Genomic DNA, 57671 nt, shown 5'->3' with positions numbered 1-57671 from the left:
GTATTCAGTTTGAGAAGAAACCTGAAACCGGCTGGGAAGTCATTCATCTGTTAAAAGAAATTCACAAATATTGCTTTTAAATGGATAATATATATGATAATGGATTTGGAATGTTGCAATTGCTGGCGATTTCAAATATAATTCTAAGATTTTGAAACGAAATGTTGCATTGTACGTAATAAATACCATAAGCTGGACAGTATAACATTAATGGAAAAGGGGGGACTATTTGTGAAGGGAAAGCGCCGGAAGAAGCTTACGGGGTCATTAATGCTCATGATGCTACTGACGCTGCTGCTTCCTGTCTGGATTGGATCACCGTCAGCGCATGCAGCTGAGAAAAGTGGCGCCGTATATATCATTCCGGTGGATAAACCAATCGAGCAGGGACTTGGAAAGTTTATGGAACGCGGGTTCAAGGAAGCAGAAGAGATGAATGCTGGCCTGATCGTTCTGGATATCAATACGCCGGGAGGGCGTGTCGACACGGCTGAAGAACTGGGTACCTTAATTAAGGAAAGTCCAATTGAAACCGTTGCATTTGTCCGTGGAGATGCTGCCTCAGCCGGAAGTTTTCTGGCTCTGAATGCAGATAAGATCGTAATGTCGCCAGGCAGTATGATCGGTGCGGCAGCGATGGTGGACAGCACGGGTAAACATGTCGATGATCCGAAGCTGGTTGCATTCTGGAAGAGCAAGATGCAGGGAGCGGCAGAGAAAAGTGGCCGTGACGGCAAAATTGCAGCTGGAATGACGGATGTTAACATGGTCGTGAAGATGCCTGAGATTAACAAAACCAAAGAAAAAGGTGAAATTATTGCTCTCTCGGCCGACGAAGCGCTGAAAGTGGGTTATGCGGACCATATCAGCAATACGCCGGAAGAAGCCGCAGCCTGGCTCGGTTACAGTCAGGATGATGTGTTCACCGTTCAGAGAACAGCCGCCGAGAACATATCTACATTTCTGACCAATCCTGTCGTCATGACGGTATTGCTATTCCTTGGAATAGCTGGTGTAATCATTGAGTTGATTGTACCTGGATTCGGAGTGCCTGGAATTGTTGGTATCGTGTGCTTTGTGCTTTATTTCTCAGGGAATTACATCGCTGGTTTTGCCGGTGCGGAGACATGGGTGTTATTCACTGTCGGACTCATCATGATGATTCTGGAAATGTTTATTCCGAGTATGGGGATTCTTGGCATACTGGGATCAATTGCACTGGTGGCAGGTGTTGTACGGGCAGCTTATGATACAAGCGATGCTTTCATATCGTTGGGTATTGCTTTTGGGGCTGCGCTTGTTGTCATTGCGATTGTCGTTATTCTGTTTAAGGATCGAGGGATATGGAATCGATTCATCCTAAGCGACAGATTGTCAGCTGACCGGGGATATTCTTCCGCTACAGAACGTAAAGAACTGATCGGGCTGCAGGGAATCAGCCTGACACCACTTCGTCCTGCCGGAACAGCGATGTTTAACGGGGAACGAATTGATGTCGTATCCGATGGGGATTTCATTCCGGTGAATACACCGATTGTCGTAATTAAAGCGGAAGGTACACGCATTGTTGTTCAACAATCGTTACCGGTTTAATCCGCTCAGTTGCCAGGCTGCTCAGGCTTAGGCAACCGTACATAACCACTATGCTGAAGGTGCCTGCGAAGTGGTGTAATCTTTAATTTAGTAGCAGATTTATGAATGTATGTTCATATAATTTTTGCCAATATCAAAACGAAAATGGAGGAATTTATACTATGGAACCAACCATGATTACGGTTTTGCTCATTGCGGTTGTTGCAATTATCGTATTGAGCGTATTCTTCAGCTTTTTCCCAGTAATGCTCTGGATCTCGGCAATTGCATCCGGTGTACGTGTGAGTATTATTACGCTCGTAGCGATGAGACTCAGACGTGTAACACCTAGCCGGATCGTAAATCCTATGATCAAAGCAACTAAAGCAGGTCTACAATTATCAATGAACCAACTTGAGAGTCACTTCCTTGCTGGTGGTAACGTGGACCGTGTTGTAAATGCCCTGATTGCTGCTCAACGTGCAAATATTCCACTCGAATTCGAACGTGCTGCTGCGATTGACCTTGCAGGTCGTGATGTATTGCAAGCTGTACAAATGAGTGTTAACCCACGTGTAATCGAAACGCCTGTAGTTTCTGCTGTAGCCAAAGATGGTATTGAAGTCAACGTACGAGCAAGAATTACAGTTCGTGCCAATATTGATCGACTTGTTGGTGGTGCGGGTGAAGAGACGATTATTGCCCGGGTTGGTGAAGGTATTGTAAGTACGAATGGTTCAGCGGACTCCCACAAAGAAGTTTTGGAAAATCCGGACCTGATCTCTCGTACTGTCTTATCCAAAGGTCTGGATTCCGGGACTGCTTTTGAGATTCTGTCCATTGATATTGCGGACGTAGATGTAGGTAAGAACATTGGTGCGTTTCTACAAACTGAGCAGGCAGAAGCTGACAAACGGATCGCTCAGGCCAAAGCGGAAGAGCGTCGTGCAATGGCCGTAGCTCAAGAGCAAGAGATGAAAGCACGCGTCGTAGAAATGAGAGCACGTGTTGTTGAGTCAGAATCCGCAGTACCGCTTGCGATGGCAGAGGCTCTACGCAGTGGTAAAATCGGTATTATGGATTACATGAACCTCAAAAATATTGAAGCTGACACTCAAATGCGTAACACACTGGGAAAACCTGCTGAGGGCTCGAATTCTAACGATCAGGGTGATTCCAAAAACGGAAGATAGGCGGTGAGTATATATGGGCCTATTCGAATGGATTTTTAATAATCTGTATATCGTGGCTGTCATCGGTTTTGCGCTCTTTTCTTTTCTTGGAAAAGCAGCTAAATCATCTGATCCAAACAAAAAGCGTCAGAATAACGGAATGCCGACCTTTGGAGGCAGTGGTGACTCCGATCAGTCCGACCGTTCACCAGCGCAGACCTCTCCAAAGAAAACTGCCAGCACTGAAGCTGCTGGTGAAACTCGTTATGATGAACCCTACGAGAACCAGTACGATGAACCGTATGAGAACCAGTATGATGAAGGTCGTTATGATCAGCCGTATTCAGGACCACAAGCTTCCTCACGTCCTTCAGATGAAGTAGGTAGCCGAAACTTTAGTGGTGAGATGGAACGTTCGCTTGACCAACAAAAGAAAGAATTCGAAAGACAACAACGTCTGATTCAAGAAAGGCTAAATCGCTTTTCTTCTTCAAACAAACCTGTTGTGGCCGATTCCAGTTGGGATCAAGTGGAATCAAGTGAATCGGGAAATTCCCAGCTTCGTCCGGAAGACATTCGTACGGGTGTTTTATGGGCAGAAGTATTGGGTGCTCCTCGATCCAAGCAGCCTTTCGGTTCAAGAGGGAAACTGTAACAATCTAAGTGATGTAGAAGGAATAGAGCCGTTTCTGGTGAGCAATATGCCGGGGACGGCTTTTTTTGCGTTCTTCATCTTTTTTCTCACATTTCACATCTAACACGGTCCGTAGTTTTCATAATTTCATGAATCTGCGCATAAGTTGAACTGTAGAGGAAGGGGGAAGACCTTCGAATGACCCGGATCAGCCGCAAGCTGCGCAGATGGACCAGTGAAGTTCTGGATCTGCCGCAGGACGTGCTTTACGATATGCCACGGTTAACCCTGATCGGCACAAAGCAATTGTATATAGAGAATCATCGTGGTGTCATTCATTTTACACCGGATCGCATCGTTCTGGCTCTCTCCCAAGGCCAGCTGGAGATCAAAGGGACTGAATTGATGATTCGCAATATTTTGCCGGATGAAGTGGCTGTTGAAGGAACAATTCTGGATATTCATATGAATGGAGCGGAGGGGAACGGATGAAGCAGCCCAGTCTGTACAAACTGCGCGGAGCAGTCCGAATCATGGTCACTGGGGGGGATATTGAAGCATTGATCAACACGGTGGCAGAGCAGGGACTGGAAGTATGGGACCTGCGTGCCCATGACGGGCGCAAGGCAGAAATGTATATTCTGCTACCGCATTTTTTTAGGCTGCGTCCTTTGCTGAAACGGACAGGCTGCCGTGTAAAGGTGACACACCGGAGTGGATTTCCTTTTTTTGCAGCCCGTTTATTGAGAAGGAAGTTCTTTCTGGGCGGCATGCTGTTTTTTATAGCAGCTCTGTTTGCGTTATCATCGATGGTTTGGAATATAGAAGTCAAAGGCAATGTGACGATTCCCACGGATGAAGTGCTCGCGGCAGCAAAGAAAGAAGGCATTTACCCCTTCCAGTGGGCATTTCGACTGCAAAGCCAGGACAAGCTCTCCAGACAGCTCGCGCTCGCTCTGCCGGATGTAACCTGGATTGGGGTGAGCAAAGAAGGGACAACCATCACCATTCAGGTCGTGGAGTCAGCACAGCCCAAGCGTGAACCGCTGCTGAACCCGAGACATCTGGTCAGTAAAACAGACGCTGTAATCACTCAAATATACGCGGAGCAGGGACGCCCTGTCGTGCAGAAGGACATGCGTGTCAAGAAGGGACAGGTACTGATATCCGGTATTTTGGGAGATGAAGAGAATACAAAAACCATTGTTGCCAAAGGGGAAGTACGTGGACTGGTGTGGCGTGAGTATCAGGTCGAAGTCCCCCTTGTGCAAAAACTTAATACGATGACCGGGGAGAGCAAGGAACGTTTTTACATTGTGCTGGGGAAATGGGCGATTCAGCTCTGGGGATACGGGAATACGCCTTTCACCTCATTTGATACAGAAAGTAATCATAAACCGCTGACCTGGAGATCCTTCACACTTCCCATGGGATGGCTGACAGAGAAAGATTTGGAAACTCAGGAAAAAGAGCAGCAAAACACGATAGAATGGGCTAGAACAAAAGGACTGGAAGGAGCGAGAAACGATATTATCGCCAAAAATGGCAAAGGAACGAAAATTTTAAGTGAAAAAATTTTGCATGAGAAGAAAGAGAATGGTAAAGTTTATATGAAAGTATTGTTTGAAGTAGAAGAAAGCATTGCGGAAGAACTTCCGTTAGTCCATAGTCAAGGAGAATGAGGCTATTTGTCAGAGCAAACACGCAGCATACGAATCTCCCTCCAAAGTGCGGGAGAGGGTCAATCTCTTTTTGGACCCCAAGATATTTTTCTGAAACTGATTGAATCCGAGATTCCCGCCCAGATCGCATCCCGTGAAGCGGAGATTGTGATTCATGGCAACATTCAAAATGTGGAATCACTTGAACAATTATTTGATGTGTTGTTGCAATTGGTACGTAACGGATATGTGTTAACCGAAAGGGACGTTAAGTATGCCATTGAGCTTGCAAAGGAACTGCGTGCAGACCAGCTTCTTGATCTGTTCAAAGGTGAGATTACAACGACCTACCGTGGCAAACCGATCCGGGTTAAGACGATTGGACAGAAACACTATGTAACTACAATTAAAAAACGTGATGTTGTATTTGGTATCGGTCCTGCCGGTACAGGTAAAACGTATCTTGCAGTTGTGCTGGCTGTGGCAGCACTCAAGGAAGGAAGCGTCAAACGGATCGTGCTCACAAGGCCTGCTGTTGAAGCGGGAGAAAGTCTTGGCTTCTTGCCTGGTGATCTTCAGGAAAAGGTTGACCCTTATCTACGGCCCTTGTATGACGCCTTGTATGATGTTATGGGACAAGAGCAGACGGCCAAGGCACTGGAGCGCGGATTGATCGAAATTGCACCTCTAGCCTATATGCGGGGACGTACACTGGATGATTCGTTTATTATCCTGGATGAAGCCCAGAATACGACACCAGAACAGATGAAAATGTTTCTGACCCGTCTTGGTTTTGGTTCCAAAATGGTCATTACCGGTGACGTGACACAAATTGATTTACCGCGCGGCAAAAAGTCGGGGCTTGTGGAAGCAAATTCAATACTGGGCCAAGTGGAAGAGATTGGATTTGTCTACTTTGCCGAGCAAGACGTTGTACGGCACTCCCTCGTCCAGAAAATTATCGTCGCCTATAACTACGCCGCAGAAAATCAAGAATAGAAAGGGATTGTCTCGATGACCTCGAAGGAACTGTCAAAAGGCAAATCTTTTCAAAATAGAGCTACAGGATGGAAGTATAGCGTGTGGGCACGCTATCTTCTGTTTTTGTTTCTGGTGATCCTTTTCTACGTGAGTCTTGCTTCTAAACTGCTCCCTGAGCGGTATGATATTCAGGAAGGCACACGAAGTGAAGTGAATATTGCTGCGCCCATGCAGATTCCCAATACCAAGGCAACACTGAAAGCGCAAGAAGAAGCTGCTGAACGTGTGCAGCCGATGTTTCAGATCGTGCAGATGCGGAATGAAAATCTGATGACCACGCTGCTTGATCGTATTGATCGATTGAATCAGGATGATCAGATTTCCAGTCAGGACAAGATTGACATCTATCGTGATGAAATACCGCAGCGCCAGAAAGACTTTGTGTCCAATTTTATCAACAACAACCGGAAAGCGGGTACATACTCCGAAACTCTTTTGGAAGAGATCAGAAATGTGGTACAGGAGCAAAGCTACCGTATCCCGGAAGAAACATATATCAAAATTTCACGTCTGACTTCGGATGATATTCAGGAGATGAAATCCGTTGCGCGGGATATCGTCTCCAGATTAATGACCGACCAGATTAGCGAGGCTACAACAGCTCGTGCCAAAGTGGCCGAGATGGTGAGTGTGAGCTCCCTTAGCAAACGTACACAGCGTGAGGTTGTACAGGAGCTTGCGCGTCTTGTAGTAACGTCGAACCGTTTCTACGATGAAGAGGGTACAAAAGAAGCTAAAGTGCAGGCGCGTGAGAATACTCAAACGGTCTTTATCAAGCAAGGAGATACGCTCGTTGCCAAGGGTGAGATGATCACCCCGGAGATGTACACTCTTTTGGGCGAGAACGATTTGCTGAAAAACGAAGTAAACTATTGGCCTCAGCTTGGATTGCTTATGCTGTCCTGTCTGTTGTCGGCAGCGATTCTCATGTATATTCAGCAATTCAGCGGAACGCATTTCAAATATAACAATGCTCAGCTGCTGATGCTTGTTCTCATATTTATTATTACCATTGTGGTTATGCACGTCACAGCGATACTCCAGACCAGTGAGAAGTCATATGTAGGCTTTCTTGCCCCTGTTGCCGTAGGCGCAATGTTAATTGCATTACTGCTGGATACATCACTTGCTTTTGTATGTTCGATTATTATCGGGATGCTGTCGAGCATTATTTTGAATACACATCAGGGTCAGATTTTTGACTTTGAACTTGGTTTCTTCGCGGTGTTGGTATCGTTTGTTGCGATCTTTGCCACCCATCGGGCAAGTCAGCGGTCTACGATCCTGAAAGGCGCCATTATGGTGTGTCTGTTCGGATCAATCGCGGTCTTCACGCTGGCTCTGATTGACTCGAGTGACTGGAACCGGACGACAACGCTGTATGGCATTGGATTCGCGTTTGCTGGAGGCGTACTGACCGCCATATTAGTCATTGGGCTGATGCCGTTTTTCGAAACCTCGTTTGGCATCTTGTCTGCCCTGAAACTGGTGGAATTGTCTAATCCCAATCATCCGCTATTGCGCAAACTGCTAACAGAGACACCCGGCACATATCACCACAGTGTGATGGTCGGAAACCTGTCAGAGGCGGCAGCGGAGGCAATTGGTGCAAACGGCTTGTTATGTCGGGTCGGCTCGTATTACCATGATATTGGCAAAACCAAAAGACCCATTTATTTTATTGAAAATCAAAATAATATGGAAAATCCGCATGATTCGATTGATCCCAAGCTGAGCAAGTCCATCATCGTTGCTCACGCACGGGATGGTGTGGAGATGCAGAAGGATTATAAGCTGCCAAGGCCTATTCGAGACATTGCCGAGCAGCATCATGGTACAACCTTCCTGCATTACTTCTATCACAAAGCGCTGCGTCAGGCCGAGGAAGCAGGGGTGGAACCTGATTTCACGGAAGATGATTTCCGTTATCCGGGTCCCAAGGCCCAGTCCAAGGAGTCGGCAATTGTTGGTATTGCTGACAGCGTGGAAGCTGCAGTTCGTTCCTTGCGTAAGCCTACCGTGGAACAAGTGGAATCCATGATCGAAAAAATAATTAAAGGTCGGCTGGACGATCATCAGTTTAACGACTGTGATCTGACGATGCGCGAACTGGACATCGTTGCCAAAACCCTTAAGGAAACCGTCATGGGTATATTCCACTCCAGGATTGAATATCCGGAGGAAATGAAGAAACCGAAGCCAACATCGCCTGAGGCGGGTTGATTCGCTAATATGAGAAGACAGGAGTATGAAAGAATGAGTCTTAACCTAGCATGGAATAATGAACAAGATAAAGAAATTACCGAACCGATAATTGCAATGCTGGAGCAACTGCTGAACCTTGCCGGAGAAGCAGAAGGTGTTGCGGACGGGGAAGTGGCTCTGACTTTTGTAGATGATGAACAGATCCATGAGCTGAACCGTGACTATCGCGGCACTGATCGTCCAACGGATGTATTGTCTTTTGCAATGAATGAGACTGTGGATGAGGAACTGGATATTATCTACGAACTGGACGAGGATGAAGAAATGGAAGAAATGCCGGATGTTCTGGGGGATATTATTATTTCGGTTCCACGGACCATCCTGCAGAGTGAAGAATATGGGCATTCATTTGAACGTGAGCTCGGGTTCCTGTTTGTTCATGGATTCTTGCACCTGCTTGGATATGATCATCAGGATGAGGCCAGTGAAGCAGAAATGATGGGCAAACAGGAAGCGGTACTCGCTCAAGCCGGGTTGACACGATAATGAAAAGGCGCTCCTGGGGGATGGTATTCCGCAATGCTGCGGAAGGAATCGTATACGGGCTGCGGACTCAAAGGAATGTAAGAGTTCATACAGGAGTCGCCATTTTGATGTGTGCAGCCGGATTTTTTTTCGGGATTTCAAGAACAGACTGGATGTTTGTACTGACAGCCGTATTTCTGGTTCTTGTGACGGAGCTGATGAATACAGCAGTGGAAGCTGCTGTAGATCTGGCGCATCCGCATATACATCCGCTGGCAAAAGCGGCGAAGGACACCGCGGCCGGTGCAGTTCTGCTGGCTGCGGTGTTCGCCGTCATCATCGGGTGTATCGTTTTCATCAAGCCAGTGATGAGCTGGCTGGGTTTGTTCTGATTTTGTTTTTGTTTTGATTTTAATATTACACACTAATTATAAAGTTGGACTCATCCTTAAGTTGAACTTCTGGTTTGCACAATAACGGAGAGGTCAGAAATAACCTGTAGAAGCGAAGCGTTCGCCTTTATCACCGGATTTTCACTTTGGAAAAGGGAATCAATAAAATCTGGGGATAACAGCGATCGTAAGGTTGTTCTGGCAGCGAAGAGGCCAGTGCAAATTTTCTTAAGTTGAACTTAACTCATTGAGTGCAACTTTATATACACCCCAAAGGGAGAGATTGATTATGGATAATGGTTTGCTGATGCAAGAAGCGATTAAGGCACGTACAAAAGCGTATACCCCTTATTCTCATTTTGGAGTAGGCGCAGCTTTGCTTGACAGCGAGGGACATGTGCATCATGGTTGTAATATTGAGAATGCTGCTTATACGCCAGGCAACTGTGCTGAGCGTACAGCCATGTTCAGTGCAATTGCTGGAGGCAAGCCACCGCGCAGCTTTAAGGCTATTGCGATTGTAGGAGATACGGACGGTCCAATTGCTCCGTGCGGTGTATGTCGTCAAGTGATGTACGAACTGTGTGATCCGGATATGAAGGTCATTCTGGGTAACATGAAGGGTGATCTGCAGGAGACTACAGTTGCCGAACTATTGCCATGGGCCTTTGGGCCATCTGACCTAAACTCTGCTAAAAAGTAAAAACCAATACATTCCAGGCCTAGGCGCCTGAGGAGGAACATATGAAAAAACAAGCATTCAAATCCGGTTTTGTAGCCATTATCGGTCGTCCCAATGTAGGTAAATCCACGCTGATGAACCAAGTCATTGGACAGAAAATCGCCATTATGTCAGACAAGCCGCAAACGACGCGTAATAAGATCCATGGTGTATACACATCGGAACAACAACAAATCGTTTTCCTGGATACCCCAGGGATTCACAAACGTCAATCCAAGCTGGGCGATTACATGAACCAGACTGCTTTGAACACACTCGGAGAAGTCGAAGCTGCTCTGTTCCTGATTGATGCTTCGGAAGGCATGGGCGGTGGTGACCGTTATATTGCAGAACAATTGAAAAATGTGCGAACGCCTGTCATTCTGGTCATGAACAAAATTGATAAAATTGAGCCGGAAGCACTGCTTCCACTGATTGAGGCATATCGGAAGCTGCACAATTTTGCCGAAATCGTTCCGGTATCTGCTATGCTTGGCAGCAATGTAAGCACCTTGCTGGAGCAGCTCAGTAAATATTTGCCGGAAGGCCCTCAGTACTATCCTGATGATCAGGTTACGGACCATCCGGAGCAGTTTGTTTGCGCCGAGTTGATTCGGGAGAAAATTCTCCAGATGACCCGTGAAGAAGTGCCACACTCCATTGCAGTAACAATTGAGGATATGAAAGTACAGGATAACGGGGTTGTTTATATTTCAGCCGTTATTTTTGTGGAGCGTGATTCGCAAAAAGGAATCATTATCGGGAAACAGGGTGCCTTGCTTAAAGAAGTGGGAAAACGTGCTCGCCAGGATATTCAAAATCTGCTCGGTTCCAAAATCTTTATGGACCTGTGGGTTAAAGTGAAGAAGGACTGGAGAAACCAGGAGCGTGTGCTGCGAGATCTTGGCTTTGGTCGTGAATAATAAATTCAGTATCCAGTAATTGCAACACATAGTTTACCTTGCAAGACTCCATCCTATCTGGTAGAAGCAGATGTCATTTTCGAAGAGAGGATGAAATTCCGATGCGAGATTTTTCGTGGAAGGTTTTTGCGATGACGGGGGATGTGGAGTCCTATCTGTTGTATACCGAGGCATGCAGCTCGTTGGGACAGGAGTCGGAACCTGCAAGGGAAGTGATTGAAGATGAAGAAGCCGAAGGTTAATTGGCTGATTCGGGAATGGTTAGGTGACGAGGCATGCTATATAGGGTGGAAGGGATTGTCATCCGCAGCATGGACTACGGCGAGGGGAACAAAATTATTACGCTTTGCACCGAAAGCGGCGGGAAAGTAGGGGTACTCGTCCGCGGTGCCAAAAAGCCCAAAAGCCGACATGCTGCACTGGTGCAGCCATTTACGTACGGTCAATATGTTTATTTTCGCAACACCGGTCTGGGAACGCTAAACGCAGGAGAAATCATTGAGTCATATCATGAGCTGCGTGAAGATTTGGTTAAAGCTTCCTATGCATCTTATGCTTGTGAACTGCTGGATCGTGTATTGCAGGATGAAGAGACAGGAGCGTTCTGGTTTAAACAGCTGAAAGCCTGTCTCCAGGCCTTGAAGGAAGAGAAAGATCCGGTTGTCATTACCAGCCTGTATGAAATGAAAATACTTCAGGCAGCCGGGTACGGTCCTCAGCTGGATGATTGCATCTCTTGCGGTCAAGAGCGACCGGATGAGCAATTATTTGTTAGTCCAAGGCTTGGTGGAGTCCTGTGTCGTGCCTGCAAGCACTTTGATCCTCCGGCAATGTCTGTGAGTCCGAAAGCGTTGAAGTTGTTACGTCTGTTTGCACAGTTGGATCTGCAACGACTCGGTAATATATCGGTAAGTGAAGGCACGCGGGATGAGATCAAAAAGATTATGCGGGCCTTTATGGATCATCAGCTTGGCTTGAATCTGAAATCCCGTTCTTTTCTTGATCAAATGGAAAAGTACGGGATTTGAGTCGTCTTGTTATGAAATAAGTAATATATCTTGACTTCGTACTTATTTTTATATTATTATGAACTATAATTTCTCTTTTAGAGACATGCATTGAACGAGAAAGTAGGAGACTTGATTTATTACATTCAAGAAGAGGTCGATTGACCTAATCTTGTGTGAGCGAGCCGGGGATGGTGTGAGCCGGGTTGAATCGGTCTGTGAAATGGCACTCGGGAGCATGAATGGACACGGAAAAGTGGGCTTGTATGAACAGGATCTCCTGTTTATATCCAAGCCAAGTAGGGTGGAACCGCGGGAATAGCTCTCGTCCCTATGTCTGTATAACAGGCGTAGGACGAGGGCTTTTTATTGTCTGTACCGTTCTAGGCTTGTTTATCACAAACCATCGAAAAGGAGCATGATTATGAATTTTCAGCAGATGATTCTCACGCTGCAACAATTCTGGGCCGAGCACAACTGTATTATTGTTCAGCCATATGATACGGAAAAAGGGGCAGGTACGATGAACCCGATGACCTTTTTGCGTTCGCTTGGACCCGAGCCTTGGAAAGTAGCTTATGTTGAGCCGTCCCGCCGTCCTTCGGATGGTCGTTATGGAGAAAATCCAAACCGTCTCTATCAGCATCATCAATTCCAGGTTATTATCAAGCCTTCTCCGGACAATATTCAGGAAATTTACCTGGAAAGTCTGAAACAATTGGGCATTGATCCGCTCAAACACGATATTCGGTTTGTTGAAGACAACTGGGAGAACCCTTCCCTCGGCTGTGCCGGTCTTGGCTGGGAAGTATGGCTGGACGGTATGGAAATCACCCAATTTACGTATTTCCAACAAGTCGGCGGGATTGAGACAAATCCGGTAGCGGTTGAAATTACGTATGGCATGGAGCGTCTTGCTTCATACATTCAGGAAAAAGAAAATGTGTTTGAACTGGAATGGGTAGACGGGATTACATATGGTGATGTGTTCCGTCAGCCTGAATTCGAACACTCCAAATATACGTTTGAAGTATCTGATGTCAAAATGTTGTTTACACTCTTCAACATGCATGAAGAGGAAGCAAACAAAGCCATGGCACAGAATCTGGTTTTCCCGGCATATGACTATGTTTTGAAATGTTCACATACGTTCAACCTGCTGGATGCGCGCGGAGCAATCAGTGTAACGGAGCGTACCGGGTACATCACCCGTGTCCGTAATCTGGCCCGTCAAGTGGCTGCAACATATGTGGAAGAGCGCGAGAAGCTCGGCTTCCCGCTGATCAAGAAAGGGGGAGCTGAGCATGTCTAAGGATCTGTTGTTTGAAATTGGTCTGGAAGAAGTGCCTGCACGCTTCATGCGGGCAGCAATTGAACAGCTGCAGGATCGTGTCGTGAAATGGCTGGATGCCTCCCGCATCGCTTATGGTGAAGTGAATGCCTATGCCACACCGCGCCGACTGGCTGTTTTGATCAAGAATGTTGCCGAGAAGCAGGAAGACGTGGAGGAAGAGGTAAAAGGACCATCGCGTAAAATTGCATTGGACGATAGTGGGAACTGGAGCAAAGCTGCACTCGGATTTGCCCGTAGTCAGGGTGTTGAACCGGACCAGTTCACATTCAAGGAACTAAGCGGCGTGGAATATATCTATGCGACCAAGAGCAGCAAAGGCGTAGAAACATCCTCTGTAATCGGTCAGGGTTTGCTGGCTATTCTGCATGCTATGACGTTCCCGAAATTCATGCGCTGGGCTTCGTATGATTTCAAATTTGTACGTCCGATTCGCTGGATTGTTGCTCTGCTGGGCAGTGATGTGATTGAGTTGGAAGTTGCAGGAGTGAAGTCTGGCAATGTGACACGCGGACATCGTTTTCTCGGAAAAGAGGCGGTCATAACGGACCCCGCTTCGTATGTAGAAGTGCTGCGCTCCGAGCATGTCATTGCAGATATTAAAGAACGTGAACAGATGATTGTGTCCCAGATCCAGGCACTGGCTGCCGAGAAGAAGTGGGATATTGCGATCAAGGAAGATTTGCTGGAAGAGGTCTTGTTCCTGGTGGAGACACCAACGGTGCTGTTTGGAACATTCGAGTCTTCTTTTTTGAATATTCCACAAGAGGTATTGATCACTTCGATGCGCGAACATCAACGTTATTTCCCGGTGCTTGATAATGATGGCCAATTGTTACCATACTTCGTTACGGTTCGTAACGGCGGCAGCGATTCACTGGATGTCATTGCAAAAGGGAACGAAAAGGTACTTCGTGCGCGTCTGTCAGATGCTAAGTTCTTCTATGAGGAAGACCAGAAGCTGGAGATCAAGGACGCATTATCGAAGCTGGAGAGCATTGTCTTCCAGGAAGAGCTGGGTACGGTTGGAGATAAAGTACGCCGTATTCGCAAAATTGCGGATGGCCTGGCTAGCAAGCTGCAAGTACCAGCTGATGTAGCCGAAGCGGTGAGTCGTTCTGCGGATATTTGCAAATTCGATCTTGTTACACTTATGGTGGGAGAATTCCCTGAACTGCAAGGTGTGATGGGTGAGGATTATGCTCGCAAAGCTGGTGAAAAAGAAGAAGTGGCCAAAGCGGTATTTGAGCATTATCAGCCACGTTTCGCCGGAGATCAATCTCCTGCTTCGCTCGTTGGTGCCATTGTCAGTGCTGCGGATAAAATGGATACGATCGTAGGCTGCTTCTCGATCAATATCATTCCAACTGGATCTCAGGACCCTTATGCGCTGCGTCGTCAGGCAGCAGGTATTGTTCAAATTTTGCTGGATCACAATCTTCCACTGACACTGTCCGACGTGTTCGGCGTTGCACTTCAAGTGCATGCCCAGATGAACTTGTTGAAACGTGCGGATGAAGAGGTACGTAAAGATTTACAGGACTTCTTCGGTCTTCGTGTGAAGAAACTGTTGTCCGAAACGGTTCGTTATGATGTGGTGGATGCAGTAATTTCTTCCGGATTTGATGATATCAGCGCGGTAGTTCCAAAAGGTGAAGCCCTTATGGCAGCTGTTCAAACGGGAGATGCTTTCAAAACTACCGTTGAATCTTTCAACCGTGTCGGTAATCTGGCTGCCAAAGCATCCAATGCTTCGGTACATGCAGAACTCTTCACAGAAGAAGGAGAGCGTCAGTTGCATGAGGCTTGGAGCAAAACCAATGAAGAATATCGTCAGGTATTGTCTCAACATGCAGCAGCTGAAGCACTCGCGATTGCATCGGCTTGGAAGGAAGCTATCACCGTATTCTTTGATTCAGTTATGGTTATGGCTGAAGACGAAGCTGTGCGGGCAAATCGTCTGGCACTGCTTGCAGCGATTGACCGTGATCTGAAAGCTTTTGCTGATTTCTCCAAACTGGTCTGGTAATCGGGTCCGCTTTTGCTCCAGGAGCACAGATCTGAGACAAAGCACAAATTCAGTATTAAAGAAGGATATATGAGGGTATAAATATACGGAACGGATTGTGAGAAATTTATATTTACAGCCGTTCCGTATATTAGCCTTTGATTTCCATAGACTGGTCAGAAGGATTTTGGCTGGCTGGGGTCGTATATTACAATATGCAGCTATTTTATGAAACCGGGTGGTCTGGGTTTGAGTGAGTTGAATGTACGCCACATTGTTGTGGATGGTGATGCTTGCCCAGTCAAGGCCGAGATCGCAGAAACAGCACGCCAATTCAAAGTTCCTGTACTGATGGTTTCTTCATTTGATCATTTTCTTCAGGGCCGAGAAGGAGTGCGCACCGTGCAGGTAGATCGAAGTGATCAGAGTGCAGACTTGTACATTGCCAATCACATCAAGCCATACGATGTGGTCATTACACAGGATTATGGACTGGCGGCGCTCGCACTTGGCAAACGGTGTTATGTTTTATCATTTCGTGGTCGTGAGTTTAATGATCGTGACATTGATTTCATGCTGGATTCCCGTCATACTGCGGCCAAAGCACGAAAAAGAGGGCATTATGGAAAAGGCCCAAAGCCTTTCACAGAGCAGGATCGGGAAATTTTTCAACATAAACTGACAAAACTTTTGAAAGATTTGCAGGAGAATGTGTAAGTTTATCGAATAATATTTACGTGTTAAGAGATGAAGGTGGATCAAGATGAGTACCGGACAAGGCGGTATACCCGAAAGCATTATTGAATCGGTGTTACAGCAGCATGATATCGTCGATACGGTGAGCCGATTTGTACATCTGACCAAACAGGGGAAATATATGAAAGGCCTCTGTCCTTTTCATTCTGAGAAGACGCCTTCGTTTACAGTTACGCCTGAGAAACAAATTTTCTATTGCTACGGTTGCGGCACGGGTGGAAATGCCATCAAATTCAGGATGGAAATCGAAGGGTTATCCTTTCCCGAGGCTGTCAAGACGATGGCAGAAGAAAGTCACATCTCAATGGGGGACTGGCAAGGGCGTGAATCGGCTCATGTTAATCCAGAGACTGAACGTTTATTGGAAGCCTATGAGCTTACCGCGAAGCTGTATCATTTCTTATTGAAAAATACAGAGCACGGTAAAGTGGCTATGGAATATTTACGCTCACGCGGATTTAGCGACAAGCTGATTGACCAGTTCCAGATAGGCTATGCGCCGAATCGCTGGGATACCTTGGTACAATTTCTGGAAAAGCGCGAATTTCCGCTTGAAGAGATGGAGAAGGGCGGGTTACTGTCGCCGCGAAACGAAGGTCAGGGATATGTGGACCGTTTCCGAGACAGAGTCATGTTTCCGATTAATGGCCGGAGCGGAAAGCCGATTGCATTTGCAGGTCGCATTTTGGGAGACGGGCAACCGAAGTATCTAAATTCACCGGAAACCCGGTTATTTAACAAAAGCCGTGTTCTCTACAATCTGCATCATGCCAAAAATGCAATTCGCAAACAAAGGCAGGCCATATTGTTCGAAGGGTATGGCGATGTTATCTCCGCTTGGGATCAGGATATCCAAAATGGTGTAGCGGCAATGGGTACTGCGCTCACTGAGAATCAGGCATTGATGCTTAAGGGCATGTGTGATGAAGTCATTGTATGTTATGACGGCGATCGAGCGGGACAGGCTGCAGCTCTCAAAAACTTTCCTATTCTTGAGGAAGCGGGGTTGCAGGTCAAAATTGCTCTAATACCGGATGGACTCGACCCGGATGATTTTATCTGCAAGCATGGTGGCGAGCGGTTCCGAAACCAGATTGTGGACGGCGCCGTAACGACTACAAAATTTAAGCTTATAAACCTAAAAAAAAACCATATACTGCTAGAAGGCGGCGGACAGATCGCTTATTCCAAGGAAGCGGTGAAACTTATTGCTCCTTTGTCTTCTCCTACAGAACGGGAAGTATATCTTCGGGAACTGGCTGCGGAAGTGGACGTATCATTTGAAACACTGAAGCAGGAGTGTAATGAAGAACGGGAGGCCATGAAAAATAACCTCCAGTATGGGGATAATAACCCGAAAAGGTGGAATAATGGTAGGCAACAAAATAGGCAGGTGCCTACACCCAATCTGTTGCCGGCTTACCACGCTGCTGAACGCAAACTGCTCGCCTGGATGCTTCAGGATGAAGAGGCTGCCCAGTACGTGAATGAGCATCTTGGTGAAGCTTTTAACTTGGATGATCATGCAGCTATTGCTGCTTATCTATATGCCTATTATGCGCAAGGCAAACCGTCGGATACAAGCCGTTTTATGTCTTCACTGCATGACGACCGACTGGAAAAAACAGTTAGTTCAATCTCGATGATGGATGGTCCAGGTGAATGGAGTGTTCAAATGCTCGATGATTGCATCAGGGAAGTGCTGAAATATCCGCGTAAGAAAGAGTACGATCTGAAAAAAGAAGAAATGATTGCTGCAGAGCGGGCAGGTGATTCTGTACGCGCGGCACAAATTGCAATTGAAATGATTGCCCTAGAGAGACAGTGAACGTCTGAATGTTGGATGTTTCTAGGGAGGAGGGAGTCGAGTTATGGCGAATGATCAGCATACTGAACTAGAAACAGAATTGACGCTGGATCAGGTTAAGGATCAATTGATTGAATCAGGTAAGAAAAGAGCTTCGTTGAACTACAAAGAAATTATAGAGAAACTCTCCCCGTTCGAGCAAGACGCTGAGCAGATGGATGAGTTTTATGAACAACTGAGCGACCTGGGTATTGATGTCGTGAACGAAAATGATGAAGAGGTAACCCTTCGCCCTAGTGAAGATTCCGAGAACAACACCAGAGAGGGAGACGATGAATTCCACTTTGATGATGATCTGAGCCTTCCACCAGGAATCAAAATCAACGACCCTGTTCGTATGTATCTCAAAGAAATTGGTCGTGTACCTTTGTTGTCTGCGGATGACGAAGTAGAACTGGCTAAACGGATTGAAAACGGGGATGAAGAAGCGAAACGTCGTTTGGCTGAAGCTAACCTTCGTCTCGTGGTCAGTATCGCGAAGCGTTATGTTGGACGTGGAATGCTGTTCCTGGATCTGATTCAGGAAGGTAACATGGGTCTGATCAAAGCGGTTGAGAAGTTCGACCACAAAAAGGGTTATAAATTCAGTACGTATGCAACATGGTGGATTCGCCAAGCGATCACCCGTGCGATTGCGGACCAGGCGCGTACCATTCGTATCCCTGTGCATATGGTGGAGACGATTAATAAGCTGATCCGGGTATCCCGTCAGCTGTTGCAGGAACTTGGGCGTGAACCGACACCAGAAGAAATCGCTGCCGAGATGGATCTGAGTGTGGAAAAAGTTCGTGAGATTACGAAGATTGCTCAGGAACCGGTTTCCCTGGAAACACCGATTGGTGAGGAAGATGATTCCCATCTGGGCGATTTCATCGAGGATCAGGAAGCATTGGCTCCGGCGGATGCTGCTGCTTATGAATTGCTGAAAGAACAGCTCGAAGATGTCCTGGATACATTAACTGAGCGTGAAGAGAACGTACTTCGTTTGCGTTTCGGTCTGGACGATGGACGTACAAGAACGCTGGAAGAAGTGGGCAAGGTATTTGGTGTTACGCGTGAGCGTATTCGTCAAATTGAGGCCAAGGCTCTTCGTAAATTGCGTCACCCTAGCCGTAGTAAACGGCTTAAGGATTTCCTCGAATAACATCACTATGGGAGACTTTCCGCAAGACGCTTTAGCGGCGGCGGGGTCTCCTTTATTTTTAAATTGAACATCTAAATTTCTTGGTTTTGGTAATTCATCCTTGAAATGTTTTATTGGATTTCATTTTATCGCTTTTCGTTGTTCAATGCAAATCAATAAATTAAATGAATGGTGTAGGTGCTTCATGAAACTTTCGAATCGATTACAGCGAATACATGATCAAATTCCCGAAGGCAGCCGCTTGGCTGACATTGGCTCGGATCACGCTTTGCTTCCGGTAGCTGCAGTACGCAGCGGAAAAGCAGCAAGTGCAGTAGCCGGAGAAGTGAACCCTGGACCTTATGAAGCTGCACGCAAGCAAGTCAGCGATGCAGGTCTGAAGGAACGAATTACAGTACGGCGTGGAGATGGATTGGATGTCATCTCTGCAGGAGAAGTGGATGTTGTAACCATTGCCGGGATGGGAGGGGCGCTAATTGCCTCCATTCTGGATCGTGGTCTCTCCAAACTGGATGAGGTCAAGCTTCTTATTTTGCAGCCTAATGTGGGTGAAGATATTCTCAGACGTTGGTTGCTCGAGCATAACTGGGTGGTGGTTGCAGAGCAACTGCTTGAGGAAGATGGCAAAGTGTACGAAATCATTACAGCAATGCCGCAAGAACTCAGTCCGATCGCCAATGAGGAAGTGTATCGCGCACGTCCCCTTGAAGGCGGGGTAGAATTGACATCAGATCTGCTGCTTCGCATGGGGCCTTATTTAACAGACCGTCCAACGGATGTGTTTTTTGCCAAATGGGAGAGCGAAATTGTCAAGCTGCAAAGCGTTGTTCAGTCCATTTCCAAATCCGATCAGGAGTCTTCCCGGGAGAAGGCGGCAGAGGTAGAGCATCTAATTGTGAACTTGAAGGAGGTACTCTCATGTTTGCCAAAGGTCAAACGGTAATTCAATTGATGGAGCAGCTTGCTCCCAAACATCTGGCCGTGCCGGACGATCGAATTGGTCTTCAGCTTGGCAGTTTGCAAAAGGAAATTACACACGTGCTTATCGCGCTTGATGTTACGAACGAAGTTGTTGACGAGGCGATTCGGATCGGGGCCAATTTGATTATTGCGCATCATGCAATCATTTTCCGTCCGGTAAAATCGTTGAATACCGACACACCCATGGGAAAATTGTATGAGAAGCTGATCAAGCATGATATTGCGGTATATATTAGTCACACCAATCTGGATGTGGCTGAAGGCGGCATGAATGACTGGATGGCCGAGGCCATTGGAATAGAGAGCAAGGAGTCACTTGAGGATGTACATACAGATCATTTGTACAAATTGGCTGTATTTGTACCCCGTACTCATCATGAGCAGGTGCTCCAGGCCATTCTCGAAGCTGGGGCTGGCAGTATTGGTCAGTACAAGAAGTGCAGCTTCAATACGGAAGGAACAGGCACTTTTGTCCCGGGAGAGGGGACACAGCCTTTCATCGGTACAGAGGGACAGATGGAGCGTGTAGAAGAAATACGGATTGAGACGATCGTACCGCAGAGTTTGCGCAGCAAGGTTGTTCAAGCGATGCTTAAGGCTCATCCGTATGAGGAAGTGGCCTATGACCTGTATGCAATGGATTTAAAAGGCCGTACGCTGGGTCTGGGGCGCTTGGGACCACTCAACCAACCAAAGACACTCGGTGAGCTGGTGGAGGTCGTGAAGGCCCAACTGGATGTGCCATACGTCCGGGTAGTAGGTGATCTTACTCGGCAAATCAAAAAAGCAGCAGTGCTTGGCGGCTCAGGTAGCCGTTATACCCTTCCTGCACGATTCAAAGGTGCTGATGTCATCGTGACTGGAGACATTGATTACCATACGGCTCACGATGCGTTGATGGCGGGTATGTGTATCATCGACGCCGGACATAATGCCGAGAAAATCATGAAACCCAAAACGGCCGACTGGCTGCGTTTACGTTTGGAAGACAAACGTTATGAGACGAAAGTAACTGCATCAGAGGTAAACACGGAAGTATTCCAGTTTATCTAAAAGCACTGGGGTTCATTTCTTCCAGTAAGATTAGGCTTGTTTGTAAACTCAAATGCCTGTATACTATGTAATGTTGTTCGGAAAGCTTGACAGACAATCGCTGGTGGCCTTCGTTGCCACGAGAGGAAAGTCCGGGCTCCACAGGGCAGGATGCTGGATAACGTCCAGTCAGCGCGAGTTGAAGGATAGTGCCACAGAAATGGACCGCCGATGGCCGGATTTTCCGGCACAGGCAAGGATGGAACCGAGGTGTAAGAGACCCCGAGGAACGCTGGTGACTTCGTTCCTGGTAAACCCCATCTGGAGCAAGACCTAATGGGACACAGTCGACTCTTCGGAGAAGACAGCCTTAGCCCGAGGTGTGTCTAGGTTGGTCGCTTGAGTTGTGCAGCAATGTACGGCCTAGATAGATGATTGTCGCTTGTGGTGGGAGGGTAGTTCCCGTCTGAACCACGAAGAGCACAGAACCCGGCTTACGGTAAGCTTTCCTAACTACAACACAACAGTAACAAGTACAGTCCACTATCAGTCAAGGGCAAACAGAACGATTGCACCTGATGTGCCTGACTGATCAGAAGGACGCCATTACATTTCAAAAGACTTCCTGCTCTTGCAGGTCATATAAATAAGGCGTCAGACTTCGAGCTTTCTCGGGTCTGACGCCTTATTTTTGTTGTTAGTTCGTGTGGAATGAGAAATGGTTCCTAATGATACAGTGGATGACAGTTTGTTACAGTGTAACTACACTGTCCGACTGCAATGATGCATGCCAGCGTTGAATGGCGCGATCCATACGCTCTACAGCCTCAGGAAGCAGATCTGGATCGGTATGGGTGAAGTTAATCCGCATACGGTTGAGCTCCGGTGTACCTGCATAGAAGGAATCCCCAGGTACGATGCATACTTTCTCTTGAATTCCATAAGTGAACAGATTGCTGGCCAGCATGCCCTCAGGCAGTTGCAGCCACAGGAACATACCACCCTGTGGTGAATTCCAGGAAATACCTTCCCACGCTTTTGCTGCCATCAGAGTGGTCATTTTTTTCATCCGTTGTTCATAATCCTGTGAGATATTGCGAATATGCCCGTCCAGATCGAAAGACTCCAGTAGCGCATGAAGTGCTCTCTGGTCAATGCTGCTGGAATGCAAATCTGCACCCTGTTTGGCGCGGGCGGCTATTTTGATAACATCCGGAGCAGCCAGTATCCAGCCAGTGCGGAGGCCTGGAGCTACTGTTTTAGAGAATGTGCTGGTGTAGATGACATTGGACGGTCCCTCGTAGGATGCTGCATCCAGCTGCGCCAGCGCAGGGGCATCCAGTTGTTCAGGTTTAAAACGGATTTCACCATAGGGGTCGTCTTCCAGGATCAATACCCCATATTTCCGGCACAGGTCCACGGCTTGTTGCCGTCTCGCGCGAGACCATACTTTGCCCGACGGGTTAGAGAACGTAGGGTTGATGTAGACGAGCTTGGGACGATGCAATTGCAGCTGTTCTTCCAGTGATTCAGGCAACATCCCGTCATCATCACAAGCAACACCGTTCGCTTCAGCCTGATAGGAATGAATGACTTGAAGGGCAGCCAGATAGGTTGGTGATTCAACCAGTACGCTGTCGCCTGGATCAAGCAAAATTCGGCATACCAGGTCAATGGATTGCTGAGATCCGGTAGTCAGAATCATATGATCAGGTGAAGCCGGAATGCCCTTGGATTCAAGACGTTCAGCAATTTTGGCACGTAATGGTCGGAATCCTTCGGTCTCTGCATATTGAAGAGCCGCTGAACCGCCCATGAATACTTTTTCGTATGCGTCACGGATAGCTTCAAGCGGGAACGATGTTTGAGCAGGTAAACCTCCGGCAAGCGAAATCATTCCAGGCGCCTGTGCAGCCTGTAACATGTCGCGAACGACAGAGGACGGGGTGTTTTGTGCCATTTTGGACCAAGGGATATTCATATTATTCTCATCTCCTGTTATTCACTGTTATACTGATATTATAAACTATAATAGACGGAATGCAGTATAACAGTAAAATGCTGATCATAACAGTTGGGAGGTGCATGTGTGCATATTGAATTAAAGCGGGGAAGCAGCACTAAATTATATGTTCAGATTGCACTCACCCTTGCGGACCGAATAAGGTCTGGATTAATCGAGCCTGGTACCCGTTTGCCATCGGTTCGTAAAATGACCACAGATCTGGGCGTCAGTCTGGTCACCGTGTCCAAAGCTTATGCAGAGCTTGAAGCCATACAGCTGATTACCTGTTCCCAGGGGAAAGGATGTTATGTACGGGGGACGCAGGAGTTGGAGAAAACAGAGGATATGGAGAGGACTCACCGGACTCAAGCAAAGAATGAATCCAGCACGCCATGGAACTGGCAGATGGCTCTTGTGGATTATTTGCCCCGAGCTCAGCTCTGGAGACATTTTGATGCATCTCCTCAAGTTAGATATGAGCTGCATATGTCGGCCATTCAGCCTGAATTGTTGCCAACGCGAGAGATTATCGACAGTGCCTACCGACTGTCCTCGGATCATCCGGAGCGAATGGCTGCCTACGGGTCCTTTCAGGGGGATCGGGAACTGCGTCAGACGTTCTCCGGGCATTTTGCGGAAAGAGGTCTGCGGGTAATGCCCGAACGGATGCTAATAACGAGCGGTACCCAGCAGGGAATTGATCTTGTGGCGCGTACGTTTGTTGGTCCTGGTGACGTTGTTTACATGGAAGCACCGAGTTATACCGGAGCGATTGATGTGTTTACAAGCAGAGGAGCAAAGATCATTACGGTGCCGATGGATGAGGATGGTATGCGTATTGATCTGTTAACCCGGTTATGTGATACATACCCGCCGAAGTTAATATATACCATTCCTACGTTTCACAATCCTACAGGCATTACGATGAGCGCCAAACGGCGTGCACAACTGCTGAATCTTGCTCAGAGTTATCATTGTCTCATTCTGGAGGATGATCCGTTCGCTGATTTGTATTTCCGTGATCCGCCCCCTGCTTCCATTAAATCCATGGATGGGACGGGCCACGTGATATATATCAAGAGCTTCAGCAAAGTGCTGTCTCCCGGCTGTCGAGTGGCGTGTGCGGTTGCAGACGGAAGTGTACTCACCCGGCTTGTTGCTGCCAAATCCACTGCGGATCTCGGAAGCCCGCTGCTCACGCAGAAAGCATTGCAATCTTTTATTCAACATCAATACAGTGCGTATACAGCCCGTCTGAGGGATGAGTTATATTCCCGTCTGTGTGCCGCAGCGGATGTGCTGGAGGAATATGGTCCTCCGGGGATGTATTGGACTTTACCTGATGGGGGATTAAACCTGTGGCTGCAATTGCCGGATGGTTTGGATATGCGTGAGCTGCACCGCCAGTCACTTGCTGCAGGTGTTTCCTTTTTGCCGGGTTCTGCCTGTTATGTGGGGGAAACGGATACGGCGAGTCTGCGGATCTGCTTCACGGTTACGAATAAGGAACTGTTATGTGAAGGGCTACGGGTGTTATGCAAGGTTATTGAGAACATTACACCGCAGCAGGGTGGGACAACGGCTGACAGGCTCCCGCTGATTTAATTTTCTCGAACACGGACATACATCCAATCCACATTGGACCCTGTGCAATACGTTATAGTATCACTTGAAAGGGAGTTGGTTTGAAATGAACCATTTCTGTCCACCGCTTTGTCCGATTGTATGTGACCCGATCCAGGTTGTTGAAGATTACTACATCCCACAAATCGTACCCGTAATTCACCCGATCGAAGTCATCAAAAAACATCACTGTGTGCCAATTCATCATCACATGTATCCTGTCGTGGTCAAAGAAGAAGAACCTTGTTTTGTTTCAAGCCATAACGGTAAGAAAAAATCCGTGAAAAAATCAGGCAAATCCCGCACAACTACTCGCAAGCGCTAGTCGCAGCGGGTGCCCCGGGGGAATAGGTAGACATACCAAAGAGCAGCATACGCCCCGGGGCGCAGCTGCTTTTGTTTTTTTACATTCAGTGTTCGGCTACTATTTGATGTACTTTTTCATCGCATTATCCATTTGCTGTCTCACATGCTGCGGCCAGAATTGAAGTGGGGCGCTGCTGCCAGAGGCCGCCTCCAATGCTTTAAACACATCGATTTGACCATAACCAAAATACTTGTCATGACCTGGGTCACCAAGATCTATGACGCTTTGACGCATGAGATCCATAACTTCCGTGTTGGTCAGATCGGGATTGAGCGAGCGAATCAAACCTGCAAGTGCCGCTACATGGGGGCTAGCCATGGACGTTCCGGACAAGGCTGCATATTGGTTGTTCGGATACGTACTTGCGATGCTGGACCCTGGAGCCGTTACATCCACGTAATCCCCGTAGTTGGAATAAGAAGCTTTGCTCATGTCCGGATCCGTAGCGGATACCGCAAATACTTCCGGATAGGCGGCAGGGTATCCTGGACGCTCCGTATTGTCGTTACCGGTCGCTGCAATTAATACGATATCGCGATCAAAAGCGTATTTGATGGCATCATGAAGAAATTGGGCATCGGCGTAATTCCCCAAACTCATATTAATGACCTTGGCTCCATGATCAGCGGCCCAAATGATGCCTTCGGCAACGGCATAGGTTGTGCCTGAACCCGAATTGTCCAGCACTTTAACAGGAAGTACCTTGTTATACCAGCTCATGCCTGCTACACCTTCGTTGTTATTCACAACAGCGCCGATGATGCCTGCTACATGTGTACCATGACCCACATCATCAAGCGGTTTGCTTGCTGGATCAACAACGTTATAACCATTCAGCAGCTTGCCCTTCAAATCGGGATGAGTCAGATCAACGCCGGTGTCTACCACGGCAACGATAACATCTTTGTTGCCCTTCGTAATATTCCAGCCGCGGTTAGTCTCAATGGCGGGTAGGTTCCACTGGTAGTCAGAGAACAAGAGATCATTGGGCACGGTTACATCTTTTTGTTCAGGTAAGGTCTCATTGGTTAAATACATGTAGTGGGGTTCCATATACAGCGGATTCCATTTACGTTCAAAATAAGCATGCAATTGCTCATAATTCATATGTTCTGACCGAAAAACATACGTATATCCAAGCTTACGTGCCGATTGAGTGCGCAGATCGGATTTAATGATGCGCATATCCCGCTCCCCTGGCTCCTGACGGAAACGGATGACGATTTCATTTTCGTAAAAATGACTGGCATTGGCGTTATCATGCCCTGTCTTTACGGTGATTTCTTTAAGGGTGTCGGGGTGTACAGATTCGATTTTGAACTTGCCTTCCCGCGGATAAGGGATCATGCGCAGATTTTTGCGCTGGTGCTGCTCGACAGCATTCAGGACATTTTGGCTAAACAAAGCGACGACGGCTTTTTTTCCATCTTTGGAGGGCTGCCCCATGACAAAAAACTTTTCTTTCCCCAGAGGAAAGGATGAAGATTCGAAGCTTTGACGTTTACTCACGGCTTTTTTGGCCAATGCGAGAGAATGTTCCAGCTTTTGCTGTTCCATTTTGCTTCCTTTTGCTGCTGTTTTGCCAAAGTGCTGACTGCGGGATCCATTGGTATTCATTATATCAATAGACCGGATATGATCATGGGTTTGTTGTAGTTCATTAACGTATTTGCTTATTTGCACATCATTCATTTTGGAGGTTTTCTCAAGCATGGTGCTAAGGTGCTGTTTGGCATCCGCGCGGGTTAGCAGATCGGTTGACTTTACATCCTGGACTTTGAGACGTTGTTTGCTCGCATGCTCCTCGTGTGGAGAATCGGGCATGGCACTTGGAGTAGGAACAGGACGATTGGACGTTGGAAGCAAAAGTGTCAAGGCAAGTGCGCCTGCACCCGCGGCAATGGCCCAATTAATCCATTTCGGTCTGGACATAAGGGATGGAACCTCCTCGTTTGTTTTGACAATCATCTTACAGTGCTCTAATTTCATCGTTGTCACTGGATATATGTATCGTTAGGAAAAGCGGTTATTTTTATGCAGGTGAAGATCAGGGGAGCTGTGGGTAATGGGCATGCTCAGGGACAAGAAGGGAAAGCCTGATTAAGGGATACCGCTCGTCATCTTTTTATGGTAGGATAGTAGCTGAGAATTCAAGGTCAGGGGAGAACCTCCCGTTGGCCGATCTATATGTAAGGACTTATTTAAGGGGGAGCTACCTTTATGTCAGCAGCCAATGTACAGAAAACATGTGAGTCAACTAGGGAAAAGTTAAAACCGGCTATCGATCGGATCGAACAATTTTTGAATGAAAATGCCTTGCCTGAACTGGATCAGAATCAGACGGAGGAGTCATCAGCCTTCTACAAAGGATTTCTTTCGGATCTCCGTCATTTGCTTGTTTTTTCTGAAGTTTCTTACGAAAAACTTGGCGTTGTGCTGCGTCGTGCCAATTTTGATGTCGATTTTGCCGAGAAGGCTCTCTATAACACATACCATCAAAGCATAAACAGCTTTTTTTATCCTAAAAATGAATGTTACTCCGAAGATGGAAGATATGCTTACACTGGTCAGGATGCAATCCGTTTCCGTGATAAGCCCATTCGAGCAGTACGGGATGTCATTCTTGAGATATCAAAAACGTACGAAGAATTGCGCGATGACCTGGCATTTTATGAAAGTGACTACCTAACGCAGCGTCGGATGCAAAACCAACGCAATCACGCGTAAATCAATTTTTTAACTCATATGCGAATTGGACAAAACCGCCCTTGTGGCGGTTTTTTTGCGTTTTCTTCAACTGGAATTGCGGAGAAGGGCCCATGTCATCATCTGGCATTTCGTTGGAGAATAGCTCAATTACGGTGCGGAGACAATAGATGTCGAGGTGATAAAAATGAGCCATGAGAAGCCAATAGTCAAATGCAGTGTTGCTAACTGTCACTTTTGGGGAGAAAACAATTTCTGCCAGGCCGATGCCATCATGATTGACATTGACCAACATGCCACCCGCCGCTTACATGAGGAATTTGCCGGAGAGACCTTTGATTCCGATCATCATGATCATGCACGTACATCTTCTGCGACATGCTGCCACACATTTAGACCGAAATGAGCAGTCATTCCCATTTATATGGAGGTGCTTTGCATTGAATAAGGACCATAAAGATGATTACCCGTTCCATCGTCCAAAAACAACTTCGTTAGATGAAAAACAGCGTGAACGTGTAGATTATCCAAGACGCAGCCACAAGGAAGAGTATGGTGCGGAGGTAGCACCTACAACTGGTTCTATTCGAACAGAACCAACGGAAAGAACAGATCATACACCTGTAAAGCACGAAGAAGACGGTGTCATGAAATCTACCGGCCGAATCTCCGGTTATATGGGGCTGGCCTTTGGTATTGCTTCCTTGTTTATGTGGTCCATTGTTCTGGGTCCGGCAGCAGCAGTGCTTGGATACTATGCTTATGTCAACGGCCGTAAAACGGCGGGGGCGTGGTCCATTGGACTTGGTGCCGTGGCAACACTCAGCTATTTCTTTATGATTCCATTCGCTCGCTGATACGTAAGAACATGATCTGAACAAGCAATCCTAATGAGCATATAACCGACTGATATGAGTTGCTTGTTGTAGCCTTCTGCTTCCACCTTACTTAAAGGTGATAGCAGGAGGCTTCTTTTCTTTCGCATTTACGCAATGATGTTGTACAATCGGTTTATTTTTTTGAAAACATTTTGAAAACGATAGAACCTTCCTGTAAAATAATGTAGAATAAAGTCATAATCTACGTTTACATTATACGGGAGTGAATATAACTCATGCAGATTGATCCGCGCGCGTCGCGGCAGTTGCTGGAACTGCAATTGTCCAATAGTCTCAACGAAACAAATGCATCGGATGGAAATTCCGATTCAACGGTGGATTTTGCCAGTATGATGGACGGGCTGCTCGGGACGAATTCAACTTCTTTAAACAATACCGTAGGAGAAGACGTGAACTCTGCTGCGATCTCCAAACGATCCAGTGATGGTCTGTTGTGGCTGCAACTGGGCAGCATGTATAGTCCGGATGCAAGTTCTGTTTCTTCCTCAAACAGTAATGTGGCTTCTTTATCTTCTCTGATAAACACTGGAGTAGTGGATTCGGGTGCATCTGTACCTACGGATTTTGAATCTTTGATTGCTTCAGCGAGCGCCAAATATGGGGTGCCTGAATCTTTGATTAAGGCAGTCATTGATACAGAATCCGGCTTCAACCCAAATGTAGTGTCTTCCGCAGGTGCCAAAGGACTCATGCAGTTAATGGATGGCACGGCAGCAGGGTTGGGGGTAAGTAACGCTTACGATCCCGCTCAAAATATAGATGGTGGAACCAAATACCTTTCTCTCCAGCTCCAGCGGTTTGGTGGCGAGGTAAAGATGGCACTTGCTGCATATAATGCCGGACCGGGACGGGTTTCGAGTCTGGGTGTATCGAATGACGCTGAATTGATGAGTGTACTTAACCGTCTTCCTTCGGAAACACAGGCTTATATCTCCAAAGTGGAGAAAGCGCAGTCTAAATATATGGTGTAAATGGTATATACCAAAGAAATTGAAACACAACAGTACGTCCAGTAAGAGATCAAACGCGGGAACAGCAGCCTTAAATGTGCTTCGTTCCTGTTTGGTCTTTTTGTGTTGAGCGGGGATCGTGTTACAATGCTCACTGTAGATTCCACAACGAAGAGACAAGGAGGGGAACCTCATTTGAAATATTTTGATCATGCCGCAACGACGCCTCCTCATCCGGATGTCATTCGTACAATGACCGAGATTATGGAGGCACAATATGGGAACCCGTCATCGATTCATGGATATGGAGAGCGAGCCCATCAACTTTTGCGCCGAGCGCGATCTGTCTGTGCAGCTGCTATTGATGTGAAGCCGGAAGAAATTATATTTACCTCAGGTGCAACCGAGAGCAACAACCTTGCCATCAAAGGCGCGGCATTACAGTATCAATCTCGGGGCAAACACATGATTACAACGGCAACGGAACATGCTTCGGTATATGAAAGTTTTGCACAGTTGCAGCAGTGGGGCTGGGAGGTCACATGGCTTCCCGTGGATTCCGACGGGCTGATTAGCGCCCAGCAGATGATGGATGCCATAAGACCGGACACGGTTCTTGTGAGTCTGATGCATGTGAATAATGAAACAGGAGCGATACATCCAATTGCTGAAATCGGAGCACGTCTGAAAAAGGAAGCACCAAAGGTGCTTTTTCATGTGGATGGCGTGCAGGGCTTTGGCAAAATGGAGGCTAAACCTGCAGCATGGGGCGCGGATCTGTACAGCTTGTCTGCTCACAAGATTCGTGGCCCCAAAGGAGCGGGACTTCTCTATGTACGAAGTGGAGTGCAGCTTACGCCTCTACTGTCAGGAGGTTCCCAGGAGCAGGGACTGAGAGCGGGAACTGAAAACGTACCTTTGCTTGTCGGCATGGCGAAGGCGATGCGTCTCGCAGCAGAACATCAGGCTGATTTTGCACAGCGTACAACGATTTTGCGAGATCGTATTATGGAGGTCATCGATACGATTCCCGGATTTGTCCTAAATAGTCGTAAAGAGGGAGCACCACACATAGTTCATTTTTCTTATCCTGGAATGAAGGCAGAAGTGGCGCTTCATACCCTGGAACAACTTGGAGTAACCGTTTCTACACAATCTGCTTGCTCTTCGCGATCAGCAGAACCTAGCAGGGTATTGCTTGCCATGGGCAGGGATCATGCTTGTGCTGCGGGTGGATTGCGTATTAGTCTTGGAGATGAACATACAGAAGAAGATGTGGCTCTGCTCGGGCAGGCTTTACATCAGATGGTGGCGCAGCTGCGCCCGTTGGAAAGGCGGATGTGATTTTAGATGAAATATGATATGCTGCTTCTCCGTTTCGGAGAGTTTATGTTAAAAGGAAAAAATCGTGCCCGGTTCGAAAAAACAATCATCACCCAGGTGCGTTCCCTGCTTAAACCGTATCCAGGCGCAAGTCTCCGGAAGGAGTTTGGACGGTTGTATGTCGATTTGGGTGGCGAATCTCATACTGAACTGATTGCTGTGCTGAAACGAGTGTTCGGTGTTATGTCGATCAGTCCGGTTAAAGTGACTCCATCTGAGCTTGATCAGATCGTGGAGACGGCCGTTGCTTTTATGGATGAAAGAGTGAGTGAATTCAAAGAAGGGACTACATTCAAAGTTAATGTGCGGCGTGTATGGAAAGAGTTCCCCAGTTCTTCGCATGAAATGAACCATCTGGTAGGTTCTCCGATTCTTCGGAAATTCCAGCAGTTGAGTGTAGACGTGCGTCAACCTGACATTGAACTGCGCGTGGAAATTCGGGATCAGGGCACATATATCTTCAATGAGGTTATTCCGGCCGTAGGCGGATTCCCCCTGGGTACGAATGGAAAAGCGATGCTCTTACTATCGGGTGGCATAGACAGCCCTGTAGCGGCATGGTCTTCGATGCGTAGAGGTCTGGAAGTGGAATGCGTCCACTTTTACAGTTATCCGTTCACAAGCCAGCGTGCCAAAGAAAAGGTCATTGATTTGGCGCGTGCACTTGCTGATCATGCAGGCACAATTAAACTGCATCTGGTTCCTTTTACGGAAATTCAAACGGCATTTACCCAACTGGGACAAGATAACTTGATCATTACACTGATGCGCCGCTCCATGTTACGTATTGCCACCAAACTGGCTGAACGTGAGCGTGCGCTTGCACTAATTACCGGAGATAGTCTGGGTCAGGTAGCAAGCCAAACCCTGCCGAGTATGAATGTTATTGGGCGTGCGACGGATCTGCCGTTGCTGCGACCACTTGTCATGATGGATAAACAGGAGATTATAACGCTATCCAAACAGATCGGGACGTACGATATATCGATTCTGCCCTATGAGGATTGTTGTACTCTTTTTGTACCGAAATCTCCAACCACGAACCCAAATCTTCGCATTGTGGACAAAATCGAAGCAACCATGAGTCAGCTGCCGGAATGGGTGGAGCAGGCAGTGGAGCAGACAGAAACAATTACGCTGCATGCAGGCGAAAACTTTATGGTAACCAATCAGCAGGATGAAGCTAATGAAATGAAAGAAGAATGGTTCTAAGGACCCGTATTCTGGTTTGAATGACATAATAAGGACTATGTTATCTTCAAAAAGAAAAAGGACTGGCCGATGTATTATCGGTCAGTCCTTTTTATGCTACCTGTGGTAATTGGGAGCAATATTTATTAAAAGCTTAGGAATAGGAGTGCTGCCGCTCTCCACCTGGTTTTTTGCTGCTTGCACGTTTGCGATATCCGGCGAACACAACACCAGCAGTGACGAGAACGATAAATAAGATTCTCAGTGCAGGATGCTCAGTGAAGAAAGGCACAAGACGATGCTCCTCTGTAATCATGTTAGAAGCCGTATACCCCAGCACGATGGCTCCAAGATAAATAATCCAAGGGAAACGGTTAATTAATTTGATGAACAGCGTACTGCCCCAAACGATAATAGGCACACTGATCAGCAGTCCGAGTATAACAAGTACCAGATGCTGCTGAGCTGCACCAGCAACGGCGATGACGTTATCCAGTCCCATGGCAGCGTCTGCGATCACAATCGTTCGCACAGCTACCCAGAGAGAACTGCCGGCTTTGATATCCGAATGCTCTTCCCCTTGATCTGCCAATAGCTTGTACGCAATCCAGATTAGCAGTAATCCCCCAACAAGAAGTAGCCAGGGCACTTTGAGCAGCCAGAGCACAATCACTGTGGCCACAATGCGAATCAATAGTGCGCCGCCTGTTCCATAAAGAATCGCCCTTTTTTGCACAGAAGGGTGCAAATTTCGAGCTGCGAGACCAATTACGATGGCATTATCGCCAGCCAGAATTAGATCAATAAATACAACGTTCAACAACGCTAGCCAAAAAGCGGGGCTAAACAGCTCCATACGATGTCACTCCTTCTATATTTCCAACCCTAAGAAAGCTTGTTCAACGTTTAAGAATAGCATGGACAACTTTGACATACAAGTTAGAGTGGGGGGATGAGAAGCATGGATACGTTATGGCTATTGACCGAAATATTAATGATCAATCTGGTTCTGAGTGGAGATAATGCGGTTGTTATTGCACTTGCAAGCAAGGATTTGCCAGCAACACAGCGCAAGCAGGCGGTGTGGTGGGGAGCTTTCGCCGCGGTTGTTTTACGTTGTGTGTTAACCTTTGCAGCCGTGCTGCTCCTGGGCATTCCTTTTATTCAGGCGGCAGGTGGTCTGCTGTTGCTCTGGATTGCCGTCAAGCTGCTGCTTCAGAATGAAGATGAAGTACATATTCGTAAGGCGTCCACCACCTGGAAAGCAATCCAAACGATTTTGGTTGCTGACTTTGTCATGAGTCTGGACAATGTTCTCGCAATTGCAGCTCTGGCGGATGGGGACCTGGCGCTCACGGTCATCGGGATTGCCATAAGTATTCCGATTGTGGTGTGGGGCAGCGGATTAATTGTCGGTTTGTTGAAGCGATTTCCAATTCTGGTGTTTGCCGGTTCAGGTATTCTGGCCTTCACAGCAGGTGAGATGGTGATGAATGATCCAAAGCTGGGCCAGTGGCTTGGCGGCATGGCAGCTGAGGCACATACATTCCTGCCTGTAGCTATGGCTTGTCTTGTAGTCGCGGTTGGCGGAGCCCATAAATTTGTTCGTCGAAACGTATAAATTGAATTTGATAAATGAATGATAAATATACCTGTAGACTGCCCTCTTAGGGCAGTTTTTTGTCGTATTCAATGTGCTCTTCAGAATCGGACTGATTCGATTAAGTCATAGTCCGGCCATTTTAGGGTAATACAGGATAAGGAAGGGAGGCGAAGTACGACATAAAGTGTAGTTTTTTGTATACACATCGGCTAAACTAGAAGCAGGCTGGAAACAGTCAGTCATCATGGATGCTTATAGTTTAGCTTACGGGATACATAGCCAAATGTTATAAGAGGTGATTTTAGATGAGAAATGAAAAAGCAATTGGGATATTTATCTTAGTTGCAGGTATTATCATTTTACTAGGTAAGTTTGGTGTGTTTGGCTTCATTGGACGGCACTTCTGGCCTTTGCTCATCTTGTTGCCAGGTATTGCTCTTCATGCTTGTTATTATGCAAGGCTTACGCCATCCTGGTCACTCGTTCCGGCAGGTACGTTAACCGTCTATGGTCTGTTGTTCGGAATTACGAACACTTGGGGCGGGGAATTGATGAGCAGCCTTTGGCCTGCACTTTTGCTTGGGATTGCCATTGGTTTGCTGGAATATGCACTGGCTGATCATCGAAGACCTGCATTGGTACTTCCGGTTGCACTGGGCGTGGGTGTCCTTTCAATTATTTTCTTCGGATTTACACTGCTTCACACCGGAATTATCTACGTGCTGGCAGTACTTTTGATTGTAGGCGGGGTGTGGTTGCTGTTTGGCCGTAGACGCCAAGGGAGAGGCTGGTAACATTCCCAGTGGTCTTTCAAGCGAAATATCTTGATTTTTACCTATGATCAACTATAATATAAGGGATATAGGCATGCGTCGGGATATCACCGACGCTTATTTTGGGTGAGTAACCTGCGAAATTGCGGGAAGTTTAGTAGATAAGAATTGAAATTGGAAAGGATATGGATACAAACCATGCATTCAAGAGAACACATTCGCAATATTGCGATTATTGCCCACGTCGACCACGGGAAAACAACACTCGTCGACAAGTTGCTCCAGCAATCCGGTACTTTCCGTGATCATGAAACGGTACAGGAGCGCGCAATGGACTCCAACGATTTGGAGCGTGAACGCGGTATTACGATTCTGGCCAAAAACACAGCTATTACCTATAAAGATTACCTGATTAATATTGTGGATACACCAGGACACGCCGACTTCGGTGGTGAAGTGGAACGTATCATGAAAATGGTTGACGGCGTATTGCTCGTTGTTGATGCTTACGAGGGTTGCATGCCGCAAACGAAATTCGTATTGCGTAAAGCACTTGAGCACAACCTGACACCTATCGTTGTTGTAAACAAAATTGACCGTCCAGCGGCTCGTCCGACTGAGGTTATTGATGAAGTATTGGACCTGTTCATTGAACTGGGTGCCAACGATCAACAACTTGAATTCCCTGTTGTATATGCTTCCGCATTGAACGGAACATCCAGCATGGAGAATGATCCTGCGAAACAGGATGACAACATGATGGCGATCTACAATACCATCGTTAGTCACATCCCACACCCTACCGAAAATGTTGAAGAACCACTTCAATTCCTCGTTACTTTGATGGACTACAATGAATACCTTGGCCGTATTGCCATTGGTCGTGTTAACCGCGGTGTGATCCGTCAAGGACAATCGGTAACGGTTATTATGCGTGATGGTAAAAGCAAAACTGCACGTATCGAGAAACTGTTTGGTTTCCAAGGTCTCAAACGTGTTGAGACAGAAGAAGCAGGAGCAGGCGACATCGTTGCGATCGCAGGAATCAAGGACATCAACATTGGTGAAACCATTGCTGATCCGAACAACCCAGAAGCACTTCCAGTTCTGAAAATTGATGAGCCTACATTGCAAATGACGTTCCTCGTGAACAACAGTCCATTCGCAGGTCGTGAAGGTAAATGGGTAACTTCCCGTAAACTGCGCGAGCGTTTGTTCAAAGAATTGGAAACTGACGTATCCCTTCGTGTTGACGAAACGGAAAGCCCGGATGCATTTGTCGTTTCCGGACGTGGTGAGCTTCACTTGGGTATCCTGATTGAGAATATGCGTCGTGAAGGATATGAATTGCAAGTATCGAAACCGGAAGTTATCATTAAAGAAGTTGACGGTAAGAAAATGGAACCGGTTGAGCGCTTGTTGATTGATATCCCTGAAGAAAGCATGGGTTCCGTAATGGAGAGCCTGGGCGCACGTAAAGCAGAGATGGTTAACATGGTCAACACAGGTAGTGGTCAAGTTCGTCTGGAGTTCCTGATTCCAGCACGTGGTTTGATCGGATATAGCACAAACTTCCTGACATTGACTCGTGGTTATGGTGTTATGAACCATGCATTTGACAGCTACGCTCCAGTAGTATCCGGTCAAGTGGGTGGACGTCACCAAGGTGTACTGATCTCAACTGAAACTGGTACGTCTACGTTCTATGGAATGATGGGCGTTGAGGATCGCGGTACTCTCTTCTTGGAGCCAGGTACTGAAATCTACGAAGGTATGATTGTTGGTGAACATACACGTGACAATGATATCGTTGTTAACATCTGCAAAGAAAAACAACTGACTAACGTTCGTTCTTCAGGTAAAGATGATACGGTTAAAATTAAAACTCCGATTATCTTCTCGTTGGAACAGGCGCTTGAATATCTGAATGATGATGAATATTGTGAGATTACACCGAAATCTATTCGTCTTCGTAAGAAGATCCTGAATAAATCCGAGCGTGAACGTGCAGAGAAACAACGTAAAATGGCTACAAAATAACGCCTAACGACAACTAAACTAGAAGATAAAGTTAATGTTTGAGGATACACGGAAAGTATCGAAAGGTTTGTACAGCAAAAGTAGTGAAGGGATCGGAATCGATTCTGAAGAAGCGAAGCGCTCGCCTTTGTCTCCAAATTTTAACCTTTGAAGATTCGTTCAAGAAAATTTGGAGACAACTGCGATCGAAAGAACGATCCGAAACCGAAACGGTCACCACGCATGTACTTCCCTTGAGTTATCGAAAGGGTATAATCAACAATTAACTTATATCTAGCATGAAACACGAAAGGAGCTGGCTGTGCATGCAAGCATGGTTCGCATCAAACCCAATCGTAGCCTACATCGTCATCTTTGTATTGATTACTTACGTATATAACAAGGTGTTTCGGGTACGTCAGAAATTGCCACTTGGTAAGGAAATCGTTCTCTATATATTGATGGCGATGGGCACATTCATGCTTCTTGTTTTTCAAATCGACAAGCTGCCGATAATTCAATGTTTGTTGGTGGCGGTTGGTTTGATGCTGTTAGTGCGAGTGCGCTATTTCATTGAAGGTCGTCAAAAGAAAAAAGCGGAAGCTGCCGCTCGAAACTCATAAATTCTGTATAGTATAGACCATCCGTTTTCCCTAGGGAAAGCGGTTGTCTTATATATAGGCCAAAACAGATGTGATAAAGGTGTTGAAGATATGAACTCGAATTCGAACGGACTGCCTCCACGGAGACAGGCACCGACTCAATCCGGCGCTTCTGGATCGAAGAACGGTAAAGGCAAGAAACCAAAGAAGAAGAGACGGATGCGTACCTTTGGCAGACTAATTTTAAGTTTATTGGTTATTGCAATTGTGGTAGGCGGCGGATATGCGTATTGGGTATACAACCAGGTAGCGGATACGGGTATTGACAAGCCAGTACCTCCGGGGATGTCAGCCAAGACCAAACCGATTACGATGTTGTTACTAGGCACAGATAACCGTCCTGAGACGGGTACGTACCTTTCAGATGTGGTCATGGTTGCTTCTCTAAATCCGGAGACCAAGACGGCAACTATTGTGTCTTTACCTCGGGATACGCGTATTCAGTTGGATGGCTATAAAGCAAACAAGTTGAACTCCTACTATCCCAAATTCAAAGCACAAGAAAAAACCTCTGGCAAAAATGCAGAGGATCAGATGAAAGAAATGATGGGCAAATATCTGGATGTGGATATCAATTATACTACGGTCCTGAATTTTCAAGCGTTCCGTGATGCAGTCAATGCTGTAGGTGGCGTGGATGTAACGGTGGATAAAAACATGTGTTACAAAGATACGGCCGATGGCACAGATATTAATCTGGTAGCTGGCGCACAGCATTTGGATGGCAAAGAAGCACTTGATTTTGTTCGTTATCGTAAATCGAACTGTAAACCAAAAACAGATGAATCCAACGATTTTGACCGAAATAAACGTCAGAATCAAGTTCTGAATTCCATGTTGGATCAGTTGAAATCATTGGGCGGTGTAACGAAGATTGGTAAAGTGATCGGTGCCGTTGATGAGAACATGACAACAGACGTGGAATCAGAACAAATGAAGAACTTCATTTCGACCTATTGGAATATTTCCAAATCGGATGTGCACTACACACCTGTAACCGGAGAATGGAGAAGTCCCTATGTGTATATCAACGAAACCGAATTGGCAAATGCCAAACAGGCGTTGCAGGATACACTCTCAGGTAAAGTAACAGCTTCTCCATCAGCCGAGTAACATGCATTCTTTTAGGATTGGAAGCAGCTTTGGTGGTATGCTATAATAACATCAACAACGAATCAAGAATTGCATAAAGAAGATTAGGGGGCTGGTTGGATGTCCGAAGCCGTCACACAATTGACTGAATCTCTTTTACAGCAATTCAAGAACGAAACATTTGTGCTCTTGAGCACCGTGGACGTTGAAACTGGAGGTCCAACATCAACAGCAATCTCCTGGGTTTATGCGGAGAATGCTTCTACCCTGCGTGTGGCGATTGATCATCGTTCACGTCTCGTGAACAATATGATCGAAAATCCGGCTATTACCGTCACCATTTTTGGAGAAGAGATGGTATATGCGGTAAACGGACGTGCTTCTGTACGACAAAATCCGTTACAGGATGTTCCGTTTAATATGTGCTGTTTCGACATTTCCATTGAAGCGGTAAGGAATGCGCTTTTTTATGGAGCCCAACTGTCCTCTGTGCCTCAATATGTCAAAATATATGATCAGCGTGCTGCTGAGAAATTAGATGAGCAGGTTTTTACTGCCATGAAAAAAGCCTAGTGAGAGATCACTGGGCTTTTTGTTGTCTTTTGTCAGACGAATGCAGCTGCTGCATTTGTTGTTTACGCTCTAGATGTTCATCCGGATTTTGACGGACCTTGACATCTTTGGGCAGTTGAGGAATGATTCGGCCAACCATGTCAGCAAGCTCTGAGGCAAAACCGGATATCGGATGACCTTGACGAATATGCTCACCAATTTCCTTGATTCGTTCAGAAACATCGGCATCTGCGGTAACAATGGAATCCACACCTTCCGGATCTTTGCGGAGGGCTTCGGCAACAGAGTATTTAATGGTACCCACTCGTGCTCGTTCCAGTTCACCGTCAACATCAATGCCAACTACGGCTGTATTGCCAAGAATGACACAGTTGGCGTCTTTAACACCTTCCACTTGCTTGGCAAGTGTTTTGAGGTGGGTGACCCTTTTTTCATTTGGCATCCGATCAGCCGTGGTGTTGTTCTTGACGTTTTTCTCATGAACCTCACCTGTATTCTCGGTCAGATGATCCACAGCAGAAGGGTGCAACCGATCTTCCTGAGTATTGAGCATGTGAGATCCTTTACGTTGATCTTGCTGAGTTGTAACATTTCCTCCGTAGCCTTTGGCATGCTGACCTTGTTGCTGCGAGGCATTACGCGTAGAACTGTTGCAGCCTGTAAGTATAAAGATCAGAAGCAGCGTGCAAACCCAATATTTCATAAATGTTCATCCTTTCTTGGAGTTTTTCAGAATGGTTGACAATTATTTTGTCCTAGTCGAATACATTTATGTATGGGAGCATGATTGTCCATGCCGCTGCTGAAAGATCACCGATCAAAAGATGAACTTGGGAAAGGAAAAAAGGACTGCCCATGTATGGTAACACAATGATTTAATCTGGCATTCCCGAGTTTACGTTCTAGTCCATGCCTTTAACGACGCCGCTTTGGAGGGGATTGAATGAAAAAGATTTTTGTATTGGATACGAACGTGCTTCTGCATGACCCCAATGCCATATTTGCCTTTGAAGAACATGAGGTAATCATTCCCGCGGTTGTACTGGAGGAAATCGACTCCAAAAAGAGAAATGCTGATGAAATTGGCCGCAATGCCCGCAATGTATCGAGACTTCTTGATGGGTTGCGTGAACTGGGGCATTTGCACAGTGGGGTGCCTTTGGCCAATGGAGGCAATCTGAAAGTGGAACTGAATCACCGCAGTTTTGTGAAAGTACAGGAAATGTTTGGAGAAGTGTCCAATGATAATCGGATTTTGGCTGTCGCCCTGAATTATCAGATTGAGGAAAATGAGAAAGAGGTTGTTGAACGACAAGTGGTTCTGGTCAGCAAGGATGTGCTTGTTCGTATCAAAGCGGATGTACTCGGCCTATTCACACAGGATTACTTATCTGATCGGACGGCAGGTCTCAGTGAATTATATCCAGGATATACTGCACTGAAGGTTCATCCTTCGGTCATTGATGAGTTTTACACATATCGCTTTCTACCAATCAAACCGTTACAGTTGTCTTATTCGCTTTACCCGAATGAATTTGTAATTCTCAAGGATGAGATGGGAACCAATAAATCAGCTTTGCTCAAAGTAAATACAGAGGGAACGAAGCTGGAGCCACTTTTCCTGAGTAATGATAATGTATGGGGCATCAGTGCACGTAACGCGCAACAGCGTATGGCTCTGGAGCTGCTTCTGAATGATGACATTCCACTGGTCACGATTACCGGGAAGGCGGGAACGGGGAAAACCTTGTTGGCGCTTGCTGCGGGATTGCTTAAAGTGGAGGATGACCATAAGTATAAAAAATTATTGATCGCTCGCCCGGTTGTTCCAATGGGGAAAGATATCGGTTATCTACCCGGAGAAAAAGAAGAAAAACTGAGACCGTGGATGCAGCCGATTTATGATAACTTGGAATTTTTGTTTGATACCAAAAAAGCAGGCGACATTGATAAAATTTTGATGGGTCTTGGCAGCATTCAGGTTGAAGCCCTCACTTATATTCGTGGGCGTTCCATACCAGGACAGTTCATCATCATCGATGAAGCACAGAATCTGTCTCGCCATGAAGTGAAGACCATTGTATCGAGGGTGGGGGAAGGCAGTAAAATTATTTTGATGGGTGACCCTGAGCAAATTGACCACCCTTATCTGGATTCAGCAAGTAATGGTCTGACGTATATTGTGGAGCGATTCAAGCAAGAGGGGATCAGCGGACACATTATGCTGGAAAAAGGAGAACGTTCCAAGCTGGCTCAGCTTGCAGCGGATTTATTATAAGATTACGGGGAGTTATTTCCCGGAAAATGTTTCTAGTGAACCGGCTCTTTAGAGCCGGTTTTTTTGCTGAAAAAATAAAAATCAGTTATTGCACAGAACTCGATATGCTCGAAGTATGCAAAATATCGGAAAACTGTTTTTTGGCAGGATAGGACAAGAGCACTACTTATTTGTTACAATGAACGTTGCAGGAAAAAATTAGGGGAGCTAGGAGGGGAAGTTAATGAAGCGTGGTCACCAGGTTGTTTTGTTCGCAGTACTGCTGCTTTCGTTAACGATTCTGTCTCCCAGCTTTGATTTTAGAGGTTCGCAGCATAATCAGGAACGGGATCAGGAAAAAGATGCATTTCCTAACACGTCATCTCGTAATGAGGACCATCATGCCCCGTTAGAGATTGTGGTGTCAATGTCTGAGACAGACTTTCAGTCGTTTCAAAGAATGGCTGATGAAGTAGCAGATTCTCAGCATGTGGAAATTAATCTTCGCAATTTAGAGCCGGATACATATAAGCGAGTGCTTGATAATCAATTTTCGGTAGGAGAGAGCGGAGATATTATTCTTCTGGACAGCGCAGAAGTTCAATACCATGCCAAAAAAGGACATCTGTATCCGTTAAACGGTACAACGCTGTCCAAGTCTTTGGGAGAAACGGTGGTGGGCTTGCGGGAAATGACAGAGTGGAATGGGTATCAATGGGGAATGCCGTTTGATTTTGATCCCTATGTAATCGCAGCTCGCTCTTCATTCCTAGATGAAGCCGGTTTGGCAGCTTTGCCTGAAAGTAAGGAACAGTGGATTAGACTTGTACAACAGGCAGCACAGGATAGAACGGATTTAATTAGAATAAACTTGAGTGACCTTCATGCGGTGAGTGCATGGTTGAATCAGTTTGAACCAGGTATGGCCCCCGACAAAATCAAGAAAGCGCAAACTTCTTCCCAAACGGAGGCGTACCAACAGGTCACACAACTACTGGATCAGATCCAGCCTCATATTACGGGTGAATCAATAAATCCGACGCTCTCTGCCCCTAATGATCAGACGGATGCTCCTATGGTAGTAACGTTACTGTCTCGTTTGTTAAGCGGAAATCAAGGCGGGGCAGGCGATCAGGGTTCAATGGAGAGGATAGCCCTCAGTAAGTTGGAACCTTTAGGCTCAAGAAGCCTTGTTATCGCAGCTGGCTCACTTGAGGCGGAAGAAGCCAGCCGCTGGATTGAAGGTATGACTTCCTCTTCCGTGCAATCGGAGTGGTACCAGGAGGCTAACTATTTGCCAGCAAAGCAGCAAGAACTAGATCTTGAGTCACAGAAACTAATAACAAAATATGATACCACTGATATAAAATCTTGGTTTCCAACTGAATCTTTACCGTCTTTAAAGACTGAAAGTCTTATACAGACTGCTGCCTTTCAAAAGAAGGTCCAACAACTACTTGCGGGAGAGATTACGGCCAATCAATACGTAAAAAGCATTATCGCCCTGCAGAGCGAATCAAAATGAAATAGCAAGCTTCACTTCAAGTATGCCTTCACTTGTGGATACCTCAGTGGCTTTGACAAACGACAGGATTTTCTGAGGATAAAATCCGAGATCGAATTCCCGTTCCAGCATACGACGTGTGGTATCGGGGAGTTCTAACTGATTAAACACAAGTTTGTCCACATGAAAACGAATTGAATTCTGCGGTTTATTCTCGACCGTATAATGACCTTCAATGCTTAATTGCAATTGATCACGCTGTCCCGAGGCAGTAATCCGATCTTTTTCAAACTTGAAGGCGAAGTCTTCGAAGATGGGATTTTGGGAACGCAGAAACGTATTCAGTTCATCTTGTCCAATGCGAATTGTGTACGTCGTTCCAGTAGTGGAAATGCCTCCATTCTGTTCCTGGATAAATTGTGGCAGGTTCTGCATGGCTGCTGCCAATGCTTTGAAGTATCGCTTGACCTCGTATATGCCGATGTTCTCCCAATAGATGGTTAACTCATCCATCAATTTCTGCATGGCTGCAGCATCCCCGCTGGCGGCTACTTTTCCGTCCACTTCTTTTTGTAAGGCAAGTACGCGTTCACGTTGATTTTGAAGATTGTTTTTTAGTTCAGACAGTTCTGAAGAGGTCTGGTTAATCTGGGCAGACGTTTGCTGCATGGCGCGATATCGATCCTGATACTTGTCCAGAACAGCCTGATCCCTGCCAATAATAATCTGATAGTAATCGTATAGAACAAACAGGTCTTTAAAGGATCTTGCCCCCAGAACCGTCATCAAGAGACTATCACGCTCCCCGGTATAGTAGGATCTTACAACTGAACCTGCACGGTCTTGCTGAGTATGTATCTGTTCTTTCTGTTCCTGAAGCTGAATGGATAACGTCTGACGCTGTTCGTCCAGCTGTCTTTGTCTTTCTGCAATACGTTCGATTTCATGATCGATTTCAACGATGGATAGGCTTTGTTGCAAAATTTCGCGTGTATCCTCAGAGGAAGGCTCTCCGTAGACATAAGTCCAAGGTAGCTGGATCAAAAATATAATGCATACAATAAAGCCAGGAATGCCGTATCGACGTTTCACCTATCATTCTCCTTTCCTTATCTAAATAGATGCGAACAAGCTTATCTCTTCCAGACAATATATGAAATAGATACGTGAAATATCCGTAGTGGTTACATAACACAGAGAATAGTCATTTAATCTGAAAACGACAAAAAAGCAATCCGACTATAGCCGGATCGCTTTGATGCTGCTGGCGGATTAAAGCGGCAATCCCATTTCGAATACGGTCCAGTAGCTGAACCCTGTGAAAGTCACGATCATATAACCCCAGAAGAGCAATATGTACGTACGTTCGGTGAATTTCAAATATCCCAAAATGACAAAAAACGCAGTCTGCAGGAAAAAAAGCAAAGCCATTTCGACCAAGTCTCCCGCAAAAGCCATAAGGCCAATCGCTAGCGTGAAGAACCCGAGTACCCGAAACATGCGCGCCACGGTAAGTCCTCCTCTCCTATGTACGTTCATAGATTGTCTACACAACATTATACCGGGAAAGGAAAATGGTGTAAACAAATTTGGATATGAAAGCGAATTCTTTTTTAACCAGAACAAGTTAAAGTATGGTTTGTTTTGCATATGTAACGTATGAGTACACATAAATGTGGAAATACATTTTAGTATGAAATCAATTCTATGAACTCTATGAGAGGCATAAGAATGAATGAAGCAGCTTTTATACCTAATTCACATGCCGGGAAATCGGTAATGGGGACGGTTATTTTAGGATGTTGTTAGGAGGGTATTATAGCATGACTGCAGTGAGACAGGATGCTTGGAGTACAGAGGATGATTTGATTTTGGCAGAGGTTACTTTGCGTCATATTCGGGAAGGAAGCACACAACTGGCTGCTTTTGAAGAGGTTGGCGAAAAAATAGGCAGAACCTCTGCCGCTTGCGGTTTTCGCTGGAACAGCTGTGTACGTAAGAAGTATGAGTCTGCCATTAGCAATGCAAAGGCTCAACGACAAAAGCGGAGCTATCTCCGCAAACAACCGGTTTTGCTTGGACCACAGGTAGCAGCTTTGTCTACCCTCGATACGGAAGAAAATCTGTACAAAGCGGATGGGATTTCGGAAGACTCTCTATCCATTGATGCGGTTATACGATTCTTGCGGCAATGGAAGGGAACAGTGCAGGAAAACGGTCGCCAGCTTAAGATGCTTGAGAAAGAGCTTCGTGAAAAAGAGGATGAACTTCATGAACTGCGTTGCGAGAATGACCGTCTGTCCAAGGAAGTGAATGAAGTACAGACCGATTATCGTGTCGTAAATGACGATTATAAAGCATTGATTCAGATTATGGATCGTGCTCGCAGACTCGCATTTCTGACGGAAGAAGAAGAGGAACTCAAAACGAGATTCAAAATGGACGCCAACGGGAATCTGGAACGAATTGAATAATCGGAAAATGTATTTGTGGATCAGCATTAGATTAGGCCTGTCACACCTCCGTTACATAACGGCGGGTATGACGGGTTTTTTGTTTACTGTTTTTGTTCTATTATAGATAAAAGTAACTATTGGAGCAGAGAGTAGGGATGCAGCATGATCATTGACGTTGTAGGATCAGGGTCACTGGGTCTTTTGTATGGAGGAAAGCTTCAGGACGCAGGTAATGAGGTTCGATTTTGGACCAGAACGGCTGAACAGGCGGATAAACTAAGTGTAGAAGGATTTAAGATCATCGAAAGGGAGAAAACCATCCAGATTCCACCTGACCATATCCAGGTCAAGCCGATTACGGAGTTAACCCGAGTGTGGGAAGACTTACCTGGAGATTGGCTATTATTAATGGTGAAGCAGACAGCAATACATGATGTTATTCGTGAAATTGGTTCGTTGGAGAAGCGATCCATAAACATCGCATGCTTTCAAAATGGGGTCGGGCATCTGGATCATGTACAATCCAACTTGCCGCACTCCAATATATACAGCGTCATAACCACGGAAGGGGCGAAACGTCAGCAGGGTGGGGTCATTCGTGCTGGTAAAGGGGAGACTTGGATAGGTATAAGTGAAGAGAAACCTTACTCAGCCCTAATGCCAATGGATCAGAATGAGTCCATTCGTTTACAGGGACTTTTGCAACAGGCAGGATTTGGCTGTACAGTGTCGAATGAAATCGATAAGCTTATTTATAGGAAGCTGTTAATAAATGCTGTCATTAACCCACTTACTGCAATATGGCGTATTCCCAACGGTGAGTTAATTAAAGAGGGAAAACGAATTGTATTTATGCGTCAGCTATATGATGAGGCGTCAGCAGTATACAAAGCAAACGGAATACTTCTAGATGTAGATGTGTGGGAACAAATACTCTCCGTCTGTCGTTCTACAGCCTCGAATACATCTTCCATGCTTTCGGATGTTCTGCATGGACAACTAACGGAGGTGCAAGCCATTAACGGTCAAATCGTAAGGCTGGCGTGTCAAAGTGGCCTGACTGCGCCGATGCATGAAGTACTGCTTCATCTGATTGAAGGTATGCAACCGGAAGGAGTGAGTTAATGGGATTTTTTATAGTGTTGAGCGTACTGCCGTTCTTTCCGTTTTTTCTGGTTTATTGGATCATGTATGGATGGAAGAAAGATAAGCGTGTGGCGTTGCGCTCGGCCATGGATGTGACAACCGTATTTCTTATTTTCTCTGTGTCGGCGTTATTCAACTTAACATTTGATTCGAATTTTGGATTTTATTTAACACTAATACTCATACTAATAGCACTTGGATTCATCGGCGGGGCACAAAATCGACTCAAAGGTAAGGTCGATGGGGGTAGAATGTTCCGGGCCGTTTGGCGCATGGCTTTCGTAATAATGAGTTTTGGGTACGTTTTGTTTACTATATTTGGACTATTTAGATACTTCTTGAAACAGATGTGAGGATACATAACGCAAAAGGGCTAAAAAATGTGTCGATTTTGTCGAAAACTGAAAAAAACATTACTTTCTGAAAAAGTAATGTAGATTTTTTTGACCGGTGGTTGTATAATCTATAAACATATACCACATCAATTTAGGGGGAAAGTGTTAGATGAAAAGGAAAAGTCTATTAGTCCTTTTGACGCTGATTTTGGCGTTCGGTACCGTACTTGCAGCGTGCGGTTCGAAAAACGAAGGCACAGGTAACACCGATAATGGTTCTGCAACCGAAGGAAATGGTCTTGCTAAAGATCAAGTCTTGAAAATTAACCTGTCAGCTGAACCTCCTACGTTGGACCCGGCTCAAGCAAAAGACAGCCAAACCAACACTGTTCTGAAATTCTTGTATGAAGGTCTTGTGCGTATCGGCTCTGATGGCAAAGAAGCTCCAGGCGTTGCTAAAGACTGGACAATTTCCGAGGACGGTCTGAAATATGTTTTCAACCTGAACCCGGATGCTAAATGGAGCAACGGCGATGCAATCACTGCCGAAGACTTTGTACGTTCTTGGGAACGTGCGTTGAAACCGGAAACAGCTTCTCCATATGCTTACCAATTGTATTACATCAAAGGTGCAGAAGGATTTAACCGCAGTGTCGACGAAAAATATAAAGGTACTAAAATCACAGACTTCTCTCAAGTAGGGGTTAAAGCTACTGATGAGCACACGCTGGAAGTAACGTTGGAAAACCCAACACCTTACTTCTTGGGTCTTACAGCATTCTACACGTACTACCCAGTACACAAGTCTGCTGACACGAATGACAAATTCTTTACAGACTACAAAAACATGATCGTTAACGGACCATTCACTATGGATCAATACGCTAAAGGTCAAAAAATCGTCGTGAAGAAAAACGAAAGCTACCATGCAGCTTCCGATATCAAATTGTCTGCAATCAACATGTCCCTGACAAACAGCAGTGCTTCCGAACTGCAAGCTTACAAGTCTGGACAATTGGACTATACAGGTGCACCTAACGGTGAAATTCCTTCCGACCAAATTCCTTCTGTAAAAGCGGAATTACCGAACGAGTTTAAAGCTACTGGTATTGCTAGTACGTACTACTATCAGTTCAACGTTAATGAAGCTCCATTTAACAACGTTAAAATCCGTAAGGCTTTTGCGATGTCAATCGAGCGTCAATTGATTGTTGACAAAGTAACACAAGGTGGACAAATTCCAGCTTTCGGCTTTGTACCTCCAGGTATCCGCGGTGAAAACGGCGAATTCCGTGATGAGCACAAAGATGACTACTTCACTGAAAACGTAGAAGAAGCTAAGAAATTGCTTGCTGAAGGTATGAAAGAAGAAGGTTACACAACATTGCCAGCAGTAACATTGATCTATAACACTAGTGACGGTCACGCGAAAATCGCTCTTGCTGTTGCTGACATGTGGAAGAAGAACCTTGGTGTTGACGTGAAAACGGAAAACCAAGAGTGGGGCGTATTCCTTGAGAACCGTCAAAACCAAAACTTCCAAGTGGCTCGTGCAGGCTGGTCTGCGGACTATAACGATCCATACAACTTCTTGGAAATGTGGACTACTGGAAACACAAACAATGATTCCAAATTCAGCAACGAACAGTATGACAAAGATGTTAAAGAAACTGTAAAATCGGCTGATCCAGCTACACGTATGGCTGCATTTGCTGATGCAGAGAAAATCTTGATTCAAGATGAAATGGGCGTATTGCCGATCTATTACTACACAAATGTATCTTTGACTAAGCCTTACCTGAAAGGCGTACAACTTGATTTCAGTGGAGCAATTGACTTCACTCGTGCATATCTGGAAGAGAAATAAGTTGTTCTGAAGTCTATATGATTACTTCGGGATATATATGTGGAATTCCATATATATCCCGATTTTTTTGTATGTGCACCGATTTTCCTTATAATTCTTGAAATTTCCGATAAATGGATTGGACATTATTCTTGTCTAATTCTACAATCGATTTGTATACAAAATATTGTTTATGGAGGTGTGCAAGGGTTGGTTAAGTACGTGCTGAAAAAACTACTATTTGTGCTGCTATCGCTTTTCATACTCGCATCAGCAACCTTCTTCCTGATGAAGGCTATTCCAGGTGACCCTTTTACATCCGAGAAAAAAGTCTCACCTGAAATTCGGGCGCTTTTGGAAGTGAAGTACGGTCTGGACAAACCGATGTATGAACAATACCTGAAGTATATGGGTGGAATCATTCAGGGTGATTTCGGGGTTTCTATGAAATACCTGAATCAAGATGTATCTGGTATGATCACTCAAACGTTTACAGCATCGCTGAAGCTTGGAATCTTTGCAATTATTATCTCAATTGTTGTGGGTGTCTTGTTGGGGCTTCTTGCCGCAGTTTACCATCGCAAGCTGATTGATGATATTACGATGATCCTCGCTGTTATCGGGATTGCTGTACCGAGTTTCTTGCTCGCATCCCTGGTACAATATGTTTTCGCATTCAAACTTGGCTGGTTTAACGTAATGGGCTTCGATGGCCCACTCGACTATGTGCTTCCAGTTGCAGCTTTGTCTGCATCACCAATTGCCTTTATTGCACGTTTGACGCGTTCAAGCATGTTGGAAGTGTTGCATGCAGATTATATCAAGACAGCCAAAGCGAAAGGCTTGAAATGGCCTGCTATCATGTTTAAACACGTTTTACGGAACGGTATTCTGCCAGTCGTTACTTATGTTGGTCCGATGACAGCAAATATTATTACAGGTTCCGTTGTTATTGAACAAATCTTTAACATTGGTGGAATTGGTAAAGTATTCGTAGAGAGTATTACGAATCGTGATTATACGATGATTATGGGGATTACAATCTTCTATGGTATTCTCTTGATGCTTGCACGTTTCCTGACGGATATTGCTTACGTGCTAATCGATCCTAGAATTAAGCTAGAAAGCCGGAAGGGGGCATAACGTTGTCTGGCACGAATAAAAACAATAATGAAACGGTGAACACAGGCCTGGATAGTCAGGCAGCGTTGAAATCGCAAGAGAGTGTATCGCTATTCAAAGACGCTATGTATAGACTTGCAACCAACAAGGCCGCTATGATTAGTTTGGCTGTTCTAGTCCTTGTTGTCATTTTCTCTATGATTGGTCCAACTTCGTTGTTCTCAAGCTATAATTATTATTCCAATGATTTGTTGAATGCCAATGCCGCACCGAGTGCGGAGCACTGGTTTGGAACAGATGAACTCGGTCGTGATGTATGGGTAAGAACCTGGGTAGGTGCACGTGTATCACTTACTGTAGGTCTAGCTGCTGCTTTAATTGACCTTGTTATCGGGGTAATTTATGGAGCAATTATGGGCTTCTACGGTGGGCGTGTTGACGGCATCATGAACAAGTTCTCCGAGATCCTGTACTCTCTGCCTTACATGCTCGTTGTTATCTTGTTGCTGGTTGTATTGGAGCCAAGTCTGACAACGATTATCATTGCACTTACCATCACAGGCTGGATTAGTATGTCTTGGATTGTACGTGGTGAGATTATGCAACTCAAAAACAGAGACTTTATCCTTGCTGCTCGTTCCATGGGCGCTAGCACAGGACGTCAGCTTTTCCGTCATTTGTTGCCAAATGCTATTGGACCCATTCTCGTCACATTGACGTTGTCCATTCCAAATGCGATTTTTGCTGAAGCATTCCTGAGCTTCCTCGGATTGGGTGTATCTGCACCTAAATCTTCCCTTGGATCCATGATCAATGATGCACTTACAGGCTGGACGCTGTATCCTTGGCGGATGTGGTTCCCTGCAGGTTTGATGGTTATGACAATGCTCGCATTTAACTTGCTTGGTGACGGCTTGCGCGACGCGCTTGATCCGAAATTACGTAAATAGAAATAGGAGGTGGGATTATGGAGCCGATTTTAACAGTCAAAGACTTGAGTGTGTCGTTTACGACGCGTTCTGGTGAATTTGATGCCGTTAAAAATGTGAGTTTTGAACTTGGCAAAGGAGAGACGCTGGGGATCGTAGGTGAATCTGGTAGTGGTAAGAGTGTTACTGCCCAAACCATCATGAAATTGATTCCCTCCCCGCCTTCGAAGGTCAAAAGCGGAGAAATTACCTTTCACGGGCAGGACCTGCTGAATAAGACAGATAAACAGATGGAAGCCATCCGTGGTAAAGATATCGGCATGATCTTCCAGGATCCAATGACTTCTTTGAATCCTACCATCAAAATTGGTAAGCAAATTACCGAGGTACTGCGCAAGCATCAGAATATGTCCAAAAAAGAAGCTGAAAAAAGCGCATTGGAAATGCTCGAACTTGTAGGCATCAAAAATGCCGAAGTGCGTATGAACCATTATCCACACCAATTTTCCGGTGGTATGCGCCAGCGTGCTATGATTGCGATTGCCTTGGCATGTCGTCCATCCCTTCTGATTGCGGATGAACCAACAACTGCACTCGACGTAACGATTCAGGCACAAATCTTGGATGTTATGAAAGACATGCAGCAAAAGCTTGGAACTTCGATCATGCTAATCACGCATGACCTTGGCGTAGTAGCAGGAATGTGTGATCGAGTTGTCGTTATGAAGGAAGGCGAAGTTGTTGAAACAGGAACAACTGCCGAAATCTTCAGTAATCCTCAACATCCATATACGATTAAATTGCTGAATGCTCTTCCTCGTCTGGACGAGCCTAAGAAAGAAAAGCCTACTCCAGTTGGTATTATCAAAGGTGCCAACAAGCCGCTGGTTCAAGTGAAGAACCTGAAACAATACTTCAATTTGGGCAAAGGGAACATTCTCAAAGCGGTTAATGATGTTAGCTTTGATATTTTTGAAGGCGAAACACTTGGAGTTGTAGGGGAGTCTGGCTGTGGTAAATCCACAACTGGCCGTACAATTCTGCGCCTTTATGAGCCAACAGGCGGAAATGTTAACTTTAATGGAACGGACATCTACAAGCTGTCTCCGCGCAAGATGAAAGAAATGCGTAAAGATATGCAGATGATTTTCCAGGATCCTTATGCATCCCTGAACCCACGTTTCAACGTTATGGATATCATCGGTGAATCTCTTGATATTCATGGTCTGGCGTCAAGCCGGGCAGAGCGGAAGAGACGTGTTGAAGAATTGCTGGATCTTGTAGGTCTGAATCCTAGCCATGCACTCCGTTATCCTCATGAATTCTCTGGTGGTCAAAGACAACGGATCGGGATTGCCCGTGCACTGGCTGTAGACCCTAAATTCATCATCTGTGATGAGCCATTGTCTGCGCTGGACGTTTCCATTCAGGCTCAGGTCGTTAGTTTGCTTGAAGAACTTCAGCAACGCCTCGGCTTGACTTACCTGTTCATTGCGCATGACTTGTCCATGGTTAAGCATATCAGTGACCGTGTAGCTGTAATGTACATGGGTAAAGTGGTGGAGTTGGCAGAAAGTGAAGAACTGTATGCGAATCCGATTCACCCTTACACCAAAACATTGCTGTCTGCGATCCCTGTACCTGATCCGGAAGTAGAAGCGAGCAAACGTCGCATTTTGCTGCCGGAAGAACAAGCACTTAAGAATGGATCTGGTGGTCCTGCAAATGATCCGTACAACCTGGAAAATGCTCAATTGATTGAGGTATCCAAAGGTCACTGGGTTTCAGAACCTTACGTATAAAAGTACAATTTGTATTTGGACTTATCCATGAATATCAAACCGCCGACCTTGTTCGGCGGTTTTTTATTTTTTGATGCACTTTCTTTTGACGAAAAGGGCTCACATTCGGTACAATCAAGTAAGCTCTTTGAAGCAGAATAGGAGGCAGACCTCATGAAAGGTATTACCGAGGCACTCCGCAGCGGAACGAGACTTGCAGAAGACTATGTCTGTTCAAGGGATGCTGCGCGTGGCCTTTACGAGTATGACATTCGCTGGGAATCGGGGCTACATACACGTGCCGAGTGGCTGGACCAATCGGAGAACACACGTGTACCTCGTCAAAGTCTGGCAGAGTATCTACGTATATATAATAAACGCGTGAATGATCATGGTGCAGTCCATGAATCCATCACACGTCTCGCGGAACAAGATGCGTTGGTTGTTACGGGAGGGCAACAAAGCGGCCTGCTCACAGGTCCGTTGTTTGTAATTTATAAAGCGGCAAGTGTAGTTGCAGCTGCGCGGGAAGCGGAGAACAGGCTACAGCGGCCGGTCGTTCCCGTTTTTTGGATTGCAGGTGAAGACCATGACTGGGATGAAGTCAACCATACGTATTTACCTGATCCCAACGGAGAGATGAAGAAGCTCAAGTTACAGGGGCGATTCGCAGGAAGGGATTCCGTGAGTTATGTCCATGTGGAAACGGAGCAATGGATGAATGTGTTAGATCAGGTGGAACATGTATTGCCAGATACGGTCCATAAATCAGGCTTGATGAAGCTGATCACCGAAATCCATCAGTCGAGTTCGAACCTGAGTGACGCGTTTGCCCGATTAATTTCAGCCTTGTTTGGAAGTAGTGGACTTATTCTGATGGATGCAGCAGATCCAGACTTGCGCAGACTGGAGCAGCCGGTATTTGAGCGATTAATTCGTGAGAATGAGACATTACGCAATGCATACTCATATGGCGCCTCTGTGCTGGAACAAGCCGGATATGCAATCCCTGCTGAAGTCGCGGAAGATGGGGCCAATTTGTTTTACATACATGATGGAGCACGGTTGCTTCTGATGTTGAAAGACGGATTGTACAGCGACCGTAAAGGTCTGGTTTCATTTACAGAAGAGCGGCTGCTTCAGGAACTGGCTGAACATCCTGAGCGGTTTAGCAACAATGTATTGACGCGGCCTTTAATGCAAGATTCCATTTTACCTGTAGCGGCTGTTATTTTGGGTCAAGGCGAGATCGCATATTGGGGGTTAACGCGTGAGGCGTTTCACCGCTTCGGATTACAGATGCCGATCTTACTTCCACGTCTGTCCTTTACCATTATGGAAGATGTTCATCACAAACATATGAAACAGTACGGCCTTTCTTTCCAGGACGTTCAATATCATATGGAAGAAAAGAAGGAACAGTGGCTGGCACAGCAGGAGACCTTCCAGGTCGATGAACAATTTGAGCGAGTTCAGCAAGCATTTGCCGACTTATATCGTCCATTGCTTGATCAGATCGCAGAGATTCATCCTGGTCTGGAACGTATTGGAGATACCAATATAGGCAAGATCATCGAACAGATGCAGTATCTGCAACAGCAGACCCACAAAGCCATTAAAGATAAACACAATGTGAGTCTAAAACACTGGAACGGGATGCAAAACTCACTCTTTCCCATGAACAAACCGCAGGAAAGAGTACATAATGCACTCTTTTACCTGAACCGTTATGGAACCGAGTGGATTGGACAACTGATTGAAAGTCAGAGCGAATTCCGTGGACAACACCAAGTAATTACATTGTAGTTACCTTTTATAATAGAAGGAATTTATAATCGAGGAGGATGAGGAATGGCTACCCCTGCATTGCAAAACAGTATCGTTAAGGATATGGGACTCGCTTCGGAAGGTCATCTGAAAATTGATTGGGTAGAAGCGCATATGCCGGTGTTGAACCGCATTCGTTCTCAATTTGAACAGGATCTTCCGTTTAAAGGTTTGAAAGTAGCCATTTGCCTTCATCTTGAGGCCAAAACAGCTTATCTGGCGAAAGTCATTCAAGCGGGTGGTGCAGAAGTAACGATTACACACAGCAACCCATTATCAACACAGGACGATGTTTGTGCCGCTCTGGTCGAAGACGGCGTTACCGTTTATGCCAAACATAATCCGGACCCTGTAGAGTTCAAGGAATTGCAACTCCGGGCACTTGAAGTGAAACCTGATCTGATCATTGATGATGGCGGCGACTTTGCCACCATTATTGCATCCGAACGTCCTGATCTTGCTGCCACCATTCGTGGCGGAGCAGAGGAAACGACAACGGGCATCATTCGTCTGAAAGCTTTGGCGAAAGAAGGACAATTGCGCTTCCCGATGGTTGCAGTCAATGACGCTTATTGCAAATACCTGTTTGATAACCGTTACGGTACAGGTCAGTCTGCATTCGATGGTATTATCCGTACAACCAATTTGGTTGTTGCAGGAAAGAACGTAGTTGTAGCCGGTTACGGATGGTGTGGTAAAGGTGTAGCGATGCGTGCTAAAGGATTAGGAGCCAGTGTAATCGTAACTGAAATTGATCCCATTAAAGCCGTAGAAGCACATATGGACGGATTCCGTGTGATGACGATGGTGGAAGCTGCAAAATTGGGTGATTTCTTCATTGCTGTAACCGGCAATAAAGATGTGATTACTGGAGAGCATTATGATGTGATGAAGGATGGAGCAATCCTGAGTAATGCGGGTCACTTTGACGTGGAAGTGAACAAACCTGAACTTGCTAAACGTTCCGAATCGATTCGTACCGTACGCCGCAACATTGAAGAATATCGCTTCAAAGATGGCCGTAAAATGTATTTGCTGGCTGAAGGACGTCTCGTAAACCTGGGTGCAGCCGACGGACACCCAGCCGAGATTATGGATACAACGTTTGCATTGCAAGCACTGGGTCTACGTTATGTGAGCGAGAACTATGCAGAACTAGGTAAAAACGTTGTTAACGTACCTTATGACATTGACCAACAGGTTGCCAGCTACAAACTGGAAAGCTTGAATATTGCCATCGACTCCCTGTCAGCCGATCAGGAAAAATATCTGGACAGCTGGAATTTTTAAGAGGCATCCAATAATTACAAGCTGATTAAGTGCTTCAAAGGGTTTAAAATGGTTTATTAATGATACGGCTCATATGCGGGTGTACGTGCAATTGCCCGTAAACGGGAAACGTCTTTGATCCTGAGTGACAGGATCAAAGACGTTTTTTTGCGATTACTAAATTAAAAAAAGTAAAGCAAGCAAGAAGGGTTTTGATTTTTTTGTGCGAATCTATTATGCTTAGGTGGTGGAAAGTGGGGCAAAGTGGGAGAAACGGGTGAGGAGTGAGTGGGCCAATGTTTATGGGGGAGTTCCAACATAGCATTGATGATAAGGGTCGGGTCATTATTCCGGCTAAATTCCGCGAATCTCTGGGACCGTCTTTCGTTGTCACACGGGGTTTGGACCAGTGTCTTTTCGTGTACCCCATGGAGGAGTGGGGGGTCATGGAACAGAAGCTCAAAGCACTGCCATTGATGAAATCTGATGCACGTGCGTTTACCCGGTTTTTTTTCTCGGGTGCCACCGAATGTGAATTGGATAAACAGGGCAGGGTAAATTTGCCGGGCAATCTTAGAGAGTATGCCAAGCTGGACAAGGATTGCGTTGTTCTTGGCGTGTCGAACCGGGTGGAGATTTGGAGCAAAGGCATATGGGAGAGTTATTTCAATCAATCCGAAGAAGCATTCAACGACATTGCCGAAAAGCTGGTCGATTTTAATTTTGATCTATAAAGTCAGGAGGGGTGCAGGTTGTTTCACCACATAACCGTACTCAAAGAAGAGGCAACAGAGGGTTTAAACATCAAGCAGGACGGTATATACGTGGACTGCACTTTAGGCGGTGGCGGACACAGCTCCGTTATTGCATCCAAGCTCGGTCCAGGGGGGCGTCTGATCGCACTGGATCAGGATGATTGGGCTTTGGATAACGCGCGTGAAAAATTGGCTCCGTATGGAGAGCAGATTACATTGGTCAAAACCAATTTTCGTGATCTGGAACAGGTTCTGAAAGATCTGGAAGTACCGATGAAAGATGGCGTGCCGCAAGTAGACGGTATTTTGTACGATTTGGGGGTATCATCACCGCAATTCGACGAAGGAGAACGTGGATTTAGCTACAATCACGATGCTCCGTTGGATATGCGTATGGATCAGGATGCATCCCTTACCGCCAAAGAGATTGTTAATGAATGGCCGGAAGAGGAGATTGCCCGCATCTTGTACCGCTATGGTGAAGAGAAATTCTCTAGAAGAATTGCTCGTGTCATTGTTGAAAAGCGAAAGAAATCCCCGATTGAGACTACTGGTGAACTGGTGGAATTGATCAAAGAAGGCATTCCGGCCGCGGCTCGTCGAACCGGAGGACATCCAGCGAAACGCAGCTTTCAGGCATTGCGAATTGCGGTAAATGATGAGCTGGGCGCGTTCGAAGAGGGGTTACATCAGGCCGTTCGGTGCTTGGCACCAGGCGGACGTGTATCTGTTATTACTTTTCACTCACTTGAGGACCGGATTTGCAAACAGATTTTTAGCAGTTATCTGGAGAAATGTACATGCCCTCCCGATTTCCCGTTGTGTGTTTGCGGTGGTAAGGGTGTCATGCGTTTAGTGAACAGAAAACCGCTGATTCCAACGGAAACGGAACTGGCCGAAAACTCCCGTGCTCGTTCAGCGAAGCTGCGCGTAGCCGAGAAACTGTAAACCAAGAGCGGAGGAGAGAGTCGGAGTATGGCATATACACGTGGTAATCTAGCAATGAAAGAAAAAGCGTCCCAAGAACGTGTGACCCAGCAGCGGTACAAGGAAACCACCAAAGTGGTGACCCGTCGTACCGGTCTTCCGGCACGCGAGAAATTTTTGTATCTGATCACTTTGCTTGCAGTCATTGTTGTGGGTGGCGTAATGATGTCGCGTTATGCTCACATCTATGATCTGAATAAGCAGGCACAGACGACATTGTCTAAGGTGAGAGAAGCAGAGAAAACCATTGCAGATCTGCAAGTGGAAAAAGAAAGACTGAACAATCTGGTCATCGAGAATGCTCGCAAACTTGGTTATGTTGAGGCTTCCGGCAAGGATGTCATTTTTGTACCTCGTTCAACGAGTACAACGAATTCGGCAGGTACAGAATCGTCTTCGGATACAGCAAATAACTAGAACATTTTGTATCAATCCATAACGAGACTTCCAAGCAAGATGAGATCGAAATGCTCCTGTTCGTCAACATCTTGCACTTGGGAGTGAGATGGAATTGAAATATACAAAATGCTGAAGTAAAAGAGGTGTACCGATGGTAAAAAGAATAAAGATGCGCACGCTGATTATAGGGGGATGTATTACCCTCTTTTTTCTTGTATTA

At 46.0% G+C, this 57671-nt stretch carries 56 protein-coding genes and 1 other RNA gene (1 of these 57 only partly in view); 50 read left to right on the top strand and 7 right to left on the bottom strand.

Features of this window, described 5'->3' with window-relative positions; translation table 11 throughout:
* Positions 1–270 precede the first annotated feature (270 nt).
* The 21 genes from QP794_RS16620 to rnpB all read left to right on the top strand — a co-directional run bounded on the left by QP794_RS16620 (position 271) and on the right by rnpB (position 21504).
* Positions 271–1593, top strand: a complete 1323-nt coding sequence (locus QP794_RS16620; RefSeq protein ID WP_179132823.1) for an NfeD family protein — start codon at positions 271–273, stop codon at positions 1591–1593.
* 161 nt (positions 1594–1754) lie between these two features.
* Positions 1755–2765: a flotillin-like protein FloA gene (gene floA / locus QP794_RS16615; protein WP_024628474.1), complete on the top strand. Its 1011-nt coding sequence runs from the start codon at positions 1755–1757 to the stop codon at positions 2763–2765.
* Between the two features lie 13 nt (positions 2766–2778).
* Positions 2779–3399 (top strand): hypothetical protein, encoded by a 621-nt coding sequence (locus QP794_RS16610; protein ID WP_094937326.1) that lies wholly within the window; start codon positions 2779–2781, stop codon positions 3397–3399.
* Positions 3400–3576: 177 nt separating this feature from the next.
* Positions 3577–3870: a sporulation protein YqfC gene (gene yqfC / locus QP794_RS16605; RefSeq protein WP_024628472.1), complete on the top strand. Its 294-nt coding sequence runs from the start codon at positions 3577–3579 to the stop codon at positions 3868–3870.
* Entirely contained in the window at positions 3867–5060 is a 1194-nt protein-coding gene (gene yqfD / locus QP794_RS16600) for a sporulation protein YqfD (RefSeq protein WP_285078132.1), read from the top strand. The genes yqfC and yqfD overlap by 4 nt, the downstream gene beginning before the upstream one ends.
* 6 nt (positions 5061–5066) lie before the next feature.
* Positions 5067–6038: a PhoH family protein gene (locus tag QP794_RS16595; protein ID WP_285078131.1), complete on the top strand. Its 972-nt coding sequence runs from the start codon at positions 5067–5069 to the stop codon at positions 6036–6038.
* A gap of 15 nt (positions 6039–6053) precedes the next feature.
* On the top strand, positions 6054–8303 hold the full coding sequence (locus QP794_RS16590) for an HD family phosphohydrolase (protein ID WP_024628469.1): 2250 nt from the start codon (positions 6054–6056) through the stop codon (positions 8301–8303).
* Between the two features lie 33 nt (positions 8304–8336).
* Entirely contained in the window at positions 8337–8831 is a 495-nt protein-coding gene (gene ybeY, locus QP794_RS16585; RefSeq protein WP_285078130.1) for an rRNA maturation RNase YbeY, read from the top strand.
* Complete coding sequence (locus QP794_RS16580; protein ID WP_285078129.1) at positions 8831–9202, top strand: diacylglycerol kinase family protein; 372 nt, start codon at positions 8831–8833, stop codon at positions 9200–9202. The genes ybeY and QP794_RS16580 overlap by 1 nt, the downstream gene beginning before the upstream one ends.
* A 289-nt stretch (positions 9203–9491) precedes the next feature.
* Entirely contained in the window at positions 9492–9905 is a 414-nt protein-coding gene (locus QP794_RS16575; RefSeq protein ID WP_285078128.1) for a cytidine deaminase, read from the top strand.
* Positions 9906–9946: 41 nt separating this feature from the next.
* Entirely contained in the window at positions 9947–10846 is a 900-nt protein-coding gene (era, locus tag QP794_RS16570; protein WP_285078127.1) for a GTPase Era, read from the top strand.
* A gap of 101 nt (positions 10847–10947) precedes the next feature.
* Positions 10948–11088, top strand: coding sequence for a YqzL family protein (locus QP794_RS16565; RefSeq protein WP_079349649.1), 141 nt, complete (start codon positions 10948–10950; stop codon positions 11086–11088).
* 33 nt (positions 11089–11121) lie between these two features.
* A complete protein-coding gene (recO, locus tag QP794_RS16560; RefSeq protein ID WP_053781263.1) occupies positions 11122–11874 on the top strand; it encodes a DNA repair protein RecO in 753 nt (250 codons plus the stop codon).
* 403 nt (positions 11875–12277) lie between these two features.
* Complete coding sequence (glyQ, locus tag QP794_RS16555; RefSeq protein WP_024628463.1) at positions 12278–13165, top strand: glycine--tRNA ligase subunit alpha; 888 nt, start codon at positions 12278–12280, stop codon at positions 13163–13165.
* Positions 13158–15233: a glycine--tRNA ligase subunit beta gene (gene glyS, locus QP794_RS16550; protein WP_285078126.1), complete on the top strand. Its 2076-nt coding sequence runs from the start codon at positions 13158–13160 to the stop codon at positions 15231–15233. Before glyQ ends, glyS begins: the two co-directional genes overlap by 8 nt.
* 228 nt (positions 15234–15461) lie before the next feature.
* Positions 15462–15929: a YaiI/YqxD family protein gene (locus tag QP794_RS16545; RefSeq protein ID WP_483311919.1), complete on the top strand. Its 468-nt coding sequence runs from the start codon at positions 15462–15464 to the stop codon at positions 15927–15929.
* A gap of 46 nt (positions 15930–15975) precedes the next feature.
* A complete protein-coding gene (gene dnaG / locus QP794_RS16540; protein ID WP_285078124.1) occupies positions 15976–17796 on the top strand; it encodes a DNA primase in 1821 nt (606 codons plus the stop codon).
* Positions 17797–17839: 43 nt separating this feature from the next.
* Entirely contained in the window at positions 17840–18979 is a 1140-nt protein-coding gene (gene rpoD, locus QP794_RS16535) for an RNA polymerase sigma factor RpoD (protein WP_024628459.1), read from the top strand.
* A 184-nt stretch (positions 18980–19163) separates the two neighbouring features.
* A complete protein-coding gene (locus QP794_RS16530) occupies positions 19164–19922 on the top strand; it encodes a tRNA (adenine(22)-N(1))-methyltransferase (RefSeq protein ID WP_285078123.1) in 759 nt (252 codons plus the stop codon).
* Positions 19898–21013 (top strand): Nif3-like dinuclear metal center hexameric protein, encoded by a 1116-nt coding sequence (locus QP794_RS16525; RefSeq protein WP_285078122.1) that lies wholly within the window; start codon positions 19898–19900, stop codon positions 21011–21013. The genes QP794_RS16530 and QP794_RS16525 overlap by 25 nt, the downstream gene beginning before the upstream one ends.
* An 81-nt stretch (positions 21014–21094) precedes the next feature.
* Positions 21095–21504, top strand: an RNA gene (gene rnpB / locus QP794_RS16520) — RNase P RNA component class A.
* Between the two features lie 239 nt (positions 21505–21743).
* Here rnpB and QP794_RS16515 read toward each other — a convergent pair.
* On the bottom strand, positions 21744–22973 hold the full coding sequence (locus QP794_RS16515; protein WP_285078121.1) for an aminotransferase-like domain-containing protein: 1230 nt from the start codon (positions 22971–22973) through the stop codon (positions 21744–21746).
* A 108-nt stretch (positions 22974–23081) separates the two neighbouring features.
* On the opposite strand from QP794_RS16515, the gene pdxR reads away from it, so the two are divergent.
* Positions 23082–24602: a MocR-like pyridoxine biosynthesis transcription factor PdxR gene (gene pdxR / locus QP794_RS16510; protein ID WP_285078120.1), complete on the top strand. Its 1521-nt coding sequence runs from the start codon at positions 23082–23084 to the stop codon at positions 24600–24602.
* An 85-nt stretch (positions 24603–24687) separates the two neighbouring features.
* The gene (locus QP794_RS16505) at positions 24688–24945 is read left to right on the top strand and encodes a hypothetical protein (RefSeq protein ID WP_024628454.1); all 258 of its coding nucleotides are present in this window, start codon (positions 24688–24690) and stop codon (positions 24943–24945) included.
* 99 nt (positions 24946–25044) lie between these two features.
* Here QP794_RS16505 and QP794_RS16500 read toward each other — a convergent pair whose 3' ends face one another.
* Positions 25045–26919: a S8 family peptidase gene (locus QP794_RS16500; RefSeq protein ID WP_285078119.1), complete on the bottom strand. Its 1875-nt coding sequence runs from the start codon at positions 26917–26919 to the stop codon at positions 25045–25047.
* Positions 26920–27207: 288 nt separating this feature from the next.
* Here QP794_RS16500 and QP794_RS16495 point away from each other — a divergent pair, with 288 nt between their 5' ends.
* Positions 27208–27714, top strand: a complete 507-nt coding sequence (locus tag QP794_RS16495) for a YpuI family protein (RefSeq protein WP_024628452.1) — start codon at positions 27208–27210, stop codon at positions 27712–27714.
* A 1-nt stretch (position 27715) separates the two neighbouring features.
* On the opposite strand, the gene QP794_RS16490 is transcribed toward QP794_RS16495, so the two are convergent.
* Positions 27716–27988: a hypothetical protein gene (locus QP794_RS16490; protein ID WP_285078321.1), complete on the bottom strand. Its 273-nt coding sequence runs from the start codon at positions 27986–27988 to the stop codon at positions 27716–27718.
* Between QP794_RS16490 and QP794_RS16485 the strand changes: the two genes are divergently transcribed.
* The 5 genes from QP794_RS16485 to thiI all read left to right on the top strand — a co-directional run bounded on the left by QP794_RS16485 (position 27899) and on the right by thiI (position 32137).
* Positions 27899–28099, top strand: a complete 201-nt coding sequence (locus QP794_RS16485; protein ID WP_306440240.1) for a DUF1540 domain-containing protein — start codon at positions 27899–27901, stop codon at positions 28097–28099. The genes QP794_RS16490 and QP794_RS16485 overlap by 90 nt on opposite strands.
* 34 nt (positions 28100–28133) lie before the next feature.
* Entirely contained in the window at positions 28134–28550 is a 417-nt protein-coding gene (locus QP794_RS16480) for a hypothetical protein (RefSeq protein ID WP_285078118.1), read from the top strand.
* A gap of 257 nt (positions 28551–28807) precedes the next feature.
* On the top strand, positions 28808–29563 hold the full coding sequence (locus QP794_RS16475; protein WP_285078117.1) for a lytic transglycosylase domain-containing protein: 756 nt from the start codon (positions 28808–28810) through the stop codon (positions 29561–29563).
* A 174-nt stretch (positions 29564–29737) separates the two neighbouring features.
* Entirely contained in the window at positions 29738–30886 is a 1149-nt protein-coding gene (locus tag QP794_RS16470; RefSeq protein WP_285078116.1) for a cysteine desulfurase family protein, read from the top strand.
* 6 nt (positions 30887–30892) lie between these two features.
* Positions 30893–32137, top strand: a complete 1245-nt coding sequence (thiI, locus tag QP794_RS16465) for a tRNA uracil 4-sulfurtransferase ThiI (protein WP_285078115.1) — start codon at positions 30893–30895, stop codon at positions 32135–32137.
* A gap of 133 nt (positions 32138–32270) precedes the next feature.
* On the opposite strand, the gene QP794_RS16460 is transcribed toward thiI, so the two are convergent.
* Positions 32271–32972, bottom strand: a complete 702-nt coding sequence (locus QP794_RS16460; RefSeq protein WP_024628446.1) for a TerC family protein — start codon at positions 32970–32972, stop codon at positions 32271–32273.
* Between the two features lie 105 nt (positions 32973–33077).
* Between QP794_RS16460 and QP794_RS16455 the strand changes: the two genes are divergently transcribed.
* The 6 genes from QP794_RS16455 to QP794_RS16430 all read left to right on the top strand — a co-directional run bounded on the left by QP794_RS16455 (position 33078) and on the right by QP794_RS16430 (position 38838).
* The gene (locus QP794_RS16455; RefSeq protein WP_285078114.1) at positions 33078–33737 is read left to right on the top strand and encodes a TerC family protein; all 660 of its coding nucleotides are present in this window, start codon (positions 33078–33080) and stop codon (positions 33735–33737) included.
* Between the two features lie 287 nt (positions 33738–34024).
* Entirely contained in the window at positions 34025–34513 is a 489-nt protein-coding gene (locus QP794_RS16450; protein WP_285078113.1) for a hypothetical protein, read from the top strand.
* 177 nt (positions 34514–34690) lie between these two features.
* On the top strand, positions 34691–36532 hold the full coding sequence (gene typA / locus QP794_RS16445) for a translational GTPase TypA (protein ID WP_285078112.1): 1842 nt from the start codon (positions 34691–34693) through the stop codon (positions 36530–36532).
* Between the two features lie 305 nt (positions 36533–36837).
* A complete protein-coding gene (locus QP794_RS16440; RefSeq protein WP_053781242.1) occupies positions 36838–37134 on the top strand; it encodes a YlaH-like family protein in 297 nt (98 codons plus the stop codon).
* A 90-nt stretch (positions 37135–37224) separates the two neighbouring features.
* Entirely contained in the window at positions 37225–38286 is a 1062-nt protein-coding gene (locus tag QP794_RS16435) for an LCP family protein (RefSeq protein WP_285078111.1), read from the top strand.
* A 99-nt stretch (positions 38287–38385) separates the two neighbouring features.
* On the top strand, positions 38386–38838 hold the full coding sequence (locus QP794_RS16430) for a pyridoxamine 5'-phosphate oxidase family protein (RefSeq protein ID WP_079349630.1): 453 nt from the start codon (positions 38386–38388) through the stop codon (positions 38836–38838).
* A gap of 7 nt (positions 38839–38845) precedes the next feature.
* Here the strand turns inward: QP794_RS16430 and QP794_RS16425 are convergent, their stop codons facing one another.
* A complete protein-coding gene (locus tag QP794_RS16425) occupies positions 38846–39541 on the bottom strand; it encodes a YhcN/YlaJ family sporulation lipoprotein (protein ID WP_285078110.1) in 696 nt (231 codons plus the stop codon).
* 240 nt (positions 39542–39781) lie between these two features.
* Between QP794_RS16425 and QP794_RS16420 the strand changes: the two genes are divergently transcribed.
* Positions 39782–41116 (top strand): PhoH family protein, encoded by a 1335-nt coding sequence (locus QP794_RS16420; RefSeq protein ID WP_024628438.1) that lies wholly within the window; start codon positions 39782–39784, stop codon positions 41114–41116.
* A gap of 223 nt (positions 41117–41339) precedes the next feature.
* Complete coding sequence (locus QP794_RS16415; protein WP_285078109.1) at positions 41340–42620, top strand: extracellular solute-binding protein; 1281 nt, start codon at positions 41340–41342, stop codon at positions 42618–42620.
* On the opposite strand, the gene QP794_RS16410 is transcribed toward QP794_RS16415, so the two are convergent.
* Both QP794_RS16410 and QP794_RS16405 read right to left on the bottom strand, forming a co-directional pair.
* On the bottom strand, positions 42612–43691 hold the full coding sequence (locus QP794_RS16410; RefSeq protein WP_285078108.1) for a coiled-coil domain-containing protein: 1080 nt from the start codon (positions 43689–43691) through the stop codon (positions 42612–42614). The genes QP794_RS16415 and QP794_RS16410 overlap by 9 nt on opposite strands.
* 180 nt (positions 43692–43871) lie before the next feature.
* Positions 43872–44108: a DUF2626 domain-containing protein gene (locus tag QP794_RS16405; protein ID WP_017687281.1), complete on the bottom strand. Its 237-nt coding sequence runs from the start codon at positions 44106–44108 to the stop codon at positions 43872–43874.
* A 314-nt stretch (positions 44109–44422) separates the two neighbouring features.
* Here QP794_RS16405 and QP794_RS16400 point away from each other — a divergent pair, with 314 nt between their 5' ends.
* The 13 genes from QP794_RS16400 to QP794_RS16340 form a co-directional block, all read left to right on the top strand.
* Positions 44423–45073 carry an RsfA family transcriptional regulator gene (locus tag QP794_RS16400; protein WP_024628435.1) on the top strand — a complete coding sequence of 217 codons (651 nt, stop codon included), beginning with the start codon at positions 44423–44425 and terminating at the stop codon, positions 45071–45073.
* Between the two features lie 144 nt (positions 45074–45217).
* Positions 45218–46180 carry a ketopantoate reductase family protein gene (locus QP794_RS16395; protein ID WP_285078107.1) on the top strand — a complete coding sequence of 321 codons (963 nt, stop codon included), beginning with the start codon at positions 45218–45220 and terminating at the stop codon, positions 46178–46180.
* Positions 46180–46554 carry a DUF3397 domain-containing protein gene (locus tag QP794_RS16390; RefSeq protein ID WP_285078106.1) on the top strand — a complete coding sequence of 125 codons (375 nt, stop codon included), beginning with the start codon at positions 46180–46182 and terminating at the stop codon, positions 46552–46554. The genes QP794_RS16395 and QP794_RS16390 overlap by 1 nt, the downstream gene beginning before the upstream one ends.
* 151 nt (positions 46555–46705) lie before the next feature.
* On the top strand, positions 46706–48403 hold the full coding sequence (locus tag QP794_RS16385) for a peptide ABC transporter substrate-binding protein (RefSeq protein WP_285078105.1): 1698 nt from the start codon (positions 46706–46708) through the stop codon (positions 48401–48403).
* 189 nt (positions 48404–48592) lie between these two features.
* Positions 48593–49525: an ABC transporter permease gene (locus tag QP794_RS16380; RefSeq protein ID WP_024628431.1), complete on the top strand. Its 933-nt coding sequence runs from the start codon at positions 48593–48595 to the stop codon at positions 49523–49525.
* A 65-nt stretch (positions 49526–49590) separates the two neighbouring features.
* Positions 49591–50454, top strand: a complete 864-nt coding sequence (locus QP794_RS16375) for an ABC transporter permease (RefSeq protein WP_373456220.1) — start codon at positions 49591–49593, stop codon at positions 50452–50454.
* Positions 50455–50471: 17 nt separating this feature from the next.
* Positions 50472–52235, top strand: coding sequence for an ABC transporter ATP-binding protein (locus QP794_RS16370; RefSeq protein ID WP_024628429.1), 1764 nt, complete (start codon positions 50472–50474; stop codon positions 52233–52235).
* 153 nt (positions 52236–52388) lie between these two features.
* Positions 52389–54020 carry a bacillithiol biosynthesis cysteine-adding enzyme BshC gene (bshC, locus tag QP794_RS16365; RefSeq protein ID WP_285078103.1) on the top strand — a complete coding sequence of 544 codons (1632 nt, stop codon included), beginning with the start codon at positions 52389–52391 and terminating at the stop codon, positions 54018–54020.
* A 45-nt stretch (positions 54021–54065) separates the two neighbouring features.
* Positions 54066–55331 (top strand): adenosylhomocysteinase, encoded by a 1266-nt coding sequence (locus QP794_RS16360; RefSeq protein WP_285078101.1) that lies wholly within the window; start codon positions 54066–54068, stop codon positions 55329–55331.
* A 275-nt stretch (positions 55332–55606) separates the two neighbouring features.
* Positions 55607–56044, top strand: a complete 438-nt coding sequence (gene mraZ, locus QP794_RS16355; protein WP_017687291.1) for a division/cell wall cluster transcriptional repressor MraZ — start codon at positions 55607–55609, stop codon at positions 56042–56044.
* A gap of 18 nt (positions 56045–56062) precedes the next feature.
* Entirely contained in the window at positions 56063–57013 is a 951-nt protein-coding gene (gene rsmH / locus QP794_RS16350) for a 16S rRNA (cytosine(1402)-N(4))-methyltransferase RsmH (protein ID WP_079349621.1), read from the top strand.
* Between the two features lie 27 nt (positions 57014–57040).
* Positions 57041–57469, top strand: coding sequence for a hypothetical protein (locus QP794_RS16345; RefSeq protein WP_285078096.1), 429 nt, complete (start codon positions 57041–57043; stop codon positions 57467–57469).
* Positions 57470–57602: 133 nt separating this feature from the next.
* On the top strand, positions 57603–57671 hold the beginning of the coding sequence (locus QP794_RS16340) for a penicillin-binding transpeptidase domain-containing protein (protein WP_285078094.1). 2262 nt of this gene lie beyond the right edge of the window; 69 of the gene's 2331 nt are visible here — the first part of the coding sequence; its start codon is at positions 57603–57605; its stop codon lies beyond the right edge, outside the window.

The organism is Paenibacillus sp. UMB7766-LJ446 (assembly GCF_030226665.1).
GTDB lineage: Bacteria > Bacillota > Bacilli > Paenibacillales > Paenibacillaceae > Paenibacillus > Paenibacillus vandeheii.
This window is presented reverse-complemented; position numbering and strand designations above follow the sequence as displayed.

Coding starts and splice junctions, on each gene's coding strand:
- typA (WP_285078112.1), top strand. CDS start 34,691: ATGCATTCAAGAGAACACATTCGCAATATTGCGATTATTGCCCACGTC.
- yqfC (WP_024628472.1), top strand. CDS start 3,577: ATGACCCGGATCAGCCGCAAGCTGCGCAGATGGACCAGTGAAGTTCTG.
- QP794_RS16385 (WP_285078105.1), top strand. CDS start 46,706: ATGAAAAGGAAAAGTCTATTAGTCCTTTTGACGCTGATTTTGGCGTTC.
- QP794_RS16590 (WP_024628469.1), top strand. CDS start 6,054: ATGACCTCGAAGGAACTGTCAAAAGGCAAATCTTTTCAAAATAGAGCT.
- yqfD (WP_285078132.1), top strand. CDS start 3,867: ATGAAGCAGCCCAGTCTGTACAAACTGCGCGGAGCAGTCCGAATCATG.
- era (WP_285078127.1), top strand. CDS start 9,947: ATGAAAAAACAAGCATTCAAATCCGGTTTTGTAGCCATTATCGGTCGT.
- QP794_RS16515 (WP_285078121.1), bottom strand. CDS start 22,973: ATGAATATCCCTTGGTCCAAAATGGCACAAAACACCCCGTCCTCTGTC.
- QP794_RS16455 (WP_285078114.1), top strand. CDS start 33,078: ATGGATACGTTATGGCTATTGACCGAAATATTAATGATCAATCTGGTT.
- QP794_RS16390 (WP_285078106.1), top strand. CDS start 46,180: ATGGGATTTTTTATAGTGTTGAGCGTACTGCCGTTCTTTCCGTTTTTT.
- QP794_RS16495 (WP_024628452.1), top strand. CDS start 27,208: ATGTCAGCAGCCAATGTACAGAAAACATGTGAGTCAACTAGGGAAAAG.
- QP794_RS16435 (WP_285078111.1), top strand. CDS start 37,225: ATGAACTCGAATTCGAACGGACTGCCTCCACGGAGACAGGCACCGACT.
- dnaG (WP_285078124.1), top strand. CDS start 15,976: ATGAGTACCGGACAAGGCGGTATACCCGAAAGCATTATTGAATCGGTG.
- QP794_RS16525 (WP_285078122.1), top strand. CDS start 19,898: ATGTTTGCCAAAGGTCAAACGGTAATTCAATTGATGGAGCAGCTTGCT.
- thiI (WP_285078115.1), top strand. CDS start 30,893: ATGAAATATGATATGCTGCTTCTCCGTTTCGGAGAGTTTATGTTAAAA.
- QP794_RS16425 (WP_285078110.1), bottom strand. CDS start 39,541: ATGAAATATTGGGTTTGCACGCTGCTTCTGATCTTTATACTTACAGGC.
- QP794_RS16360 (WP_285078101.1), top strand. CDS start 54,066: ATGGCTACCCCTGCATTGCAAAACAGTATCGTTAAGGATATGGGACTC.
- recO (WP_053781263.1), top strand. CDS start 11,122: ATGCTATATAGGGTGGAAGGGATTGTCATCCGCAGCATGGACTACGGC.
- glyQ (WP_024628463.1), top strand. CDS start 12,278: ATGAATTTTCAGCAGATGATTCTCACGCTGCAACAATTCTGGGCCGAG.
- rpoD (WP_024628459.1), top strand. CDS start 17,840: ATGGCGAATGATCAGCATACTGAACTAGAAACAGAATTGACGCTGGAT.
- QP794_RS16575 (WP_285078128.1), top strand. CDS start 9,492: ATGGATAATGGTTTGCTGATGCAAGAAGCGATTAAGGCACGTACAAAA.
- ybeY (WP_285078130.1), top strand. CDS start 8,337: ATGAGTCTTAACCTAGCATGGAATAATGAACAAGATAAAGAAATTACC.
- QP794_RS16565 (WP_079349649.1), top strand. CDS start 10,948: ATGCGAGATTTTTCGTGGAAGGTTTTTGCGATGACGGGGGATGTGGAG.
- QP794_RS16450 (WP_285078113.1), top strand. CDS start 34,025: ATGAGAAATGAAAAAGCAATTGGGATATTTATCTTAGTTGCAGGTATT.
- QP794_RS16460 (WP_024628446.1), bottom strand. CDS start 32,972: ATGGAGCTGTTTAGCCCCGCTTTTTGGCTAGCGTTGTTGAACGTTGTA.
- floA (WP_024628474.1), top strand. CDS start 1,755: ATGGAACCAACCATGATTACGGTTTTGCTCATTGCGGTTGTTGCAATT.
- QP794_RS16490 (WP_285078321.1), bottom strand. CDS start 27,988: ATGTTGGTCAATGTCAATCATGATGGCATCGGCCTGGCAGAAATTGTT.
- QP794_RS16530 (WP_285078123.1), top strand. CDS start 19,164: ATGAAACTTTCGAATCGATTACAGCGAATACATGATCAAATTCCCGAA.
- QP794_RS16505 (WP_024628454.1), top strand. CDS start 24,688: ATGAACCATTTCTGTCCACCGCTTTGTCCGATTGTATGTGACCCGATC.
- QP794_RS16440 (WP_053781242.1), top strand. CDS start 36,838: ATGCAAGCATGGTTCGCATCAAACCCAATCGTAGCCTACATCGTCATC.
- QP794_RS16395 (WP_285078107.1), top strand. CDS start 45,218: ATGATCATTGACGTTGTAGGATCAGGGTCACTGGGTCTTTTGTATGGA.
- QP794_RS16430 (WP_079349630.1), top strand. CDS start 38,386: ATGTCCGAAGCCGTCACACAATTGACTGAATCTCTTTTACAGCAATTC.
- QP794_RS16400 (WP_024628435.1), top strand. CDS start 44,423: ATGACTGCAGTGAGACAGGATGCTTGGAGTACAGAGGATGATTTGATT.
- QP794_RS16620 (WP_179132823.1), top strand. CDS start 271: ATGCTCATGATGCTACTGACGCTGCTGCTTCCTGTCTGGATTGGATCA.
- QP794_RS16475 (WP_285078117.1), top strand. CDS start 28,808: ATGCAGATTGATCCGCGCGCGTCGCGGCAGTTGCTGGAACTGCAATTG.
- QP794_RS16610 (WP_094937326.1), top strand. CDS start 2,779: ATGGGCCTATTCGAATGGATTTTTAATAATCTGTATATCGTGGCTGTC.
- QP794_RS16370 (WP_024628429.1), top strand. CDS start 50,472: ATGGAGCCGATTTTAACAGTCAAAGACTTGAGTGTGTCGTTTACGACG.
- QP794_RS16500 (WP_285078119.1), bottom strand. CDS start 26,919: ATGTCCAGACCGAAATGGATTAATTGGGCCATTGCCGCGGGTGCAGGC.
- QP794_RS16345 (WP_285078096.1), top strand. CDS start 57,041: ATGGCATATACACGTGGTAATCTAGCAATGAAAGAAAAAGCGTCCCAA.
- mraZ (WP_017687291.1), top strand. CDS start 55,607: ATGTTTATGGGGGAGTTCCAACATAGCATTGATGATAAGGGTCGGGTC.
- QP794_RS16420 (WP_024628438.1), top strand. CDS start 39,782: ATGAAAAAGATTTTTGTATTGGATACGAACGTGCTTCTGCATGACCCC.
- QP794_RS16415 (WP_285078109.1), top strand. CDS start 41,340: ATGAAGCGTGGTCACCAGGTTGTTTTGTTCGCAGTACTGCTGCTTTCG.
- glyS (WP_285078126.1), top strand. CDS start 13,158: ATGTCTAAGGATCTGTTGTTTGAAATTGGTCTGGAAGAAGTGCCTGCA.
- QP794_RS16580 (WP_285078129.1), top strand. CDS start 8,831: ATGAAAAGGCGCTCCTGGGGGATGGTATTCCGCAATGCTGCGGAAGGA.
- bshC (WP_285078103.1), top strand. CDS start 52,389: ATGAAAGGTATTACCGAGGCACTCCGCAGCGGAACGAGACTTGCAGAA.